Raw genomic sequence first — 57242 nt, 5'->3', positions numbered from 1 at the left:
ACCTGATGACCAACGACTACGAGAAGTCCCTGCTGCAGAGCAAGGCCGGCCTCACCGACGAGCAGCTGCTCGACCGGGTGAAGGTGCGGGTCACCACGCTGGGCAAGGACGGCGCGGAGATCGCCGGCCGGGACTTCGGGACGATCCACGTGCCGATCGCCCGGGAGATCCAGGCGGTCGACCCGACCGGCGTCGGCGACGGCTTCCGGGCCGGTTTCTTCGCCGCGCTCTCCTGGGGCCTCGGCCTGGAGCGGGCCGCGCAGGTCGGCTCGCTGCTGGCCACGCTGGTGCTGGAGACCGTCGGCACCCAGGAGTACGACGTCCGCCACGACCTGTTCGTCAAGCGCCTGGCCGAGTCGTACGGCGACGCCGCCGCCGAGGACGTGCGGCCGCACCTGCTTCCGTGAGCCCGGTCCTGGTCGGCCCGCGCCTGGTGGTGGACACTGCCGTCGACCTGGACCCGCTGCCGGCGATCCTCGCCTGTCTGGCCTGACCCGTCACCGGCTGCGCCGGACGTCGTAGCCGGGGCCGTCGGGATGGGCGGTGACGAACTCCTGCCCCCGCATCCGGCACCAGGCCGGGATGTCCAGGGCGGCGGCCGGGTCGTCGGCCAGGACGCGCAGCACCGCCCCGACCGGCAGCTCCGGCAGCCGGCGGGCCAGCGCGATGACCGGCAGCGGGCAGCGCTGGCCCCGGCAGTCGAGCACCTCCGTGGGGTCGGTCACAGCCCCACCACCCCCGCCTCGGCGCGCAGTTCGGCGACGATGCCGGGCAGTTCGGCCAGGAAACGCTCGACGTCCGCCCCGGTCGTCTCCCGGTGCAGCGACACCCGGACGTTGCCGTGCGAGAGCACCCCCATCGCCTCCAGCACGTGCGACGGGCGCAGCGTCGAGGAGGTGCAGGAGGAGCCGGAGGAGACCGCGAAGCCGCGCCGGTCCAGCGCGTGCAGCAGCACTTCGCCGTCGACGTACAGGCAGGAGAAGGTGACCAGGTGGGGGAGCCGGTCGACGGGGTCGCCGACCACCTCCACGTCCGGCACCTCGGCCGCCACCCGGGCCCGGATCCGGTCCACCAGCGGCGCCAGCCGGGCCGCCTCGGCCGCGGCGTCGGCGGCCGCCGCGCGCAGGCTCGCCGCCGCCGCCACCACCGCCGGCAGGTTCACCACCCCGGGGGAACGCCCCGACTCCCGCTCGTCGGCCGGCCAGGGCGACTCCCACCGGGTGCCCTTGCGCACCACCAGCAGCCCCACCCCGGGCGGCCCGCCCCACTTGTGCGCGCTGGCGGTCAGCACCGACCAGCCCGCCGGCACCGGCGTCCGCCCCACCACCTGGGCCGCGTCGACGTACAGCGGGACACCGGCGTCGGCGCAGGCGGCCGCCGCGAGTGCCACCGGCTGGACGGTGCCCACCTCGTGGCTGGCGGCGATCAGCGCGGCCAGCGCCACCCCGGGCGCCCGTACCGCGTCCGACCAGGCGGACAGGTCGAGCCGGCCGAGCCGGTCCACCGGCACCGGGACCGCGGCGCCGCCGCCGGCCACATGCCGTTCGGCGGCGTGCAGTACCGCCGAATGCTCGATCGCGGAGTGCACCAGGGTCGCGCCGGCGCGCCGCCGGCCGGCCAGGCCGCCGAGCACCGCACCGTGCGCCGCGGTCGTACCGCTGGGGGTGAAGGAGAGCTCGTCGGCGCGGACGCCGAGCGTGGCCGCGGTGGCCTCGCGGGCGGCGTCGAGGAGCTGGCGGGCCCGGCGGGCCTGGGTGTACAGCCTGCCGGGGTCGGCCCAGCCGTCGTCGAGGGCGGCCAGCAGCGCCTGCCGGGCGACCGGGTGCAGCGGCGCGGCGGTGGCCGCGTCCAGGTAGACCGGGGTGGGGCTCACGACTGCCAACGCTATCGCGTCGGTATGCCCAAGATCCCCCCGATGGGGGCGGACAGTGACCCCAACACCGCCGAGCCCGTCATGGTCGAGTAATCTGCGACCGTCGGTGACGCCTTTGCCGTCGGTGTTGAGGGAAACCCACCGCGGCGCGCTAGGGAGGCAGGACCAGGTGGTCGCAAGGAGTTCGGAGGTACGGCCCTCGGCCGTACGGCACAGCGCTTCCCCAGGAGCCGGTGGGCGCCGGTGGCGTGGTGCTGGTCGACTCGCCGGGCTCGGTCTCGGCGGAGCGGCGCTGCTGGTTCTGCTCACGGGCTGCGACGTCGGCAGCGCGTTCGGCGGTTTCGGCTGGCCGCAGGGCGGCATCTCGCCGGAGTCGCGCCGGATGTACGACCTGTGGATCGCCTCCTGCATCGCCGCCCTCGCGGTCGGCGTCTTCGTCTGGGGCCTGATCTTCTGGTGCGTCGTGCGCTACCGCAAGCGGGGCAACGACCTGCCGGTGCAGACCCGTTACAACATGCCGATGGAGTTCCTCTACACCATCGCGCCGATCCTGATCGTCTCCGTGCTCTTCTACTACACGGCGGTGGTCCAGACCGGTGTGGTGAAGACGACGAAGAACCCCGACGTGATCGTCGAGGTCGTCGCGTTCAAGTGGAACTGGCAGTTCAACTACCGGGACGGTCAGGGCCGCGACGCGAACACCGTGGCGTCGGTGCTGGGCACCAGCGAGGTCATTCCGGTGCTGGTCCTGCCGACCAACCGGTCGATCCGCTTCGAGGAGACCAGCCGCGACGTCGTCCACTCGTTCTGGGTGCCGGAGCTGCTGTTCAAGCGGGACGTCTTCCCGGGCAGCATCCGCAACGTCTTCGAGGTCTCCAAGCTGGAGACCGAGGGCGAGTGGGTCGGCCGCTGCGCCGAGCTGTGCGGCAGCTACCACGCCTTTATGAACTTCGAGCTGCGCGTCGTCTCCCCGGCGCAGTACGACCAGTTCCTGGCGGCGAAGCGGGACGGCAAGTCGACGCAGGAGGCGCTCAGCGCCATCGGCGAGGAGCCGTACGCGCAGACCACCAAGCCGTTCGACACGCGGCGCAACACCGCCAACTTCAACCCCGACGACCTGTCGGCCGGCGCGGGAAGCTGAGGGATCAGGCATGAAGACCGAGTGGCGTATCTTCCTGGTCATCGCCGTGTTCCTCGGCGGCACGGCGGTCCTCTACGGCGCGTGGACCTACGGCGACGGCGGCCGGGTCGAGTGGGTCGGCACGGTGGCCCTGCTGCTGTCGTTCCTGCTGTGCTCGATGTGCGGTGGCTTCTTCTGGTTCGTCTCCCGCCGCATCGACCTGCGGCCCGAGGACCGGCAGGACGGCGAGATCGCCGACGGCGCGGGCGAGATCGGCTTCTTCAGCCCGGGCAGCTACTGGCCGTTCGGGCTGGCGCTGGCCGCCGCGGCTGCCGGTCTGGGCCTGGCGTACTGGCAGTTCTGGCTGATTGGCCTCGGCCTGATCACGGTGATCTTCGCCGCCTGCGGCCTGCTCTTCGAGTACTACACCGGCACCCGCCGTACGGCCGAGCACTGATCTGACGGCGTCGCCCGCAGGCCCGCGTCCCGCTCCGGGACGCGGGCCTGCGTGTCTTTCCGAAAGTGCCGCCGGCAGTGGATCGGCCCACAGGACGGCGGCGGGTCCTGCCGGGTGGGGTGGGTGTTGTTCGTACGCTGTGGAGCTGATGACGTGAACGGATCAGCGTTCCGGCTGTCAGCTGTCAGCTGTCGGGGCGGGGATCAGCGCTCGGCGGACGTGATCAGGTGAATCGTCTACGACATCAGCTCCACAGGGCCGCAACGACGCCCCTGGGGCGCGGCCCGCGTCCCGGCCCGGCGGCCCTTGCCTGCCCGGCTGGACGGTCGACCACGACGGAGGCCCGCCCGCCCGGATCGACGGCGTCCGGATCGACGGCGCCCGGCCTGCCGGTGCGGCCGCCAGCTGATCGGCCGGGGGTGAGCGGCCGGGGGTGAGCGGCCGGGGGTGATGGTCAGGCCGCGCGGCGGCGGGACCCGGACCCCGCCCAGCGGCGCCGGTCGGCGAGGCGCGGGGCGTGGAAGGCGAAGGTGGCGATCAGCACGGCCGCGCCGCAGCCGGTGCAGGTCAGCTCGGGGCAGTCGACGCCGTGACCGTCGACGCAGGGCGGGGCCTCGAACGGCCGGACGCCCTCGCAGGTGTCGCAGTAGAGCTCGCGGTCCGACACGGGCGTCTCCTCTCGCTCCGGTGCCCGCCGCCGGCCGCGCTCAGACCGCGCGGGCCACCTCGATCCAGCGTTCCAGGACGGCGGCCGCCGCGCCCGAGTCGATCGACTCGGCGGCCCGGTCCATCCCGGCCCGCAGCGCCTTGGTCAGGTCGCCGTCCAGCGGTCCCTGGGTGGCCAGCGCGGCGGCGGAGTTGACCAGCACGGCGTCCCGTACCGGGCCGGTCCCGCCGGCCAGCAGCCGCCGGGCCACCTCGGCGTTGTACGCCGCGTCCCCGCCCCGCAGGTCGGCGAGGGTGGACCGGGGTGCCCCGAGGTCCGTCGCGTCCAGCAGCGCCTCTCTCACAGCGCCCTGCTGGGCCACCCAGACGCGGGTCGGGGCGGCGGTGGTGAACTCGTCCAGGCCGTCCTCGCCGCGCATCACGATCGCCGAGTCGCCCCGGCCGGCGAAGACGGCCGCCATCACCGGGGCCATCCGCGCGTCGAAGCAGCCGACCGCCCCGGCCCGGGGGCGGGCCGGGTTGGTCAGCGGGCCGAGGAAGTTGAAGAAGGTGGGCACGCCGATCTCGCGGCGGACCGGGCCGGCGTGCCGCATCCCGGGGTGGAACCGGCCGGCGAAGCAGAACCCGATCCCCGCCTCCTCGACGCAGCGGGCGACCTGCTCGGGCGCGAGGTCCAGCGGCACGCCGAGGAACTCCAACAGGTCGGCGGTGCCGCAGAGCGAGGAGGCGGCGCGGTTGCCGTGCTTGACCACCCGGACGCCGGCGCCGGCCACCACCAGCGCGGTCATGGTGGAGATGTTCACGGTGTGGGCGAGGTCACCGCCGGTGCCGACCACGTCCAGCGCGGTGCGCCGCAGCTCCTCGGGCAGGTCGACCGGGATCGCCCGACCGAGCATCGCCTCGACCAGGCCGGCCAGCTCGGCGGGGGTCTCGCCCTTGGCCCGCAGCGCCACCGCGAAGGCGGCGACCTGGGACGGGGCCGCGGCGCCGGTCATGATCTCGTCCATCGCCCAGGCGGTGTCGGCGGCGGAGAGCTGCTCGCCGCGCAGCAGCGCGTTGAGCAGGTGCGGCCAGGTCCGTTCGCCCATGGTGGGCCTCCCGAGCGGGCGTGGGTGCGGGTGGGACGGGATCGACACCCGTCAGCCCGGGCGCCGGGGGCGCCGCCGAGCGCGGAAACTCAGGCGGCGGCGTGCGTACGCAGCAGCTCGGCGACCGTGGTGCCGGTGGTCACCGGGTCGAGCGGGTGCACCAGCGTGGCGTCGACCTGCGCGTACGCGGCGAGCCATCGGTCGGCGGAGCGGGCGATGACCAGACAGGTCGGCGGGGCGTCGTCCCGGTCGTCCTTGATCTGGCGGGCGATGCCGATGCCGCCGCCCGGGGTGGCCTCGCCGTCGAGCAGCAACAGGTCGATCTCGTAGTCGTCGACCAGCCGGATGCACTCGGCGTAGGTGGCCGCGTCGACGAACTCGACCTGCAGGCCGGGCGCGGGGCGGGTGCCGACGGCCAGCCGCATCCGGTCGCGGACCTGCGGGTCGTCGCTGTAGAGCAGGACGGTGCAAAGACGATCGCTCATCGCTGGACTGGCTCCCACCTCGTAGCTGCCCGCTGATCGTACCTGCCGGTGTGGCATACCTGGCATCCCGCCCGGCGGGTCCGGACGGACGGGGTGTCGGCGCAGGTCAGGCGGGGGTGCCCGGGGTTGCGTCGGCGGCGTCGCCGGCGCGTTCGCGGGCCTCCTGGCGATCCAGCTCGCGGTCGAGCCGGCGGGCCTCCCGCTCCGACTGCCGGATCCACTGCACGACCAGTACCGCGAGCATCGTCACGCTGACGAACTCGCCACCGGCCCAGAGGATGCCGCCGGCGACCACCTGGTCGTCCCAGGGGTTCGACCAGGCCAGGTTGAGCGACGGGTACCAGTCGCCGCCGAGCAGCGTGGTGCTCTGCATGATGGTGAGCCCGAGCACCGTGTGGAACGGCACGGAGAGCAGCATGAGCAGCGCCCGCGCCGGGTACGGCCACCGCCCCGGCAGCGGGTCGAGCCCGAGCAGCGGCCAGAAGAACACGCAGCCGGTCGCGAGGAAGTGCGCGTGCGTCAGCTCGTGCGCCCAGGTGTGCTCGAGGGTGTAGCGGTAGAGGCCGCTGAAGTAGAGCGCGAACGGGTTCACCACGAAGATGCTGAACGCCACCAGCGGGAAGCTGTACACCTTCGCCAACCGGCTGTGCACGACCGCCAGCAGCCGCTTGCGCGGGCGTACCGGCAGCGTGCGCAGGGCCAGGGTGACCGGCGCGCCCAGGGCGAGGAAGATCGGCGAGACCATCGCCAGCACCATGTGCTGCACCATGTGCACCGACAGCAGCGCAGTGTCGTACGCGTGCAGGCCGCTGACCGTCACCGCGGCGGTGCCGCCCAGGCCCGGGCCGAGGAAGAAGACGGTCCGGAGGATCGGCCAGTGGTCCCCGCGCAGCCGCAGCCGGTACACCCCGTACAGGTAGAGCCCGGCGGCCAGCACCAGCCCGAGAGCGAGCCAGCTGTCCAGCCTGGTCTCGGTGAAGACCCGGGCTACGGTGAACGGCGGCGGGACGGCGTCGCCCCCGGCGGCGAGGACGGCCGACGGGCTCGCCGAGGTCGCGGTGAAGATCGAATCGACGTGCAGCACGCTTTTCAGGCTAGGCCAGGCGAACCGGACCCTCACGATCGGGCCATCCCTTGCACCGGTTTGGCCCCCCGCTGATCGCCCGCCCCGGTCAAGGGCAATAATGACCGCGTGACTGCGGCCCCAGCCATTGACAAGAGCCGGATCCACTCCCTGACCCGACCGAACATGGTCAGCGTCGGGACGATCGTGTGGCTCTCCAGCGAACTCATGTTCTTCGCGGCGTTGTTCGCGATGTACTTCTCCATCCGCGCGGCAGCGCCGGAGCAGTGGGAGAAGCACACCGAGATCCTCAACATCCCCTACGCGACCACCTTCACGGTGATCCTGGTGTTGTCCTCGGTGACCTGCCAGCTCGGTGTCTTCGCGGCGGAGAAGGGCGACGTCCACGCCCTGCGGCGTTGGTTCACGATCACCTTCGTGATGGGTCTGATCTTCGTGCTCGGCCAGGCGAACGAGTACCGCACCCTGGTGCACGAGGGCGTGAAGATCAACGAAGACGGTTACGGGTCGATGTTCTTCCTCACCACCGGCTTCCACGGCCTGCACGTGACCGGCGGTCTCATCGCCTTCATCATCTTCATGATCCGCACCACCATGGGGCGGTTCACCCCGGCGCAGGCCACCTCGGCCATCGTCGTGTCGTACTACTGGCACTTCGTCGACGTGGTGTGGATCGGGCTCTACGCCATGATCTACTGGCTTCAGTGATCTTGGCGCGTCACGTACCGCGCCGCTGCTCCGTCCCCTGAGACAAGGTCCAACCGGTTAAGGACACAGGTCATGACTTCTGACAACGACCGCCGACGCGGTCTGCTCGCGCGGCTGCGCGGGCGGCCCGTAGCGCGCAGCAGGGGCCGCCGCCGGCTGGGCGCCGCGGTCCGGCTGATCGCCGCGCTGACGCTGGCCGGCGGCGCCTACACCGTCTTCGCCCCTGGCGTGCAGGCGCAGGAAAACCCGCCGCTGACCGGCGCCGCGGCCGAGGGCAAGGCGCTGTTCGACGTGAGCTGCGTGACCTGCCACGGTCGCAACGCGCAGGGCGTCGAGGGTCGTGGCCCGAGCCTGATCGGCGTCGGCGCCGCCTCGGTCGAGTTCCAGGTCGGCACCGGCCGCATGCCGATGGCCCGCCAGGAGGCCCAGGCTCCGCGCAAGCCCCCGGTCTTCACCGACGAGCAGGTGCGCCAGCTCGGCCAGTACGTCCACGAGATCGGTGGCGGCCCGCAGATCCCCGAGGGTGACCTGCGTCAGGGCGCCAACCTGGCGACCGGCGGTGAGCTGTTCCGGATCAACTGCTCGCAGTGCCACGCCTTCGGCGGTGGCGGCGGCGCGCTCTCCTCGGGCAAGTTCGCCCCGAGCCTGCACCCGGCCACCGACCGGCAGATCTACGCCGCCATGCTGAGCGGCCCGCAGAACATGCCGGTGTTCGGGGACAACCAGATCAGCCCGCAGGAGAAGGCGGACATCATCGCCTACATCCAGGAGACGCTGAAGCACAACCAGGACCAGGGCGGCTTCAGCCTCGGTCGGTACGGCCCGTCCACGGAGGGCGTGGCGATCTTCCTGATCGGCATCGTCGCGCTGGTCTTCGCGAGCCTGTGGATTGCGGGCAAGTCGTGACCGGGCGGATCATCCCTTTCAGTGCCGTGGTGCCGTGCGCCGGCACCGCCCGTAGCGAGGTGACGGCATGAGCACCCACACCGAGCACCAGGCCCCGCAGGGTCGGGAGCCGCTCGACGTCATGGACCCCCGGGTGTCCCGGTTCGACGTCGTCCTGGAGGGCGCGCGTCGGGACGACATCGAGATCGTCCACTACGAGCCGCAGGTCGTCCCGGGCAGCAAGGCCGAGCGCCGGCTGACCCGTACGGTCGCCTTGCTCTTCCTGCTCACCGGCTTCGCCGCCACCGCCTTCCTGATCATTTACATCTGGTGGCCGTGGAAGTGGGAGGCCGGCCGCGGCGGCGACAAGTGGTACACCCCGCTGCTCGGCATCACCCTGGGCGTCGCGCTCCTGGCCGTCGGCTTCGGCATCCTCACCTGGGGCAAGAAGCTGCTGCCCAAGGAGGTCTCGATCCAGGACCGGCACGACCAGCCGAGTTCGCCCGAGGATCGCAAGATCACCGGGGAGACCATGCTCTACCTGGCCGACGAGATGGGCGTGCGGCGTCGTCCGCTGCTCGGCGTCTCGCTGATGGCGGGCCTGCTGCCGGTGGGCGCGGTCGTCGCGGCCCCGCTGGTCGGTGGCCTGATCTCGCAGCCGCACAAGAACAACCAGATGTTCACCACCGGCTTTGCGCTGGCCGAGGGCGGCCGCAGGATCCGGCTGGTCCGCGAGGACGGCCGGCCGATCCGCCCGGCCGACGTCAGCGCCGGTGGCCAGATGACCGTCTTCCCCGGCATCGAGCACGGCGTGAGCAACAAGCACGCGGACTCGCCGACGCTGCTGATCCACCTGCGGGACTCGGACGCCCAGGCGTCCCGCGAGGCCAACACGCGGGTGGGCCACAACGACTACATGTGGGGCAACTACGCGGCGTTCTCCAAGATCTGCACGCACGCCGGCTGCCCGGCGAGCCTCTACGAGCAGCAGACCAACCGGCTGCTCTGCCCGTGCCACCAGTCGCAGTTCCTGATCACCGACAACGCCCGGCCCATCTTCGGTCCGGCGAGCCGTCGGCTGCCGCAGCTGCCGATCGAGGTGGACGAGGAGGGCTTCTTCGTGGCGAAGTCCGACTACACCGAAACCATCGGCCCCGACTTCTGGGAGCGGCCATGAAGCGCCGAAAGTTTGACGTAGCAGCGGTGCCGGCCAAGAATGCCGGGGCGGTGGACGACCGCTTCCAGGTGGCCACCCCGCTGCGCAAGCTGCTCAACAAGGTCTTCCCGGACCACTGGTCGTTCCTGCTCGGCGAGATCGCGCTGTTCTCGTTCGTCGTGCTGCTGCTGACCGGTGTCTTCCTGACCTTCTTCTACGAGCCGGCGATGACCGAGGTGGTCTACAACGGCAGCTACGCGCCGCTGCGGGGCACCCCGATGTCGGCCGCGTACGCCTCCAGCCTGGACCTGTCGTTCGACGTCCGGGGCGGTCTGATCATGCGGCAGATGCACCACTGGTCGGCGCTGCTGTTCATGGCCGCGATCGTCGTTCACATGCTGCGGGTCTTCTTCACCGGCGCGTTCCGCAAGCCGCGTGAGACGAACTGGATCATCGGTTCGCTGCTGTTCTGGGTCGGCTTCCTGGCCGGCTTCACCGGCTACTCGCTGCCGGACGACGGCCTGTCCGGCACCGGCCTGCGGATCGCCTCCGGCATCATCCTGTCGATCCCGGTGATCGGCTCCTGGGTCAGCGCGGCGGTCTTCGGCGGGGAGTTCCCGGGCGATATCATCATCAGCCGCTTCTACATCGCCCACGTGCTGCTGGTCCCGGGTCTGCTGGTGGCGCTGATCAGCGCCCACCTGGGCCTGGTGTTCAAGCAGAAGCACACCCAGTGGCCCGGCCCCGGCCGGACCAACGAGAACGTGGTCGGCGAGCGGATGTTCCCGCGCTACGCGCTCAAGCAGGGCGGCTTCTTCATGGTCGTCTTCGGCGTGATCGCGCTGATGGGTGGACTCTTCCAGATCAACCCGATCTGGTACTTCGGCCCGTACGAGGCGTGGGTGGTCTCGGCCGCCAGCCAGCCCGACTGGTACGTCATGTTCCTCGACGGTTCGACCCGACTCATGCCGGCCTGGGAGATCCACATCCCGATCGGCAACGGGTACGTCATCCCGCCGCTGTTCTGGCCGACGGTCGTGCTGCCGGGCATCCTGGTCGGGCTGTCGACGATGTACCCGTTCATCGAGGCCCGGCGCCTCAAGGACCGCAAGCACCACAACCTGCTCCAGCGGCCCCGGGACGTCCCGGCCCGGACCGCGGTGGGCGCGATGGCGGTGTCGTTCTTCGTGGTGCTGACCCTCTCCGGCGGCAACGACGTGATCGCCGACAAGTTCCAGATCAGCCTCAACGCGATGACCTGGGCGGGCCGGATCGGCCTGCTGGTGGTCCCGCCGCTGGCGTACTACCTGACGTACCGGATCTGCCTCGGTCTCCAGCAGCACGACCGGGAGGTGCTGGCCCACGGCGTGGAGACCGGCATCATCCGGCGGCTGCCGGACGGCCGGTTCGTCGAGGTCCACCAGCCGCTCACCGCGGCCGAGGGCCACGACGGGCACGCCGAGCTGGACTACGTCGGCTGGGTGGTGCCGAAGAAGATGAACCGGCTCGGCGCCCTCGGCCCGGCCATCCGGGGCTTCTTCTACCCGATCGAGAAGCCGGCCGAGGCGCCGGTCTCGCCGGGGCACCCGCCGGTTGAGCCCCGCCCCGAGCGGGAGGAGGTCGGCAGCGGCGAGAGCCGTCGCTGACGACGCATCCGACCGTGGCGCCCGCCGGAGTTTCCGGCGGGCGCCACGTCCGTTTCCGGACCTGGCGGCCGAAGTGCGCCGCCCGTCGCCCGCGCAGACCCGCCCACCGACGGGTGAAACGCAGGAATAACCCCGGTCAGCGGGGTATCCGTGCGGTCCAACGTCAAACGGGGAGGGAAACATGTTGGGAATCAAACGCCTCGGCTTGCTGGCCGCACTGGTGCTGGTCGGCCTGGCGCCGGCGGCGGCCGCGCAGGCCGCGGCACAGCCGTCGACGCAGGACACCCAGTACCTGCAGGCGGTGCACCAGGCGAACCTGTTCGAGATCCGGGCCGGTGACCTGGCCCAGCAGAAGGGCCAGAACCAGGAAGTCAAGCGGCTCGGCGAGATGTTCAAGACCGACCACACCCAGTTGGACCAGTCCGTCCAGCAGACCGCCTCCCAGTTGGGTGTGCAGCTGCCGGGTGAGCCGACCGCCGACCAGCAGCGGATCCTCGACCAGCTGAACAACGTCAGCGGCGCGGAGTTCGACCGCCAGTGGGTGACCGGGGAGCTCGCCGTGCACCTCCAGACGATCCAGGCCACCCAGACCGAGATCTCGCAGGGTCAGGAGCAGTCGGTGATCCAGCTGGCGCAGACCGCGCTGCCGGTGCTCCAGGCGCACAACGACGAACTGGTGGCCCTGGCCCAGCAGCTGGGCATCCCGCTCCCGCAGGCCAGTGCCAGCGCCAGCGCCAGCGCCACGCCCAGCCCGGGTGGCACCACGACGCCGGCTCCGGGTGGCACGACTGAGTCGCCGGCTCCGGGTGGCACGACTGAGTCCCCCGCTCCGGGTGGCACGACTGAGTCGCCGGCTCCGGGTGGCGCCACCGAGTCCCCGGCTCCGGGTGGCACGACTGAGTCGCCGGCTCCGGGTGGCGCCACCGAGTCCCCGGCTCCGGGTGGCACGACCGAGTCGCCGGCTCCGGGTGGCACGACCGAGTCCCCGGCTCCGGGTAGCAGCTGACGTCACCGCACGGCCGACGGTGGCCGGTCCGCCCTCCGGGTGGGCCGGCCACCGCGCGTACGCCGGTCAGTCGGCGCCGGCCAGCCCGATCGCGAACGCCTCCTCCAGGTCGTGCTGGGAGTACGCGCGGAACGCGATGTGCGACTCGGTGTTGAGCACGCCGGGCACCTTGGAGATGCTGCCGGCGATGACCTGGGCGATCTGCTCGAACTCCCGGACCCGGACCATGGCGATCAGGTCGACGTGCCCGGCCACCGAGTAGACCTCGCTGACACCGGGCAGGTTGGCCAGGGTCTCGGCCACCTCGGGGATCGAGTCGGTGGCGCAGTCGATCAGGACGATCGCGGTGATCACTGGACGTTTCTCCGTTCGTCGACGTCGTGGCTCATGCTAGATGTTCACCGGCCGCCGCAGGACCGGACCGGTGCGGTCCGCTCAGGCCGCCGGCACGGTGCGGCCGTCGCCGGCCCGCACGGCGTCGCGCAGCCGCTCGCCCTCCCCGACGGTGGCACCGGGCCAGACCACCGCCCGCTCCACCTCGCCGCGGACCACCGCGCCCGCCCCGACCACCGCGCGACGCACCCGGCCGGTCACCGTCGCGGTGGGGTCGACCAGTTCGCCGTCGCCGGCGGCGTGCAGGTTGGCCGTCAGGTAGTCGGCCGGCGTGCCGGTGTCGTAGAAGGTGCCGGGGTAGGCCACCACCTCCAGCGCGCCCGCCGCCTCCGCCGGCCGCCACACCGCCCGGACCAGGTCGCCGAAGGCTGGCGGCAGCTCCCGGACCAGCCGCCAGGGCAGCAGCGAGAACCCGGTGAAGCGGTGGCCGTCGAACGTGCCGGGGACCGCCGGGTCCGCGGCGGGCTGGCCGAGCAGGCGTACGCTCCGCCCGTCCCAGCCGTCGAGCAGCGCGGCGACGTCCGGCCCGGGGGCGGTCGCCGGATCGGCGAGGTACGCGTCGGCGTTGCCGACGAGCACGCCGCGCCCGGCGATCCAGTCCCGCAGGTTGCCCACGCCCCCGGCGGTGCCGAGCGGGTCACCCGGCTCGACGGAGAGGTGGGCCCGCCCGCCGACGTGGGCGACCACCTGGTCGGCGAGGTAGCAGGCGTTGACCGCGACCCGCTCCGGGCCGGTCAGGCCCAGCCCGGCCAGCCGGGCCAGCGCGCGGTCGAGCAGCGGCACGTTGCCGACCGGGCAGAGCGCCTTGGGTAGCTGCTCGGTGAGCGGCCGCAGCCGGGTCCCCTCGCCGGCGGCGAGCACCACGGCGCAGATCCCCGCCAGCGGCGGCGGTCCCGGGTCGCCCGTCGCCCATGTCGGCGGCGGGTCCGGGATCGAGGTCACGCCGGCCGGCCGGTGGGCGGGACCTTTCCGGCCATCGGCCCGATGCCGTAGTGGCCGAGCAGGTGGGCGGTGGCCCGGCTGAGCCGGGGCAGATCGTCCAGCGGGTGCCAGGCGGCCTCGAAGACCTCCGCGCCGTCCACGGTGAGCGCGGTGGTCGACGCCGGCACCTCCGTCTCGAAGACCATGTCCACCCAGCCCTTGGCGTGCACCAGGGCGTTCGGCACGGCCGGGCGGAGCCGGTCGGGGGAGAGCCGGATGCCCGACTCCTCGTACAGCTCGCGGGCCGCCCCGACAACCGGGGCCTCGGCGCGCTCGAGCAGGCCCGCGGGGAGGGTCCAGCTGTGTCCGGGCGGCTGGCGCAGCAGTAGGAGCCGGCCGGTCCCCTCGGCCTCGCTGTCGCGGACCAGGGTGACCGCGCCGACGACGTACTTCGGTACGGCGAGCCGGACCAGACGGCGGCGCATCCCCACCGGAAGCCGGTAGAAGACCTTGTAGGCGACGGCCCGGCCGGTGGCGCGCGAGCGGGGGATCATGACTCCAGGCTAGGCCCTCCGCCCCCCACCCGCCCCCCGGCCCCGCGCACTTTCTGGGCGGGAGTGGTTGGTGACGGCGGGGCGGCGCGGGTTACTGGCGGTGGTCGACCAGGTCGATGAGCTGCCGGACGACGGAGTCCGGCTCGACCGCCCGGTCGAAGACCGCCACCAGGAGGGTCTCCAGGTCGGGGTAGCCGAGTTCCTCGGAGAGCCGCAGCAGCGGCAGGTCGCTGGCCAGCCCCCGGTCGTGCTTGCGCAGCGCCAGCCCGATGGTCGCCCGGCCGAGGCGTACCTTGTCGGCGATCGAGATGCCCGGCTCGGTGTGCCCGGCGAACCAGCGGTTGATCTGCATCTGCGCGTGCGGCGACTTGACGAAGCCGAGCCACTCGCGGCGGGGCCCGCGGGGCGCGACGTCCGCCTCGAAGCCGCTCTCCGCGTCGCTCTCGGTGAAGATCTCCACCACGTCGCCCTCGTCCAGTTCGGACGAGAGCGGGGCCAGCCGGCCGTTGATCCGCGCGGCCAGGCAGTGGTCGCCCCGTTCGGTGTCCAGCTCGTACGCCAGGTCGACCGGGGTGGCCCCGGCCGGGAGCACGACCTGCCGCCCGTCGGCGACCACCTGGATCTGGGTCTCGGCCAGGTCGCAGCGCAGCGACTGGAGGAACTGGGCCGGGTCGGGGGCCTCCTGCTCCCAGTCGAGCACCCGCCGCAGCCAGGCCAGCTGCTCGGCCCGGTCGGCGTCGCCGGAGGAGCGCGGGAAGCGGAAGTCGGCGGCGACGCCGTACTCGGCGGAACGGTGCATCTCGCCGGTGCGGATCAGCACCTCCACGGTGCGGTCCTGCGGGCCGCAGACGCTGGTGTGCAGCGACCGGTAGAGGTTGTTCTTCGGGGAGGCGATGAAGTCCTTGAAGCGGCCGGGGACGGGCCGCCAGCGGCCGTGCACCGCGCCGAGTGCCGCGTAGCAGTCGGTGGGCGGGCCGTCCACCACGATCACGATCCGGGGCAGGTCGAACGGGGCGGTGTGGCCGCCGGCGACGGTGTCCTTCCAGATCGAGTAGAGGTGCCGGGGTCGGGGGCTCACCTCGGCGTCGACCCGGCTGCGGCGCAGCGCCGTCCTGGTCTGGGTGACCACGTCGTCCAGGTAGGCGTCCCACCCGGGCCGGTCGTGCACGTGCCGGGCGATCCGGGCGTGCTCCTCGGGATGCAGGTGCAGCAGCACCACGTCGTCCAGCTCGCGCTTGAGGGTCTGGATGCCCAGCCGGTCGCAGAGCGGGACGAGTACCTCCTGGGTCTTGCGGGCGATCCGCTCGCGGGAGGCCGCCGAACGGACGCCGAGGGTGCGCATGTTGTGCAGCCGGTCGGCCAGCTTGATGATCAGCACCCGGACGTCCTTGCCCGCCGCGATGATCATCTTGCGGATGGTCTCCGCCTCGGCGGCCTTGCCGTAGAACGCCTTGTCGAACTTGGTCACCCCGTCGACCAGGTGGGTCACCGCGTGGCCGAAGTCCTCGCTGAGCGCCTGGAGCGTGTAGCGGGTGTCCTCCACCGTGTCGTGCAGCAGCGCCGCCACCAGGGTGGTGGTGTCCATGCCGAGGTCGGCGCAGATCTGGGCGACCGCGAGCGGATGGGTGATGTACGGCTCGCCGCTCTTGCGGAACTGGCCGCGGTGCATGTTCTCCGCGATCGTGTACGCCCGGCGCAGCACCGACGGCTCCGCGTTGGCGTGGATGCCCCGGTGGGTGCGGACCAGTTGGTTGACCGGGTCGGTGTCGTTGGTCGGCCAGCTGAGCAACGACCGCAGCCGGCGGGCCAGCGGCAGCTCCCCAGCCGGGGTCGGGAGCGCGCCCCCCAGGGCGGCACCGTGTCCGGCGTCGACGTCCACGAGGGACACCTCCTCACCCCGGCTCCGCGGTCACCATTCCCGACAACCGGAAGCAGGCCCACGAAACGGGCAGGACCGCACTCCCTTGACAGCCTAAGTGAGTCAGGGTCGTCCGATCGGTCACTTGCTCATGAGCGTTCGGTCGAGAGTTGGTGGGATCCGCCGTTCTCGGCCTTGGCCAGCAGGTCACGGAAGCGGGCCGCGCCGGACACCGGCGACGACCACTCGGAGGACATCTCCACCAGCCGGGTCTCCGGCCGTTCCAACCAGGACAGGATGCGTTCGGTCTCCTCGGCGGAGGCGCGGGGCACCGGCCCGTGGCCGGGCTCCACCGTCTCGGCGGTGGCCCGGATCGCGGTGATGGTCGGTCGAGGGTGGACCCCGGGCGGGGAGACGCCGGCCCCGGCGAGCCGGCCGTGCCGGACCAGCGCCAGCTCCCAGCCGCCGTCGGGGGCCCGCCGGGCGGCGGTCAGCTCGGCGATCCGGGTCAGCCCGGCCAGCCGCTGCATGCGTACGGTCGCCCGGAGCACCGCCGCCAGCCGGGAGCGCACCACCGCCGCCTCCTCGTAGCGCTGGCTCCCCGACAGGGCCTCGATCCGGGCGAGCAGGGCGTCGACCACCACCTGCGGATCGCTCGTCGTCGCCGTGCGGAACGGGGCGGCGGCGCGGTGGTCGTACTCCTCGGGGGTGATCCGGTGCTCGCAGGGCGCCGGGCAGCGACCCAGCTCGGCCAGCGCGCAGGCCGGCGTCACCGTGCGCAGCGAGAGCCGGTGGGTGCACTGGCGCAGCGGAACCGCGTCGTGGAAGCCGGCGGCGGCCAGCTCGGCCGCCTGCTTGGAGCGGAACGGCCCCAGGTAGGCGGTGTCGCCGGGGGCGAGGCTGCGCACCACCGACAGCCGCGGGTACGGCCCGTCGGTCAGCTTGAGCCAGACCATCCGCTCGGGAAACTTGGAGCGGCGGTTGTACGGCGGGGCGTGTGCGGCGATCAGCCGCAGCTCGCGGACCTCCGCCTCGAGGGGGTGGGCGCACTCGACCGCCTCCACCCGCTCGGCGGCGGCGAGCATCTCGGAGATCCGGGCCCGCTTCTCCGCCGCGGTGAAGTAGCTGCGCACCCGGGTGGCGATGTCGCCGGAGGTGCCGACGTAGAGCGGCCGGTCGTCGGCGGCCCGGAAGATGTAGACCCCGGGTGCCTTGGGCAGGCCCTCGGCGAGGTGCCGCTTGCGGCGCTGGGTGGGGGAGACCGCGCGGGCGAACTCGATGGCCTCGCCGACCGTGTCCACCCGGTGCCCGCCGAGCCGGGCGATCAGCCCGTGCAGCACGTCGACGGTGGCCTTGGCGTCGTCCAGCGCCCGGTGGGTGGGCCGGATGGCGGTGCGGAAGTAGGCGGCCAGGGTGCCGAGCTTGCGGTTGGGCACCTCGTCGCGGGTCAGCACCCGGCGGGCCAGGGCCGCGGTGTCGAGCACCCGGGGGTTGGGCCAGCGGTAGCCGTGGCGGGCGCAGGCCGCCTTGAGGAAGCCCACGTCGTAGGGGGCGTTGTGGGCCACCAGCACGGCGTCGGAGATGAACTCCAGGAAGCTCGGCAGCACCTGCTCGATCGGCGGCGCCGGGATCAGCATGGCCTGGGTGATGCCGGTCAGCACGGTGATGAACGGCGGGATCGGCACGCCGGGGTTGACCAGGGTGGCGAGCACCGCCAGCTCCTCGCCGCCGCGCACCTTGACCGCGCCGATCTCGGTGATGCCGCCGCCGTCCGGGGCGCCGCCGGTCGTCTCCAGGTCGACCACCACGAAGGTCGTCGCGTAGAGCGGCAGCGCCGGGTCCACCCCGCCGCCCGCTGTCGGATCCAGACCGGCCAGCGTCTGCTGGACGTACTCCCCAGGTGCCACGCGCGGCAGGCTAGCTGGCCCGTCCGACACTCCCGCCGCAGCGGCCCCACCGGTCACCAGCGGTCTAGGATGAGAGATCGGCTCACTCATCCGGCGGTGGGCCCGGCCGCGGTGGGAGACTTGCCCCATGCCCCTCACCGAGCCGTACGACGACCACCTCCCCGAGGAGGGGTCGTCCGACGCCGCGCCCGAGGCCGGCGCGGAACCGGGTGCGGGGGCGCCCGAGCCGGAGCCCACCCTCCCCGAGCCGGTCCGCCAGCGCATCGTCGCGCTCACCGCGGCGGTGCTGCCCGGGCTGCCCGCCGACGAGGTGCCGGTGCCGCTGCGCCGGGTGGCCAAGTTCGCCCCGAACCGCCGCGCCCGGCTGGGTGCGCCGGTGATCGCCGCCCAGCTCACCGCCGACCCGCTGTTCCGCCAGCGGGTCACCGCGCGGGTGCTCGCCGACGCCGGCGACCTGGGCGCCGCCGTGGTGGATGGCACCGCGCCGGCCGCCGCCGACCCGGTCGAGGTGGCCGCGCTGGCGTACCTGGCCCGGCCCCGGGGTTGGCGGGAGCTGATCGAGGCCAGCGGTGCCGCGGTGCGTGCCGAGGCGGACAGCGCGGTCGTGGCCGAGCTGGTCCGGGAGGCCGAGCAGCGGGCCACCCGCGCCGAGCACGACCGGGCGGTGGCCCGGGTCGAGGCGGAGAAGCTCCGCGACGAGCTGGCCCGGGTCCGTGAGGAGCTGGGGCAGCTGCGGGAGGAGATCCGCCAGCTCCAGCGGACGCTGCGGGAGACGCAGGCGCGCGAGCGCAAGGCCAACGAGCTGCTCGCCACCGAGCGCGGCCGGGCCGGCCGGGCGGCCGCCGACAGCGACGCCGAGCTGCGCCGGGCCCGGGCCCGGCTGGCCGAGGCCGAGGCGGCGGCCGGGGTGGCCCGAACCAGCGCGAAGGAGGCCCGCTCGGTCGACGACGCCCGGCTCTGGCTGCTGCTGGAGACCATCGGGCAGGCCGCCGTCGGGCTGCGCCGCGAGCTGGCGCTGGACCCGGTCGAGAAGCTGCCGGCCGACTTCGTGGCCGACGCGTTCGCCGACTCCTCGGCCACCACGTCCGCCGGGGCCGCCGCCCGGGCCCGGGACACCGACGACCCGGCCCGGCTGGACCAGCTGCTCGCCCTGCCCCGGGCGCACCTGGTGGTGGACGGCTACAACGTCACCAAGCGCGGTTTCGGCGAGATGTCCCTCGAACAGCAGCGCAAACGGCTGATCACCGGGCTGGGCGGGATCGCCGCGCAGACCGGCGACGAGGTCACCGTGGTCTTCGACGGCGCGGAGCGGATGCACGGGCTGCCGCCGACCCCGCGCGGTGTGCGGGTGCTCTTCTCCCGCAAGGGGGAGACCGCCGACGAACTGATCCGCCGCCTGGTCCGGGCCGAACCGGCCGGCCGGCCGGTGGTGGTGGTCTCCTCCGACCGGGAGGTCGCCGACGGGGTGCGCCGGCACGGCGCGTACCCGCTCGGCGCGGACTCGCTGCTGCGCCGGCTGGCCCGTTCCTGACTCTTGATCACTTGTTGTCCGTTTCTGTCGGACCCGGTGACTAGTGTCCGACCTGACCGACGGTGCTCGGGTGGTGACGAAGCTGTCGCGCCCGCCGCGCCGCACTCCGTCAGGGAGGCACGATGCTCATCGACTGCGACAGGTGCGGGATCCGGGGCGCCGGCTGCTCCGGCTGCCTGGTGACCGCCCTGTTCGACGCCGACTCGCCGGCCGCCGGCCTCGGGCCCGCCGAGCACCGGGCGGTCGAGGTGTTCGCCCGGGCCGGCTTCGAGGTGGAGGTGCTGGCCCACGAGACCGGGCCGGCCCGTCCCGTCCGCCGGCGCCGGGTGGCCTGACCGGGCCCGCCGCGCGCCGGCCGGCCGGCCCCGGCGGCGGCCCGCGCCGGTCGTCCCGGCGCAGACGCGGGCACCGCGCCGGGCCCGGTGGCGGCGGGCAATAGGATGGTCGCTCACGGCGGGAGGAGCGGCGGCATGACGCGGTTACGGCGTGGTGGCGGCGGGCCGGCGTACGAGGTGCCGGCGTGACCCCCCGCGGGTGGGCGGTGCTGACCCTCGGCGGGCTGGTGCTGGCCCTGCTGGTCGCCAGCGCCGTGCTGGTGCCGTGGAGCCGGCCGCCGGCGCCCCGGGCCGACCAGGTCGCCGCGCTGGGCGACCTCCCCGTCGACCAGGTGGCCCACGCGCGCGAGTTCCGTGCCGCGCTGCGCCCCGGCGCGTACGGCGGGCTGGTGGTCGGGCTGCTGGTGGCGCTGCTGCTCGGGCTCACCCCGCTCGGCGCCCGCCTGGTCGAGCTGGCCGGGCGCCCGTTCGGCGGCCACTGGACCGCGCGCGCGGTGCTCGGTGGGCTCGCCGTGGTGCTCGTCGCCGATCTGCTCACCCTGCCGTTCGCCGCCTGGCGGCAGTCCGTGCTCGCCCGGTACGGGCTGAGCACCCACGGCTGGAGCGGCTGGGCCGTGGACCTGCTCAAGTCGTACGCGGTCAGCGCGGTCATCGGCGCGGTCGCGCTGCTCGGCTTCTACACCGTGACCCGACTCGCCCCGCGCTGGTGGTGGGCGTTCGGCGCGGCCGGGGCAGCCGGGCTGGTCGTGCTGCTCTCCTTCGTCCTACCGGTCGTGGTGGAGCCGGTGTTCAACCGGTTCACCCCGATGGAGCAGGGTCCGCTGCGCACCGAGCTGATGACCATGGCCGCCCGTGACGGGGTGCCGGTCCGTGATGTGCTGGTCGCCGACGCCTCCCGACGGACGAAGGCGGTCAACGCGTACGTCTCCGGGCTGGGGCCGACCCGGCGGGTGGTGGTCTACGACACCCTGCTGTGCGAGGCCACCCCGGCCGAGGTGACCAGCGTGGTCGCGCACGAGCTGGGGCACGCGAAGGACCGGGACGTGGCAATCGGCACGCTCACCGGCGCGCTCGGCGCCGCCCTGGCGGTGGTCGCGCTCTACCTGCTCGGCTCCTGGGGTCCGCTGCTGCGGCTGGCCGGCGTCGACTCCGTGGCCGAGCCGCGCGCGTTCCCGCTGCTGGTCGCCCTGGTGACGGTGGCCGGGCTGGTCGCCGCACCGGCGCAGGCCCTGGTCTCCCGTCGGGTCGAGGCGCGCGCCGACGCGCACGCGCTCGCGCTGACCCGCGACCCGGCCACCTTCGAGGCGATGCAGCGCAGGCTGGCCGGGGTGAACCTGGCTGATCCCGACCCGCCGCGCTGGGAATACCTCTGGTCGGCCTCGCACCCGTCCACCGTGGAGCGGATGGCCGCCGCCCGCGCCTACGCCAGGGAGGCCGGCAGATGAGCCGGACGCTGCTGATCACCAACGACTTCCCGCCTCGTCCCGGCGGCATCCAGTCCTTCGTGCACAACCTCGCCGTCCGGCAGCCCACCGGCTCGGTCGTGGTCTACGCCTCCAGCTGGCGGGGGGCGGCGAAGTTCGACGCCGACCAGCCCTTCGAGGTGGTCCGGGAGCGGACCCGGGTGCTGCTGCCCACCCCGCTGGTGGCCCGCCGGGCGGCGAGGCTGGCCCGCGAGCACGACTGCGACACCGTCTGGTTCGGCGCCGCCGCCCCGCTGGGCCTGCTCGCGGCCGGGCTGCGCCGCCGGGCCGGTATCCGCCGGGTGGTCGCGCAGACCCACGGCCACGAGGTCGGCTGGGCGGCGCTGCCCGCCGCCCGGGCCGCGCTGCGCCGGATCGGCCGCGGCACCGACGTGGTCACCTACCTCGGCGACTACACCCGGGTACGCCTCGAACGGGCGCTGCACGGGTTGACCGACCTGCACCGGCTGGCCCCCGGCGTCGACGTGGACACCTACCATCCGTCCGTCGACGGCGAGCCGGTCCGCGTCCGGCTGGGGCTGGCCGACCGGCCGGTGGTGGTCTGCGTGTCCCGGCTGGTGCCGCGCAAGGGGCAGGACATGCTGATCCGGGCCATGCCGGAGATCCGCCGCCGGGTGCCCGACGCGGCGCTGCTGGTGGTCGGCGGCGGGCCGTACCGGGCGACGCTGGAGAAGCTGGCCCGGCAGACCGGCATCGAGCGGGACGTGGTCTTCACCGGCTCGGTGCCCTCGGCCGAGCTGCCCGCGCACTACGCCGCCGGTGACGTTTACGCGATGCCCTGCCGCACCCGCAACCGGGGCCTGGACGTCGAGGGGCTCGGCATCGTCTACCTGGAGGCCTCCGCGACCGGCCTGCCGGTGGTCGCCGGCGACTCGGGCGGCGCGCCGGACGCGGTCCGCGAGGGGGAGACCGGGTACGTGGTGCGCGGCCGGGACGTGGCCCAGCTGGCCGACCGGGTGGCTGCCCCGCTCGCGGACCGGGACCTGGCCCGGCAGCTCGGCGCGGCGGGCCGGGCCTGGGTGGAGCGGGAGTGGCGCTGGGAGACCCAGGCGCAGCGGATGGCCGCACTGCTCGCTGGCTGATCGGCGGGACGCAGGCCGTCGCCCCGGTCTGCCGGGGTCGTCGACGTCTCGACGATCCCGGCCTCGTCCTGCTGTCGCCGACCGACGTACCCGGTCGGTGGTGCGGCGATGGTCCGGCCGGGGGGACTGCGGTCGGTGCCGTCCGGCACTCCGGGCGTCGCCGGGCGCGGGGGCCGGGCGGGCGGGCTGTCGAGCCCGGCCCGCCCGGTGCGGCGGAGGGTGTCGTCGCCGGTCAGGCCCGGGATGGGACCGGCTCAGCCGGGGTCGCCGGGCTGGTCGGGGCGGTCCGCCGGGACAGCTTCCCCGGCCACCAGGTGCGGGCGCCCAGGTCGAGCGCGAGCGCCGGGATGAGCAGGCTGCGGACCAGCAGCGTGTCGAGCAGGATGCCGACCGCCACGATCACCCCCGTCTGCATCGACGGCACCAGCGGCAGCACGCCCAGCGCGCCGAACGTGGCCGCGAGCACCACGCCCGCGCTGGTGATGACCCCGCCGGTCACGGTCAGCGCGCGCAGGACGCCCGGCCGGTGCCCGAGCCGCGCCGTCTCCTCCCGGGCCCGGGTCATCAGGAAGATCGTGTAGTCGACGCCGAGGGCGACGAGGAACAGGAACGCCTGCAGCGGGATCCCCACGAAGAGCTTGGTGTAGCCCAGCGCGTCCAGGATGAAGCCGGCGGCCCCCATCGCGGCGGCGTACGACAGGACCACGCTCACCATCAGCAGCAGCGGCGCGACCAGCGCCCGCAGCAGGAGCACCAGGATGACGAAGACGACGGCGAGGACCAGCGGGATGACGATCCGGTTGTCCCGGCCGACCGTGCGCTCCTGGTCCACCAGGACGGCGGTACTGCCGCCGACCAGCGCCTGGGCGCCGGGCACCGCGTGCACCGCCGTGCGGAGCCGCTCCACGGTGGCCAGGGCGGCGTCGCTGTCCGGCGTGTCGGCCAGCACCGCCGGGATGCGGACCCAGGCCCCGTCCGGCGAGCGCTCCGGCTCGTCGACCCGGGCGACGCCGGGCACCGCCCGGGCGGCGGCGACCACCTGGTCGGTCGTCCCCGCCGTGGCCAGGACCTCGGCGGGCGACGCCGAGCCGCTCGGGTAGTGCGCCGCGATCAGCCGCTGACCGGTGACCGAGCCGACCTCCGAGGTGAAGGCCTCCTCGTTGGGCATGCCGATGCTGAGGTTGCCGATGCCGAAGGTCAGCGCCACCAGCGCCGCCGCGGTGCCGATCCAGACCGCCCGGGGCCGGCCCCCGACGAGCGCCGCGATCCGGCGCCAGATCCCGTGGTCCGTGGTCACGTCGGCGGTGACGGCGGTCGGCGTGTAGCGCGGCACGAACGGCCAGAACAGCCACCGCCCGAACAGGACGAGCACCGCCGGCAGCAGGGTGGTCATGGCCAGCAGGGCGGCGCCGATGCCGACCGCGCCGACCGGGCCCAGGCCGCGGGTGGACGGCAGGTCGGCGGCGAGCAGGCAGAGCAGTCCGATCGCGACGGTCGCCGCCGAGGCGCAGATCGCGCCGAACGACCGGCGCAGCGCCACCCGCATCGCCTCGTGCCGGTCGGCGTGCCGGCGCAGCTCCTCCCGGTACCGGGCGATGAGCAGCAGCGCGTAGTCCACGCCGACGCCGAAGACCAGCACGGTCAGGATGGTCTGGCTCTGGAAGTCGACCGCCACCCCGCCGTACTTCGCCATCAGGTACACGATCCCGCCGGCGAACTGGTTGGCGACGCCGACGGTGATCAGCGGGATCAGCCAGAGCACCGGGCTGCGGTAGGTGACCAGGAGCAGCACCGCGACGGTGGCCGCGGTCGCCAGCAGCAGCGTGGTGTCCATCCCGCCGAACGCGTCGAGGACGTCACTCTCGGCCGCGGCGTCGCCGGTCAGCGCGGTGCGCAGGCCGGCCGGCTGGTCGACGGCGAGCCGGTCCTTGACGTCGGTCACCGCCTCGGGCCGCTGGACGTCGTCGCCGGCGACCGGGAAGGAGACCAGCAGCGCCTTGCCGTCCTCGCTCGGCACCGGGGGCGACACCGCGCCGCCGTCGGCGTACCGGGCGAACACGGCGCGGTCGGCGTCGACCTTGGCGCGGTCGGCGTCGGTGAGGCCGCCGTCGCGGACGTAGACGGCGATCGCCACGGGCTTCTTCGAGTCCGGGAAGGCCGCCTCGGCCCGCGCGACGGCCCGGCTGCTCTCCACGCTGGCAGGCAGCGAGCCGAGCGTGTCGTTGTCCTGCACCTCGCTCAGCTTGATGGAGAGCGGGCCGGCCACCGCGACGAGGACCAGCCAGAAGACGATGAGGGCGTACTTGCTGCGTCGGCCGGACGGCAGACCGGCCAGTCGTTGCCGGGACATGTCGGGTTCCTCCGAGGATCGGGGTCTGACGGACGGGTGCGGAACCAGGCGGACCGCGTGCCCGCGGCAGGTGCTGTTTCCTGCCTTCGATCCTTCTGGCCCCGGGCCGCGCAGACAGGAGTGGCACGTCCCCGACGCCGGTGGTGATAGCACCACCGAACCCCGGGCGTTCGTGATTGAGAATGGAGCCGTGGACAGCCCCCTACGAGAGTTCGCCCGCCAGACGGTCCGGCCCGGCGCGATCGCCGCCCTCCAGGGCCTGGCCGTGGCCGTGCTCTCCCTGACCACCAACCTTGCGCTGTTCGCGCTGTCGCTGGTGTCGCTGGCGCTCATCCCCGCCTTCGGCATCGGCTTCGCGCTGTTCCCGATGGTGACCGCGCTGGTGCGGCTGTCGACCGGGCTGCAACGCCGGCTCGCCCGGTGGGGCGGCGTGCCCATCGCCACGCCGTACCGGCCGGTGCCGGAGGGGGCGCAGTTCGGCAGCTGGCGGCGCTTCCGGTGGGTGGTGGGCGACCCGGCCACCTGGCGGGACTTCGCCTGGCTCGTTCCCGGCGCGATCACCGGCGGGGCGTGCCTGCTCGCGTTCGCGGTGCCGCTGTACGGGCTGGAGGGTGCCCTCGGGGTGCCGCTCGTGCTCTACCTCACCATCGACTCGTACGGCTACGGTCTCTTCTGGCCGATGGGCAACCTCGCCGAGGCGCTGGCCGCGCTGCCGCAGGGGTGGCTGCTCCTGCTCGGCGGCCTGGCCATCGCCCCGTGGCTGGTCTGGCTGCACCTGCGCTTCGCCCAGCTCTTCCTGGCCCCGACCCGGGCGGCGGAGCTGGCTCTGCGGGTCCGCCAGCTCACGGTCACCCGGGCCGACACCGTCGACGCCCAGGCGGCCGAGCTGCGCCGCATCGAGCGTGACCTGCACGACGGGGCGCAGGCCCGGCTGGTCGCGCTGAGCATGAGCATCGGCCTGGCCGAGCAGCTGCTGGAGCAGGACCCGGCCGCCGTCGGGCGGCTGCTGGCCGAGGCGCGGGAGACCAGCGGCCAGGCCCTGGTCGAGCTGCGCGGCCTGGTGCGCGGCATCCACCCGCCGGTGCTCGCCGAGCGCGGGCTGGACGGCGCGGTCCGGGCGCTCGCGCTGGCCGTGCCGCTGCCGGTGGAGGTCGAGGTCGACCTGCCGGGTCGCCCGGTGGCGCCGGTGGAGTCCGCGGCGTACTTCGCGGTGGCCGAGGGACTGGCGAACATCACCAAGCACAGCGGCGCCGCGCACGCCTGGATCCACCTGGACTACGGTGACGGCCGGCTGACCATCGTGGTGGGTGACGACGGCCGGGGCGGAGCGGATCTGGCGGCAGGCAGCGGGCTGGCCGGTATCGGGCGACGGCTCGCGGCCTTTGATGGAACGATGGCGGTGACCAGTCCGCCCGGCGGGCCCACTGTCGTGACCATGGAGCTGCCTTGCGAGTTGTCATCGCCGAAGACCTCGCCCTCCTCCGGGACGGGCTGACCCGCATCCTCGAGGCGTTCGGTTTCGAGGTGGTCGCGGCCGTCGACAACGGACCGTCGGTGCTGTCGGCCCTGGTGGCCCACCGCCCGGACGTGGCGGTCCTCGACGTGCGGCTGCCGCCGACCTTCACCGACGAGGGGTTGCAGGCGGCCATCCGGGCCCGGACCGAGATCCCCGGCCTGCCGATCCTGGTGCTCTCCCAGCACGTCGAGCAGCTCTACGCCCGGGAGCTGCTCTCCGACCGCGCCGGTGGCGTCGGCTATCTGCTCAAGGACCGGGTGTCCAACGTGGCCCAGTTCGTCGACGCGGTGCGCCGGGTGGCCGGCGGCGGCACGGTGATGGACCCGGAGGTCGTCTCCCAGCTGCTGGCCAGCCGGTCCGGGGCCCAGCCGTTGCAGGAGCTGACCGCCCGGGAGCGCGAGGTGCTGGGCCTGATGGCCGAGGGGCGGTCCAACGCGGCGATCGCCGCCCGGCTCTTCGTCACCGAGAAGGCGGTCAGCAAGCACATCAACAACATCTTCAGCAAGCTGCGGATGCCGCCGTCGGACGACGACAACCGGCGGGTGCTGGCGGTGCTGACGTACCTCAACGGGGACGACGGCCAGCTGCCGGTGCCGGGCCGGGCGCCGCGTCGCACCGCCGCCGGGCCGTCGCTACCCGGGTGACCCGACCGGCCCGGCCCCGACCGTGGTGGACAGCGCGGGGGAGCGGCCGAGGCAGCGGTCGGCCGGCCCGGGCCGCCCGAAGTACCAGCCCTGGCCGGCGTCGCAACCGATCGCCCGCAGGCGGTCGGCCTGCCCGGCCGTCTCCACCCCCTCGGCGGTGACCGTCAGGTCCAGCGCGTGGGCCAGCGACACCAGCGAGGCGAGGATCCGCTCGTCGGTGCGGCTGGCCGGGTCGACCGCCGGGGCGCGCAGCCCGGCGACGAACTCCCCGGCCACCTTCAGCTCGGTCACCGGCAGGTCCCGCAGGTACGCCAGGTTGCAGTAGCCGGTGCCGAAGTCGTCGATGGCGATCCGTACGCCGAGGTCGGCCAGGACCCGCAGGGCCCGGACCGGGTCCCCCGTGGTGCTCATCATGGTGCTCTCGGTGATCTCCAGTTGGAGCCGTTCCGGTGGCAGGCCGGTGGCTGCCAGCAGGCCCCGCACCTCCTGCACCAGGCCGGGCCGGTGCACCTGGCGGACGGCCAGGTTGACGCTGACGAAGGGGGATCCGGCGCCCCAGCTCTCCGCCTCGCGGCACGCCTCCGCGAGCACCCAGCCGCCGAGCCGGACGATCAGGCCGGTCTCCTCGGCCAGCCCGATGAAGCTGTCGGGCCGCAGCACGCCCAGGCCCGGGTGGCGCCAGCGGACCAGCGCCTCCACGCCGAGCAGCGTGCCGTCCCGCAGCGAGGTCAGCGGCTGGTAGTCGAGGAAGAACTCGGCCCGGTCGATCGCGGCGGGGATCGCCGCGGAGAGGGCGTACCGGTCCAGGTCGGCGCGGTGCCGGTCCGGGTCGAACACTGACCAGCGCGCGCCCCCGGCCGCCTTGGCCCAGTGCAGGGTGCTGTCCGCCGCCCGCATCAGCTCACCGGGCGTGGTGCCGGCCACCGGGCGCTCCACGATGCCGATGCTGGCGGTGATGGTCAGCTCGTGCCCGTCGACCAGGGCCGGCTCGCCGAGCGCGGCCAGCGCCGCCTCGGCGACCTCGACCACGTCCTCGACCCGGGCGGTGCGCTCGACCAGGATGATGAACTCGTCGCCGCCGAGCCGGGCGATCAGGTGCTCGCCGAGCGCCGCGCGCAGCCGCCGCGCCACCGACACCAGCAGGGCATCGCCGACCTGGTGCCCGAGCGAGTCGTTGACCACCTTGAACCGGTCGAGGTCGAGGAAACAGACACCCACCCGGTCGGCGCCCCGGCCCGGCCCGCCGATCGCCGCGGTGAGCCGCTCGGTGAACAGGACGCGGTTGGGCAGGCCGGTCAGCGGGTCGTGGGTGGCCTGGTGGCGGAAGCGGGACTCGCTGTCGCGCAGCGCCCGTTCGGCCTGGGCCCGGGCCACCATCGCGGCCCGGCGGATCGACTCCTGCTCGTCGAGCGTCCGGTCGCGCAGCGCCCGGGCGTACCCGGTGGCGACGGTGGCCAGCAGCCGGGCCATCCGGTCCTCGACGTCGTCGGCGACCAGCCCGAGGTCGCGGATCAGCCGGAGCTGGATGACCTCCACGGTGCGGCCCAGCCCCTCGGCCGAGGCGATGTGGGCGGCGACCAGCTCCGCGCCCACCTGGTGCCCGACGCGCGGGTCGAACGGTTCGGCCCGCAGGGCCCCGGCCAACCGCTCGGTGAGCTGTTGCAGCAGCAGCTCCAGTTGCGCCTGGGTCATCGGCAGGTAGCTGGTGCCCGAGACCGCCTTGGCCCAGGCGCGGGCGAACGTGCCGGGGCGCGACGGGTGCCCCGGCAGGTCCGGTGTCTCACCCACCGAGGCGTCCGACGCCACCCATGAAGACCGCCTGCGCGGCGTCCTCGGCGCTCTCCGGCGACTCCGGCCGCCACTGCGGCACCCAGACCACGCCCGGGTCGAGCAGCGTGAACCCGTCGAAGAGCGCGGCCAGCTCGGCCCGGCTGCGGATCCAGAGCGGGCTGTCGGTGCGGCGGTAGACCCGCTCGGCCTCGGCCCGTTCGCCGGTGTCGCCGCGGTCCTCGTCGCTGGCCTGCGACATCACCAGGTAGCTGCCGGGCGCCAGCGTCTCGCGCAGCGTCCGCAGGACCTCCTCCGGCCGGTCGGAGTCCGGGATGAAATGCAGCACCGCCACGATCAGCACGGCGACCGGCTGGGAAAGGTCGAGCAGCTTGGTCACCTCGGGGTGGCCCAGGATCGCCTCCGGCCGGCGCAGGTCCTCCTGGATGACCGTGGCGCCGGGGTTGCCCTGGAGGATCTCCCGGCTGTGGGCCACGGCCACCGGGTCCACGTCGACGTAGACCACCCGGGAGTCGGGCGCGGCGCGCTGGGCGATCTCGTGCACGTTGCCGACGGTGGGGATGCCCGAGCCGATGTCGAGGAACTGGCGTACGCCGGAGTCGACCAGGTACTGCACCGCCCGGCGCATGAACGCCCGGTTGGCCTGGGCCATCAGCGGGGCCTCGGGCACCGCGTCCATCATCGCCCGGGCCGCCGCCCGGTCGGCCGCGAAGTTGTGCGAGCCGCCGAGGTAGTAGTCGTACATGCGGGCGACGCTGGGGCGCTCGATGTCGATGTCGTCGGGTGCCCAGTCCGGCCGCTGCATGCCCACCCCTTTAGTCGACAAACGCGAGAATCGTCGCCCGCGCGGGCCACCTGGGTATTCTGCCCCCGCTTCGTCCGGGTGCAAAGGCCACGATCGTTGCGCGACCGTCCGCTCACTCAGGGCGCTCGGACCACGGCCCGTGCCGTGCCCGCCGGACAGCCGAGAGGTCCGCGACCGGCGGGCGGGCGCGGACCTCTCGGCGACGGGCGGGAGCCCTCAGAACTTCGGCGCGTCCGGAGCCTCGAGCAGGCCGAGCCGTAGCGCGGTCATCAGCGCCTGGGCGCGGTTGGCCGCGCCCAGCTTCTCGTAGAGCTTCGAAATGTGGGTCTTGGCGGTGGACTCGCTGACGAAGAGCTGCTTGGCGATGCCGGCCACGCTCATGCCGTCGGCCAGCAGCCGCAGCACCTGCCCCTCGCGGGGGGAGAGCTGCGGACCGGACGGTGCCAGCCGGCGCTTCATCGCCTCGGCCAGGTCGGCCGCGGTGAACGCGCTGGGGGAGGAGGCGGCGTGCCGGGCGGCGGCCACCACCTCGTCGGCCGGTGCGGTCTTCGGCACGAACGCGCTCGCCCCGGCCTCCAGCGCACCGAAGAGCTGGTCGTCACCGGCGTACATGGTGAGCACGACGATCCCCATCGACGCGCTGGACTTGCGCAGGGCCCGGGTGGCCTCCAGGCCACTGCCGTCCGGAAGGCGCAGGTCCATGATCACGACGTCCGGCTGCAGCGCGCCGGCCTGGCGTACGCCCTCCGCCGCCGTGGCGGCCTCGCCGACGACCTCGAACTGCCGATCGCGCTCGAAGGCGTGCCGAAGGCCCTTGCGGATCAGGTCGTGATCGTCGACAAGGAGGACCTTGGTACGAGTGGCCGGTGTCGGGCTTGTGGTCATCCTCGGGTTACTCCCCTTCTCCTGCTGCGCTGCCACGCACGTTATCGCGCCGGGGCGAGGAACCAACCACCACCGCCACGGTCGTGCCGCTGGGCTGTCGCGGCCTGATCTCCAACCGGCCCCGGATACGTTCCGCCCTCTCGGCCATGATTGCAAGACCGTAGTGCCCGTCGGCACGCTGGTCACCAATGCCGTGACCGTCATCCGACACTTCGATCTGCGCGTACGGGGGGTTCACCTCGCAGGTGACCCACAGATTCGAGGCACCGGCGTGCTTGCGCGCGTTGGTGACCGCCTCCTGCGCGATGCGCAGCAACTCGGCCTCGGTGGCGGCCGGAAGCCGGGCCGTGGACTCGTCCAGCGACAGGTGCACCCGCAGGCCGCCGGAGGCGCCGACGGTGCGTGCGTACTCGGCGATCGCGGCGGCCAGGCCGCCGTGCCGGTCCACCTCGCTGCGCAGCTCGAACAGGCTCAGCCGCAGCTCGGTGATCACCCGGGTCACCTCGCCGCGCAGCGTGCGCAGCCCCTCGGCGGTCTCCTCGGCGTCGTCGTACACGGTGGCCAGGGCGTTGTCGATGCCGTAGCCGACCATCACCAGCTCCTGGGCGACCCCGTCGTGGATCTCCCGGGCCAGCCGCTGCCGCTCCTCGTTGGTGGCCAGCGACCGCACCTCGTCGAAGAGCAGCGCCGCCTCCAGCCGCAGCGCGGCGGGGCCGGTCAGCGCGGTCACCCGGGACACCACCGTCGGCGGGTAGGCGTGCCCGGCGTCGGCCTCCAGCACCACCAGCCCGACCGTGCGTACGCCGGCGACCAGCGGCACGATCAGCGCGGAGACGCCCCCGCCAGGGTGCGAGCGGGCCTGCGACCGGGCCGCGGTCTGCGGCTGCTGGCTGGCCCAGGCGTCGGCGATGGCCGAGTCCGCGTCGAGGGTGGTCTCCCAGTCCACCCGGTCCACGCCGACCTGGGCGAGCACCACCAGCCGGCCGCCGCCGCTGGCGGAGAGCACCGCGGCGCGGTTGTTCGGGGCGACGGTGCGCAGCTCCTCCAGCAGGTGCTCGGAGATGCCGCCCGGGTCGAGGGTGGCGCCGGGCAGCTGCCGGGCGACCGTGCGCAGCTGGGTCAGCAGCCGGGTCGCCTCCGCGTACGGCTGGGGCTTGCCCTCGCCGCGGACCCGCATCACCTGGTGCAGCGTGCCGGCCGCGTAGAGGCCGAGCCCGGCCAGGATCAGCCATTGCGCGCAGACCGCCAGGTAGCCGGGCTGGCCGAGCTGCCGCCCGCCGTCGACCTGGGTGAACGCCCCGGCGATCAGCAGGGTGGCCGCGGTGACCCCGAGCAGCGCCGCGCCCTCGCGGAAGCGGCGGCGCAGCGCGGTCACCGTCACCGGCACCGCGAGGTACGGCAGCACCGCCGAGGCGCCGAGCCCGCCGACCGACCCGCCGAGGGCGGACTCGACGGCGACCTGGCTGGCGGCCAACCCCAGCAGCACCGCCTCGGCGACCCGGCTGAGCGGGCCGAGCAGCCGGTGCTCGGGGGCGAGTACCGCCGGCAGGCCGGCGACCGCCAGCAGGGCGATCCACCACAGCTGGGCGGGGTCGCGGGTGGCGGACAGGGTCAGGACGGCGACCAGCGCGAGCATGACCCCGCGTGCCGCGACGGCGAGGGGCTGTGGCTGCGGCCGGACAGCTGTGGGGGCGGGCACGTGACGGATGGTAGTCAGCCCCGGTAGATCTCGGCGATCTCGGACGCGTACGTCTTGTGCACGACCTGGCGCTTGACCTTGAGCGACGGGGTCAGCTCGCCGGTGGCCTCGGTGAAGTCCCGGGGCAGGATCCGGAAGACCTTGATCGCCTCGGCCTTGGAGACCGACTGGTTGGCCAGGTCGATCGCGCCCTGGATCTCGGTGCGCAGCGCCTCGTGGTCGATCAGCCGCTCGACCGGGGTGTCCTCCGGCAGGCCGTGCGCGGCCAGCCACTTCGGCAGCGCCTCCTCGTCGACGGTGACCAGGGCGGCGATGAACGGCTGCCGGTCGCCGACCACCAGGCACTGGCTGACCAGCGGGTGCGCCCGGACCTGGTCCTCCAGCACGGCCGGGGCGACGTTCTTGCCGCTGGCCGTCACGATGATCTCCTTCTTGCGGCCGGTGATGCTGACGAACCCGTCGTCGTCGATCCGGCCCAGGTCGCCGGTGCGGAACCAGCCGTCGCCGGTGAGCGCGTCGGCGGTGGCCGCCTCGTTTCGCCAGTAGCCCTCGAAGATCAGGTCGCCGGCGATCAGGATCTCGCCGTCGTCGTCGATCCGGATGGTGACGCCGGGCAGCGGACGGCCGACCGTGCCGATGCGGGTGGCGGTCGGCAGGTTCGCGGCGGCGGCGGGGGAGGTCTCGGTCAGGCCGTAGCCCTCGCAGATGGTCACCCCGATGCCGCGGAAGAAGTGCCCGAGCCGGGCGCCGAGCGGGGCGCCGCCGGAGATCGCGTCCCGGCACCGGCCGCCGAGCGCGGCCCGCAGCTTGCGGTAGACCAGCTTGTCGAAGAGCGCGTGCTGGGCGCGCATGCCCAGGCCCGGGCCGGCGGGGGTCTCCAGCGCCTCGCTGTAGGCGATGGCGACCCGCTCGGCCCGGTCGAAGATCTTGCCCTTGCCGTCCGCCTCGGCCTTCTGCCGGGCGCCGTTGTAGACCTTCTCGAAGACCCGGGGCACGGAGAGCACGAAGGTCGGCTTGAACTCCTGAAGCTCGCCGACCAGGTTCTTGGTGTCGGCGCAGTGTGCCATGGTGACCCGGGCCTGCACCACGCCGATCTGGATGAGCCGGGCGAAGGCGTGCGCCAGCGGGAGGAAGAGCACGGTCGACGCGCCGGGGCGGAACAGGTTCGGCAGCACGGGCACCGCGTTGGCGATGTCGGCGTACATGTTGCGGTGGGTCAGCACGCAGCCCTTGGGTCGGCCGGTGGTGCCGCTGGTGTAGATGATGGTGGCGATGTCGGCGGCCCGGACCGCCTTGCGGCGCCGCTCGACCTCCGTCGGCTCGACCGACGCGCCGGCCGCGATGATCTCGTCCACCCCGCCCGGCTCGATCTGCCAGACCTGGCGCAGCTCGGGCGTCCGGTCGCGGACGCCGGCGACCAGGGTGGCGTGCGCGTTGGACTCCACCACGACGGCGACGGCGCCGGAGTCGGCGATGATCCAGGCGGCCTGCTCGGCGCTGGAGGTCTCGTAGATCGGGACGGTCACCGCGCCGGCCGCCCAGATGGCGTAGTCGATCAGGGTCCACTCGTAGCGGGTGCGGCTCATCAGGGCGACCCGGTCGCCGGGGTTGATGCCGGCCCCGATCAGGCCGCGGGCCACGGCGACGACCTCGTCGCGGAACTGCCGGCAGGTCACGTCCACCTGGGCGGGGCCCTCGGCGCCGGCGGCGGGCCGGACGAACTGCACCGCGTCCGGCGCGACCTCGGCGTTGTCCCAGACCGGGTCGGTCAGGTTGGCCGCGTCGCCGACGGTGACGATCGGCGGAACGGAGAACTCGCGCACCTGCACTCCCTCGTGCTCGCACTGGCCGGGCCGGGTCGTCGTGGCGGGTCGGCTCTGTCGAAACCTACCCGCACACGCGGGTGGGTGGGGTAGGGAGGTTGCCCGCCCGGCTGGTGGGTCGCCGCTGTCGCGCCCGGCCGGCGCGCGCCCGCCGCGCCGGGCGCGGCGGGGGTGGAGCGGCGCGCGCGGGCGTCGCTCCGGGTAGCCTCCCCCCCATGGCGGACTCCTCCACCCAGTCGATCATTGTCGGCGCGTCACCCGACCGGGTGGCGGCGGTCATCTGCGACTTCGCGAGCTACCCCGAGTGGACCGACGCGGTGCGCCGGGCGGAGGTGGTCGAGGAGTACGAGGACGGCTACGCCAGCCAGGTCCACTTCACGATCGACGCCGGGGTGATGGCCGACGAGTACGTGCTGGCGTACGAGTACGCAGAGGACCTGTCCCGGATCGAGTGGGACCTGGTGGCGCCATCGAAGATGCAGAAGTCCCAGCGCGGGTCGTACGACATCGTCGGCAACCCGGACGGGACGTCCACGGTCACCTACACCCTTGAGGTCGAGTTGTCGGTGGGCATGCTCGGCATGTTTCGCCGCAAGGCCGAAAAAATGATCATGGATACGGCGTTGAAGCAGCTCAAGCGCCGGGTAGAAGCATCCGGTGCGGCACAGTGACGCGGCAGCCGGCGGCACGGTAGAGGAGCCGACCATGGGGGGTACGCAACCGGGCTCCGCCCGGGAGGAGGCTGAGCGGCTGGTCGCCACGCTGCTCGCCACGGCACGGCTGGCCAACCCGGGCGCCGGAGGCGACCCGTGGGGTCCGCTCGGCGGGATCCTCTCGGGTGTCCTCGGTCACGGTGGCGGCGCGTCCCGTCCGGCCGGCGACTCCGGCGGCACCGGGGGATTCGCCACCGGTTCGCCCGAGTGCTGCGTCTGTCCGGTCTGCCGCGGTATCGCGGCCTTGCGGGACCCGAGTCCGGAATTCGCCGAGCGGCTCGCCACCGGCGCGGGTGACCTGGCCGCCGGGATCGCCAGCCTGCTGCGCGCGTTCGCGCCCGCCGACGGCGGGAAGGCCCCGCCCGCTCCGGCCGGCGCCGCCACCGGTGCGGCCGGGCGCGCCGCCGGGTCGGACGCCGACGCTGACCACGTGTGGCGCGAGGCGACCCGTACCGGGCATGATTCTCCGTCGGTGCCGGAGCGGGACGTCTGGTCGACCGCCACGCGGGCGGCGGACGCGGCCGTGCCGGCCGCCGCTGCCCCGCCCGTCGACGACGCCGGGCCGGTCGCAGCACCGGCCCAGGTCCGGCCGACGGCCGACCGTCCGGTGGTGCCCGCCTCGCGTGCGCCGGCCGGCGCGGGCGGGGACGCACCAGGCGACGGGGCCTGAACACCGGACATTCGACAGCGCACGGCCGGTCCGGCCGATGTCGGGCAGCACAGCAGAGGGGAGTGGCAGCGGTGACGCTGACCATCGGAGTCGACGTCGGTGGCACGAAGGTGGCCGGCGGTGTCGTGGACGACACCGGCGCCGTTCTCGTGCAGGCCCGACGGGACACCCCCGCGGACGATGTCGGCAAGACCCGGGACGTCATCATCGAGCTGGTCACCGAGCTGGCCGTCGGGCACGAGGTCGGCGCGGTCGGCATCGGCGCGGCCGGCTGGATCGACGCCTCCCGCTCCACCGTGCTCTTCGCCCCCAACCTGGCCTGGCGGGACGAGCCGCTGCGTGAGTACGTCAGCAACGCGACCGGCCTGCCGGTCATCGTGGAGAACGACGGCAACGTGGCCGCCTGGGCCGAGTTCCGCTACGGCGCGGCCCGGGACGCCGACGACTCGATGGTCATGTTCACCATCGGCACCGGCGTCGGCGGCGGCATCGTGCTCGGCGGCGAGCTGCTGCGCGGCGCCAACGGCATCGCGGCCGAGCTGGGCCACATGCTGACCGTGCCGGACGGCCACCAGTGCGGCTGCGGCCGGCTCGGCTGCATCGAGCAGTACGCCAGCGGCAGCGCCCTGGTCCGCTTCGCCCGGGCCGGCGCCCGGCAGGAGCCGCAGCGTGCCACCGCCGTGCTCGACCTGGCCGGCGGCGACGCCGAGGCGATCACCGGCCCGATGGTCACCGCCGCCGCGCAGGGCGGCGACCCGATCTCCGCCGAGGCGTTCGCCCAGATCGGGCGCTGGCTCGGCACCAGCCTCGCCGACATGGCCCAGATCCTCGACCCGCAGGTCCTGGTGGTCGGCGGCGGCGTCGTCGAGGCCGGCGACCTGCTGCTCGGCCCGACCCGGCGCTCGTTCGCCGCCGCGCTGGCCCAGCGCAGCCGGCTCCCGGTGGCCGAGGTGCGCCCCGCCGAGCTGGGCAACACCGCCGGCGTCATCGGCGCCGCCGACCTCGCCCGCAGGCTGTGAGTGCCGCGCCGACGCCGCAGGGCGCGGTGCGGCTGCGGGTGGTGTCGTACAACATCCACAGCCAGCGCGACGACCCGGCCGCGCTGGCGGCGGTGGTCCGCGCGGCGGCCCCCGACGTGGTGATCGTGCAGGAGGCCCCGCGCCGGTTCCGCTGGCGGCAGCGCTGCGCCACGCTCGCCGAGTCCTTCGGTCTGGTGGTGGCCGCCGGTGGCCTGCCGTCGCTGGGCAACCTGCTGCTGACCAGCCTCCGGGTCCGGGTGCTGGCCACCCGCTGCCAGCGGTTCCCGCTGACCCCCGGGCGGCACCTGCGTGGCGCGGCGTACGCCGAGTGCGCGGTTGGCAGCGCGCGGTTCCTGCTGGCCGGCTCGCACCTGTCCACCGACCCGGCCGAGCGTCCCGGCCAGGCCGCCCTGCTCAAGCGGGAGCTGGCTGGCGCCGACCTGCCGGTGGTGCTCGGTGCGGACCTCAACGAGGGTCCCGACGGGGAGGCCTGGCACACCGTCGGCAGGGGACTGACCGACGCGGCGGTGGCCGCCAACGCCGCCGACCGGCACACCTACTCCTGCGCCGACCCCCGCCGGCGCATCGACGCCCTCTTCGTCGACCCGCGGGGGACGGTGGCCGGGTACGACGTGGTCGACACCCCGCTCACCCGCCGGGCCAGCGACCACTTCCCGGTCCTGGCCGACCTGCTCCTGCCACCCACCGACTGAGGGCCGGCCCCGGTCACGGCCCGCGGGCCGCCCGGCGCCCGGAGGGCAGGGCTGGACAACCGGCTGGGGGTACGGGGAGGATGCCCGTCGAACCGGCGTTCGTGCCGCACATAAGGAGATACCCCGGTGCCCCCCTCCACCGAGCACGGCCGGCCCGAGCCGGAGACCACGCTCGCCCCCAACCGGGACGACCGTCCGGTCTCCGACCGGGGCGACACGGTCTGCGTCATCGGCGCCGGCGCCAGCGGCCTGACCGCCGTGAAGAACCTGAAAGAGCACGGCTTCGGCGTCGACTGCTACGAGCGCGAGACCGGCGTGGGCGGCGCGTGGAACTGGCGGCACGACCGCAGCCCGGTGTACGCCAGCACCCACCTGATCTCGTCGCGGCCGTTCACCCAGTTCCCCGACTTCCCGATGCCGGACTCCTGGCCGGACTACTCGCACCACAGCCAGCTGCTGTCCTACTTCGAGCGGTACGCCGACCACTTCGACCTGCGCCAGCACATCTGGTTCGGCACCGAGGTCGTCCGGGTCGAGCCGGTGACCGGCGACCGCTGGGACGTCACCACCCGCAGCACCGGCGGGTACGGCCCGGAGCGCACCTCCCGCTACGCCGCCGTGGTGGTCGCCAACGGCCACAACTGGGCGCCGAAGCTGCCCCGCTACGAGGGGCTGGAGGAGTTCCGGGGCGAGGTCATGCACGCCTCGTCCTACAAGGACCCGGCGCAGCTACGCGGCAAGCGGGTGCTGGTGGTCGGCGCTGGCAACACCGGCTGCGACATCGCGGTCGAGGCCGCCCAGCAGGCGTCCCGCTGCTGGCACTCCACCCGCCGCGGCTACTGGTACGCCCCGAAGTATGTCCTCGGCCGCCCGGCCGACCAGGTCAACGACACCCTGCTCGCGCTGCGCGTGCCGCTGCGGATCCGGCAGTGGCTCTACCACTGGACGCTGCGGCTGACCGTCGGCGACCTGACCCGGTTCGGCCTGCCGAAGCCGGACCACCGGGTCTACGAGACCCACCCGATCGCCAACAGCCAGCTGGTCTACCACGTCGGCCACGGCGAGATCATCCCGGTGCCGGAGCTGGCCCGGTTCCACGCCGGCGGGGTCAGCCTCACCGACGGCCGGGAGATCGACCCCGAGCTGGTCGTCTTCGCCACCGGCTACCTGCCCCGTTTCGAGTTCCTCGACCCGTTGGTGCTCGGCGACGACGATGCCTCGGGTCGCCCCCGGCTCTGGCTCAACGCCTTCGCCCCCGGGTACCCGACCCTCGCGGTGGCCGGCCTGGTGCAGCCGGACTCCGGCATGTTCCCCCTGTCGCACTGGCAGACCGTCCTGTTCGCCCGGCTGCTCCAGGCCCGGCTGAGCCGGCCGGAGCGGGCCGCCGCGTTCGCGTCCCGGGTGGAGGCCGGGGCCGGGGAGCGGTACTCCGGCAAGGTCAAGGACAGCAGCCGGCACTGGTTCGAGGTGGGCCACGCCGACTACCTGCGCGCCGTGCAGCGCGCCCTGCACGAGCTGGAGGCAGGCCGGTGAGCGCGAGGAGTGAGCCGGTTCTGCGAGCCCCGCAGTCGCGAACAGAGAAAGCGCCGGTGAGCGCGAGGAGTGAGCCGGTTCTGCGAGCCCCGCAGTCGCGAACAGAGAAAGCGCCGGTGAGCGCGAGGAGTGAGCCGGTCCTGCGAGCCCCGCAGTCGCGAACAGAGAAAGCGCCGGTGAGCGCGCGCCACGTGGCGGGGCCGGGTCCCGCGGTCGCGGATGAAGGGCGGACCAGATGAGCGAGCGGCTGAGGATCATGCGGGGCCGGGAGTGGGCCCGCCCGGTCCGGCCGGCCCGGCGGGAGGTGCTGAGTGCGGTCCCGGAGCTGGAGGAGGGGCGGCCGCCGCTGCTCTTCGTCCCCGGCTTCGGGCACGGGGCCTGGGCGTTCGCCGAGCACTGGCTGGAGCACGCCGCGTCGCGCGGCTTCCCGGCGTACGCGCTGAGCCTGCGCGGGCACGGCGGCAGCGAGCCGGCGCCGAAGGCGACGCTGCGGGCGTACACGCACGACGTGGTCCAGGTGGCGGCGGGCCTGCCGCGCCAGGCGGTGCTGGTGGGGCACGGCGCCGGAGCGCTCGTGGTGACCCACGCGCTGGCCCGCTACCCGGCCCGGGCCGCGGTGCTGGTCGCGCCGGTGCTCGGCGGGTGGTCGACGGCCGGCGTGGCGCTGCGCCGCAACCCGGCCGGTACGCTGCCCGCGCTGGTCGGCGCCGGCCTGCGGCTCAGCCGTCGGCAGCTGTTCAGCGGGGAGCTGCCCGACGCCGACGCCCGCCGGTACGTCTCGCGGCTCGGCCGGGCCGGCCGGCGCGCGCAGTGGCAGCTGCTGGCCGGCCGGGAGGCGGAGCCGGCGGTGGGTCGCCCGCCGGTGCTGGTGCTGGGCAGTCCGGACGACCGGGTGGTGCCGCCGGCCGCGTTGACCCGGGCCGCCCGCCGGTACGGCTCGGCCCCGCTGCTCTTCCCCGGCATGGGGCACGACCTGATGCTCGACGCACGGTGGCGGGAGCCGCTCGACGCGATCCTCGACTGGCTGGTCAAGGACCCGCAGCGGGTGTGACCGGCCCGGTCAGCCGGTGCTGCCCAGCCGGGTGACCAGCGAGCCGGTCTGGTCCAGCGCGCTGAGGTAGGAGCGGGCCCAGGCGCGGATGTCGTGGCGGTGCAGGTGCGCGCGCATCGCCCGCATCCGGTCGCCGACGTCCTCCGGGCCGGCCCGCAGCGCGGTAAGCAGCATCTGCTTGAGGCCCTCCAGGTCGTGCGGGTTGACCAGGTACGCCTGCTTCAGCTCGGTCGCCGCGCCGGCGAACTCGCTGAGCAGCAGGGTGCCGGTGTCGTCCACCCGGGCGGCGACGTATTCCTTGGCGACCAGGTTCATCCCGTCCCGCAGCGGGGTCACCGCCATCACGTCGGCGATCCGGTAGAGGGCGGCCAGCTCGGCACGGTCGAAGGGCCGGGTGAGGTAGTGGATGGCCGGCTCGCCGACCCGGCCGAACTCGCCGTTGATCCGGCCGACCTCGCGCTCCACCCGGTCCCGCAGGATCTGGTACTGGCCGACCCGCTCCCGGCTGGGCACCGCCACCTGGACCAGCACCGTGTCCCGGACCTTGACGTCGCCGCTGGCCAGCAGCTCGCTGTAGGCCTTGAGCCGTTGCTCGATGCCCTTGGTGTAGTCCATCCGGTCGACGCTGAGGATCACCTGCGGCGGGTCGCCGAGGTCGTGGCGCAGCCGGCGGGCCCGGGCGGTCACGTCGGGACGGCTGGCGAGCGCGGCCATCTCGGCCGTGTCGATCGAGACCGGGTACGCCCCGACCCGCACCACCCGGTCGTCGACGCCGATCCGCCGGTCGGTGGCCGGCAGGTCGAGCACCTTCGCCACCAGTTGGGCGAAGTTGTGCGCGGCCTGGGCCCGCTGGAAACCGATCAGGTCGGCGCCGAGCATGCCGCGCAGCAGCTCGGCCCGCCGGGGCAGCTGCATGAACAGCTCCGGCGGCGGGAACGGCACGTGCAGGAAGAAGCCGATCCGTAGGTCGGGCCGGAGCGCCCGGAGCAGGCCGGGGACCAGTTGCAGGTGGTAGTCCTGCACCCAGACCAGGCCGCCCGGCTCGGCCACCGCCGCGGCCGCCTCGGCGAACCGCTGGTTGACCCGCTGGTACGCCTCCCACCAGCGGCGGTGGTATTCCGGCTGCTCGACTGCGTCGTGGTAGAGCGGCCAGAGGGTCGCGTTGGCGAAGCCCTCGTAGTGGTCGCGCAGGTCCTCGGCGGTGAGCGCGACGGGGTGCATGCGGACACCGTCGATGTCGGGGAGGCGGGGCGCGGGGCCGGTGCCGCCGGCCCAGCCGACCCAGGCGGCCGGGGTGTGCCGCAGCAGGGGGTGCAGCGCGCTGACCAGCCCGCCGGGGCTGCGGCGCCACTCACAGGCCCCGTCGGGTGCCACGCTGTCGTCGATGGGGAGCCGGTTGGCCACCACCACGAGGGAACTCGGTCGCATCTCGGGCATTCCGATCCGCAGCGGACCGACCACCGCGAGGGAGGAACAACCGGGCAGTCGGTGAGGGAAGTGACGGACAGCCGTATTCCTACTGACCATAAGTTACACCATTGTTACGCGGGCGGCCGGGGCCGGGGCCGTCCCGCGATGCGGGCGGGGCGTGCCGGTCGTGTGGACAGCCTCAGATCGGAGACGGGTTCACGCGCACCAAGCGAGAACGAGCACAGCCGACCCCACCCGATGCTCACACGGCTAATGGCGGCTGCCGTACTAGACTGGGCGGATGGATCCCAAGATCCATTCCTGCGGAGTCTCAGGCTGTCATTCGTGATATCCAGAGGTATGGTGTTGAAGCGCAAGGCGCCGGCGGTCAGCGAATGGGGCCGATAGGGCCAGAGACCTTCCGGAACGACGGCGAGACTGGCGGATGCATCCTTCCGACGCACGACAGTTCGGGTAAAGCAATTACATATCGAGAGTGGGGAACGGTTCAGTCGAGGGACAACCCCAATCCGGGTAGAGAGCGAATCGTTACAGGCTCGGATGGCTCCGTCTACTACTCTCCCACCCATTATCAGACGTTCATCGTCGCCGTACCGGGATCATAAAATGTGGAAAAATTCCGAACCTCCTGTCCAAGTGCTTCCCAGCAACACCCTGCTCTCCTTGGAGGACGCCGTTCCGCCATCGGGTGAGGTTGCTGTGGCCCGCCTGGACGGTGCTGCAATGGCGAACGTGGACGGTGTGTTCGAGCAGTTCTCTGACGCACTGCGGTTTCCGAGCTACTTCGGGTGGAACTGGCCCGCCCTCTCGGAGTGTCTCCGCGACCTCCATTGGCTATCGGCCCGCCGCTATCTGATCATCATCGAGAACGCTCCCTGCGTCCTGCGGGAAAACGCCGATAGGAGAGGAGTTCTCTTCAGCATCCTCACTGAAGTCGGCCGTCACTGGGCGAATTCCTATGAAGCTGAAGATTGTGGAAAGGGTCCTCTCTTCCATGCCATTCTCTTGTGTGATGAGCGCGACGCCGAGTCCCTCAAGCAGGAAGTCGCGGCCGCTTCGAGACCGTGATGTCGGATGAGGTGATCGGTCCAGGCGTGAGCGTCGTGGCGGCCTCGGAGATCGAGGCCGCCACGACGGCCGCCTGCGGGCAGGGCGTCCCGGCGTTCATCCTGTCCACCGGGGTGGGGAGCGGGCGGGACGCCTTCTTCGACGCGGTCCGGGCGACGCTGCCGCTCGACCCGCCCCTGGCGAGCAACTACAGCTGGGACGCGCTGGCCGACTCGATGTTCGGCGGCCTGGTGCTCCTCGACGTCGACCGGGTCCTGGTGGTGTGGACCGATGCGGCGGAGATGATGGCCGTCGCGCCTGAGGACGCCGACACTGCGGTCAGCGTGCTGGTGCAGACCGTTACCGACCTAGCCGAGCCGAAGTACACGCAGGGCCGCCCCGTCTCGGTCACGGTGTTGATCGTCACGGAGCCGTCGTAATGGCGACGCCTGAGGGCATCGTCCTCTGGCGTCGCCCTCAACCAGCCGGGCGGACCGGGTGGGCGGCCGCTGTCCAGGGCAAACTGACCTGGTGGAGCAGCAGCTGTTGACCGTCGGGCACGGCGCGGCCGACCGGGCGCGCGGTTGGTGGAGCTGCTGGCCGGCGCGGGGGTCGCGCTCGTGGTGGACGTGCGGCGTTACCCCTCCAGCCGGACCAACCCGGACGTCCGGCGTGAGGCCCTCGAACGCTGGCTGCCGGAGCGGGAGGTCGACTACCGCTGGGAGCCCCGCCTCGGCGGTCGCCGGCACGCCCGCGCCGGGGAGCCGGCGCCGGACATCTGGACCGTCGCGGCGTTCCGGGCGTATGCCGCGTACACCCGGACCGCCGACTTCGAGGCGCGCCCAGGTCGCCGTGTGACTATGCCCCGGTCGGCTGGCCGCCCGGCACGGTGTGCGTGGTGCGGCGAGTCAAGGTCCGCGCACAGGACATCTCGACCGACCCGCGGGCCCGCCGCCGGCGCACCATTCCCAAGGGCCAACTCGTCCCGGGCGTTGGACGGCCTGGTCGACGAGGTGTACGCGTACTCGTTCATCGCCACCAACCTGGATGTGTCCACCCCGGCCAAAGCAGTCGCGGTGGAGGCCTGGCACCGGATGCGCACGGACATCGAAGATCGAATCCGGGATGCCAAATACGGCGCCGCGCTGCGACACCTGCCCTCCGGGACCCGTGCAGCCAACACCGTGTGGATGTGGGGCGCGCTGCTGGCGGTCAACCTGTCCACCTGGCTACAGGAGTTGGCCGGCCTCGACGGCGGTGACGGCCGCGGCCGGGCACACCTGACCACCCGCCCCCACCGGCCCGAGCATCCATGGAGACCAGTGAACCCGGCGCCACCCGGGATACCGGCATTCCCACCGACCGAAATACCACACTGTCCATCGGCTATCGGCGATTTATCTCGATCATGTCTTCGCTATCCGCAGATTCGGGTCAGACGACCGCCCCGTCGTCCGGGTCGTGGTCGTCCTCGTTGCCGGGTCGTAGCCGCCAGATCAGCGTGACGAAGCCGGCGAGGATGCCGGTGAACCCGAGCAGGGTGACCACCGAGGCGTCCGCCGGCAGGAGCGCCGGGTTGAGGAAGAGCACGAAACCGAGCACGATCGCCAGCACGCCGACCACCGCGTACTTCGACACCCGGGGCAGCGGTGGGGGCGGGGGCGGGGTGTAGCCCTCCTCCGGGCCGTCCGGCAGGTCGGCGCCGAAGGTGTCCAGGCCGTCCAGCAGCGAGGGCTCCTCGGGCCGCGTCCGGCCCACCGAGATGCCGGAGACGTCCGCCCCGTACGGCAGTCGCCGCACGTCGGTGGCGGTCGGGCCGGTGGCCTCCTCGGTGCGGGTCGCCGGGGCGCCGGTGGGGCCGGTCGGATCGTCGTCGTCGACGTCCTCGGCCGCGGGCCAGGGGTGGCTGCCGGCGGTCGGGGCGGTGTGGAAGGCGGCGACGATCCGGTCCCACTCGGCGTCGACGTCCGGCTCGCCGCGTGCCGGCTCCGGGGTCGACTCGTCGGTGAGCTGGGTGAGGTAGTCCCGGGCGGTGGTCAGGTGCGAGCGGTCCACGTAGAGCCGGTCGACCGGGCGGGCCGGGACCGTGGTGGTCCGGGTGACCGGGTTGAGGTCGGCGGAGGGCTGGAGGTAGGCGGCGATTCCGCCGGCGGCGAGTACGTCGAGCAGATGCTCGCCGACGCGCGGATCGACGTCGCCCGCGACGGCGTACTCGCTCGCGTCGAGCCCGTTGTCCCGCCGCCCCCGGCGGGCCCCACCCGCTGACACCGGACATCCTCCTCGGTGCACCTCGCGGTGCGGTTGTGTCGGCGCCCCGTACGCCGTGCCCTGAATCGTGACACGTCCGGACCCGGTTCCGGGAGTGCGTTGTGGCGTGCCGCTCCCGTTCGTAGGCTCATGGCCGACGATCCCGCCCGCCGACGGCCCTTTCCGGCGGGGTCGCCGGGTCCGCCCGGCGGCCCGGCCCGCCCGATCGGCGGTGGTGTCGCCCGCCCCTGCTCTGGAAGGACACCGTTGCTGTACTGGCTGATGAAGTACATCATCCTCGGCCCGCTGCTCAGGCTGATCTTCCGTCCCCGGGTGGAGGGGCTGCACCACGTGCCGGAGACCGGCCCGGTGATCCTCGCCAGCAACCACCTCTCCTTCTCGGATTCGATCTTCACGCCGCTGATCGTCCCGCGAAAAGTCACTTTCGTGGCCAAGGCGGAATATTTCACCGGTAAGGGCATCAAAGGCTGGCTCACCAAGGCGTTCTTCGCCGGCACCGGCTGCATCCCGGTCGACCGCTCGGGCGGGCGCGCCGCCCAGGCGGCCCTGGACACCCAGCTCACGGTGCTGCGGGCCGGCGGCATCGCCGGGATCTACCCGGAGGGGACCCGCTCGCCGGACGGGCGGCTCTACCGGGGCAAGACCGGGGTGGCCCGGCTCGCGTTGGAGAGCGGCGCCCCGGTGGTCCCGGTGGCGATGCTCAACCTCGACGAGATCCAGCCGCCCGGCAAGCTCATCCCCACAATCGCCCGGGTGCGGATCCGGTTCGGCCCGCCGCTGGACTTCTCCCGCTACGCCGGCCTGGCCGGCGACCGCTTCGTCGAGCGCGCGGTCACCGACGAGATCATGTACGAGCTGATGGAGCTCTCCGGCCGCGAGTACGTCGACATGTACGCCGCGAAGCTGAAGAACCAGCCCCCCGCCGAGCCGGTCGTCCGCGAGCCGGTCGCCGCCTGACCGGCCGCGCCCGGCCGCACTGCCGACCGGCCGCGCTGCTTGATCGACTCGCTTGCCGCGACCAGCGTCGTCGGGCCGGCCGGTGACCGCGCCGCGCCACGATCCGCGTTGGTCCCGGCTCGTGCGGGTGGGACGGGCGCGGTGGGCCGGGCAGGCGGGTCGCCGGGCAGGCGGGTCGTCGGCTCAGGAGGCCAGCGCGGGCCCGGCCTGCGGCACCGGGCCGTGGGCCAGGTCCAGCAGGCCCGGGGCGTCGTTGCGCAGGGCGAAGGCGCGCACCTCGGCCAGCGGCCCCCGGCCCGCCGGGTCGCCGGCCCGGGTCAGCTCCGCGGCGGCCAGGGCCAGGGCCAGCACCCGGTCGGTGCCGTCCGGGATGCCGGCGTAGATCTCCGCCCCGGCCAGGTGCAGCTCGCCGGCGCGCCGGTGGTCGCCGTCGGCCGCGGCCAGCGCCCCGGTCACCGTGCGCAGCGCTGCCTCCGACCACGGGGTGCGGTGACCCAGCTGGTCCAGCATCGTCCGGACCCGCACGGCGGCGTCCCGGCCGGCCAGCGTCGCCGCGTACGCCGCCGCGGCGATCCACTCGCCGCTGGCCAGCGCCGGCACGGCCGTCCACGCCTCGGCCAGCTCGTCCAGCAGCGCGGCGGCCTCGTCGAGCCGGCCCTGCAGCGCCCGGCACAGCGCGGCCATCCCCAGCATCGTCCAGTACGGCCGGTGGAAGCCGCCGCGGCGGGCCGCCTCCAGCGCCGCCGCCACGTCGTCCTGGTGCCGCTCGGCCCCCACCGCCGTCGGCGCGTCCGGCTTCGACCGGTCGTCCCGGTCGGCCGACAGCGGGCGCGGCGCCGGCGGCACCGGTTGGCCCCGTAGCACCCGCAGGCACGAGCGCAGGCCGCGCACCTGCATGTCCCAGCCGCCGGTGGGGGTGTCCACGAACGCGTCGGCGGCGGCCAGCAGCCGGCCGAAGTCCCCGTCGAAGTACGCCCGCATCGCCTCGCCGGAGTAGCTGGTGGCCAGGGTCTGCCCGCTGCCCCGGGCGGCCGGCGCGGTCGACAGCAGCGCGTCCGAGCGCAGCCAGTCGCCCTCCTCGCGCAGCGCGAACGCGAGGTTCTGCAACGCCCGGGGCAGAGCCAGCAGCTGCTGGGCCCGGCTCGATTCGACCAGCGCGTGCAGCTCGTCCAGGCCGGCCCGGTCGCCGGCCTGGTAGCGGGCGGTGGCCGCGGTGATCCGGGCGTTGGTGCGGGTCTCCGCCAGGCCCAGCCGCTCGCCGATCCCCGCTGCGGTCTCGGCGGCGGCCACCGCCGCGTCCCGCTCGTAGTTGAGCATGTGCAGCCGGCCCAGCTCGGCGTGCGCGTCCGCCTTCTGGGCGCTGTCCGGCAGCGGCGCGAAGAGCGCGACCGCCCGGTCCAGGCAGGCCACCGCGGCGTTGCGGTCGGCGCGCAGCCAGGCCGCCTGACCGAGCAGCGTCCAGGCCCGGGCGGCGCAGGCTTCGTCGCCGTACGCGAGCAGCCGGTCGGCCAGCGCGTGCAGCTGCTCCGGGCCCCCGCCGGAGAGGAACGCGTTGCCGTCCCGGTAGAACGAGATCTCCGTGCTCAGCAGCTCCAGTTGCAGCCGGTCGATTGGGTCGCTGTCGTCGGCCAGGCCGAGCGCGCGGCCCGCGTGGCTGGCCGCGGCCTCCAGCCCGTGCAGGGCGTACGCGCGGCGGGCCGCCCGGTGCAGCGCCGCCCGTGCGGGGCCGGCGTACCGCTGGATCGGCATGCCCAGCGTGCGGGCGATCTCGTGGGCCGCCCAGCGGTGGTGCGCCAGCACCTCGGCCAGGTCGGTGTCCCGGGTCTGGGACAGCGCGCCCAGCCAGCCCGCCGTCCGTTCGTGCCGGGCCACCCGCTCGGTACGCGGCAACCGCTGGTAGCAGACGTCCCGCACCAGCACGTGCCGGAACCGGAACTCCGGCTGGCCGGCCATTGTGGACGCCGCCTGCTCGTGCACGAAGTCGCGCTGCTCCAGCCGGCGCAGGGACCGCTCCACCGACTCGACCGGCTGGCCCAGCGCGGCGGCCACCGCGCCCGGCCAGAACTGCACGCCGACCACCGAGGCGGCCAGCAGCACCGCGCGGTCCTTGGCGTCGAGTAGGTCGACCCGGTTCGCGATGACCGCGTGCACGCTCTCCGGCATCGGCAGGTCGAGGTGCTTCTCCAGCGACCAGCCGCGCCCGGACTGGCGTAGCGCGCCCTGCTCGATCAGCATCCGCACGTACTCGTGGGCGTAGAGCGGGTTGCCGCCGGCCACCTCGATCAGCGGGCTGAGCATGTCGGCGGAGAACGCCGCCTGGCCGAACATGTGCGCGTAGAGCGAGGCGATGCCGGTGTCCCGCAGCGGCGGCAGGGTGATCGTCACCGAGCCGGTGATGGTGCCCGCCCAGCTCGGGTCCCGGTCCACCAGTTCCGGGCGGGCGGTGCAGAGCAGCAGCAGCGGCACGTCCCGGGCGGCGGCGCCGAGCAGCTCGACGAAGCGCAGCATCGCGTCGTCGGCCCAGTGCAGGTCCTCGAAGACCAGCACGGTGGGGCGGCGGGCGGCCAGCGCCAGCAGGAAGCGGCGCCACGCCGACTCGGTCTCCTCGGCGGGCAGGGCGACGCCGGTGAGGCCGACCAGCGGGCGCAGCGCGTCGACGACCCGCTCCCGCTCGCCCGGGCCGACCAGCTCGGCCACCGCCGCGCTCAGCCGGCCCGCCGCGGTGGGCGCCGGGTCGGTGTCCAGGATGCCCGCCTCGGTCTTGACGATGTCGGCCAGCGCGGCGAACGTGACGTTCTCCCCGAACGGCGGGCACCGCCCGGTACGCCAGCTCAGCGGCTCGTCGACCAGTCGCCCGGCGTGCCCGTACAGCTCCCGGATCAGCCGGCTCTTGCCGATGCCGGCCCGCCCGAAGAGCGTCACCACCTGGGGGCGCCGGTCCCGCAGCGACCGGTGCAGGGCGTTGACCAGCAGGCCCAGCTCGTGTTCGCGGTCGATCAGCGGGGTGGTGTCCGGCTCCCGGTCGGTCGGCTGCCGGCGTACCGGGGACAGGGCCAGCCAGACCTCGGTGGGCGAGGAACGCCCGCGCAGGGTCACCGGCGGCTGTTCGGCGTACCGGATGGCGTCCTTGGTCAGCGCGTGGGTGGTGCCGCAGACCAGCACCCCGCCGGGCGGCGACACCGACTGCATCCGGGAGGCGGTGTTGACCACGTCACCGGCCACGATGGCCTGCCCGCCGTTTCGGGCGGCGGCCACGTCGACGAGTGCCTCGCCGGTCGCCACGCCCACCCGGAACCGCAGCTCGTCCGCGCCGGTGGGGGCGAACCGGGTGAGCACCCGTTGCAGCTCCAGCCCGGCCCGGACGCAGCGCAGGGCGTCGGTCTCGGTGGCCACCGGCGCGCCGAACAGCGCCATCACCGCGTCGCCGATGTACTTCTCGACCACGCCGCCGTACTGCCCGACGACCCGTTTCGCGGCGGAGAAGAACCCGGTCTGCATGCCGCGGACCTGCTCGGGGTCGGCGCGTTCGACGTACGGCGTGAAGTCGATCAGGTCGACGAAGAGCACACTGACCCGGCGGCGGTCCTCCTGGGGCGTGGCGGCGGGCCGGCCCGAGCCGGCGCGCGGCGCCCCGCAGGAGGTGCAGAAGGCCGCGTCGGCGACCAGCGGCCGCAGGCAGTGCGGGCAGAGTGCACCCAGCTCCGTCCCACAGCCACCGCAGAAGCGGTCGCCGTCGGCGGCGGTACGTCCACAACGGTCACACTGCGCGGAGATGACGCCCTCCACTGCTGGGTCTGCCTGCCGGTCGTCGCCGGCGTCCACCGCGAGTATCGCCGCTGCCGCCGCTGTCAGGTACCGGGCTGTTGGCTTGTGGACACTCCGCCGGCCGGCTGGGAGAGCTACATTCAGGCGGCCGAAATTCCCGTCATTGATCAAGGGGAGAGATCATGGTGTATGTGAAGCTCGAGAGCGACTGGACCGACGGTGACGGGGTCGCCCACTCCGCGGGGGAGTCGGTCGACGTCGACGCCGCCACGCTGGCCGTGCTCCAGGCCGAGGGAATCGTCAGCGAGCAGTCCGGTGGCGGCAAGGACGGCACCGACTGGGCCGGCCCGACCGGCGCCACCACCAACTGGGCGGGGCCGACCAGCATCACCCCGTGAACCGGGGTCGGTGACCCGACGACGCGGCCGGCGCACGCAGCGCCCGGCCGCGTCGTGCGTTCAGCGGTCGTTCATCCCGGCCCGGCGGCGCAGCGCCGACACGTCGGTGACCACGATGCGGCGGCCCTCGGTACGCAGCCAGCCCCGGCTGGCGAAGGAGCCGATCGCCTGGTTGACGCTCTGCCGGGACCCGCCGGCCATCTCGGCCAGCTGGCTCTGGTTGAGCTCGATGGTGATCATCGGGGCCTGGCTCTCGCCGGCCAGCCGGACCAGGGTCTTGGCAACCCGCCCGGGCAGGTCCAGGAAGACGTGGTCGGCGTTCTGCTCGGTGAGCCGCCGGATCAGACCGCCCAGCGAGCGCATCACCGCGTCGAGGATGCGCGGGTTGGAGTGCACCAGTTCCATGAAGGCGGGCCGGGACAGGGCCAGCGCGGCGCAGTCCTCGATCGCCTCGGCGGACGCCGAGCGGGTGGAGGCGTCCAGCAGCGACACCTCGCCGAGCACGTCCGGCGGTCGGATCACCGACAGCACGGCCCGCTCGCCGGTCGGCGCGGTGCGGAACACCGCCACCGCCCCCCGGCGCAGCACGATCAGCGACTCGCCGGGGTCGTTCTCCACGAAGAGCAGCTGACCCTTGCGGTACGTGCGCGGCACCGCCGCGGCGATGACCCGCTGCCGCACCTCCGGCTCCAGCCCGGCGAACATCTCCACGCCCGTGAGGGCGTCACCCGGCTCCGGCAGGCGCATCTCCACGGCCCAACCCCTCCCCGGTCAAGGACCACAACTCGCTCACCGGGTGAACCTGACGGCCCCTGAAGAGGTGAACTGACACCGGTTCGGCGTCCGGTAGCGGTACACATCAGATCATGACCGCCCGGTCGCTTGCTGTACACCCCTCAAATCGTCTGCGTGACGCCAGCGGCCCAGGCCGGGCGACCGATTGAGGTGCGGTGTCGCCCCCGCGCCGGTGCCCGGGGGACCGGACCGGACCCGCGCGGCGGGCGCCGCCGGCCGTACGCGAGGATTGGCGCGATGGTCTACCGCTATTTCTACGACTGCGAATTCATCGAGGACGGCCACATCGTCGACCTCGTGTCGATCGGTGTCGTCGACGAGTACGGCCGCGAGTTCTACGCGGTCTCCACCCAGTTCGACGACTCCCGCGCCATACCGTGGGTGCGCCGCAACGTGCTCGACCGGCTGCCGTCCCCGGCCGACCGCGCCTGGCGGTCCCGGGAGCGCATCCGGGACGACCTGTACGACTTCCTGCTGGAGCCGGTCCGCGACCGCCCGGGCGAGCAGCTCGAACTCTGGGCCTGGTACGCCGCGTACGACCACGTGGTGCTGGCCCAGCTCTGGGGGGCGATGCCGGCGCTGCCCCGGGAGATTCCCCGGTTCACCAAGGAACTGCGCCAGCTCTGGGACGACCGGGGCCGGCCGAAGCTGCCCGACGCCGACGCTGACCGGCACGACGCCCTGGTCGACGCCCGGCACAACCTGGCCCGTTGGCGGGCGATGACGGACCGGTGACGCCCTGCGGGTTTGACCCGTTCTGTCCTGGGCACGCACCGGCGTCCGGTTCGGCGGCGGGGATCGGCCGGGGCGCGGTGTCGTCGAGCATCCGCGCCGACTACAGTGCGTACTGACGGCCCGCCCCGGGCCGGCAACGGCGCCGATGGTCTGATCTGACACATAGCCTGGGGCTTTTTCCGGGCTTCACCTGATGCTCCAGGAGGATGAGCAGATCATGCGTATCGGCGTGCTCACCGGCGGCGGCGACTGCCCAGGTCTCAACGCGGTGATTCGGGCGGTGGTCCGCAAGGGCGTCGCCACCTACGGTCACGAGTTCGTGGGCTTCCAGGACGGGTGGAAGGGCCCGCTGGAGGGCCTGTCCAGGCCGCTGGGCATCGCGGAGGTCCGTGGCATCCTGCCGCGCGGCGGCACCATCCTCGGCTCGTCCCGGACCAACCCGTTCAAGATCGAGAACGGGGTGGAGCGGATCAAGGACAACCTCGCCGCGCAGGGCGTCGACGCGCTGATCGCGATCGGCGGCGAGGACACCCTCGGCGTGGCCACCAAGCTGCACGAGCTGGGCGTCAACGTGATCGGCGTGCCGAAGACGATCGACAACGACCTCGGCGCCACCGACTACACCTTCGGCTTCGACACCGCGGTCAACATCGCGATGGAGGCCATCGACCGGCTGCACACCACCGCCGAGAGCCACCACCGCACCCTGGTGGTCGAGGTGATGGGCCGGCACGCCGGCTGGATCGCCCTGCACGCCGGCCTCGCCGGCGGCGCCAACGTGATCCTGTTGCCCGAGCGGCAGTTCGACGTCAACCAGGTCGCCGGCTACGTCGAGAAGCGCTTCCAGCACCAGTACGCGCCGATCGTGGTGGTCGCCGAGGGCGCCCAGCCGCTGGACGGCCAGATGGTGCTGCACAACCAGGAGCTCGACTCGTTCGGCCACGTCCGCCTCGGCGGCATCGGCCAGTGGCTCGCCGAGCAGTTGGAGGCGAAGACCGGCAAGGAGGCCCGCACGGTCGTGCTCGGCCACATCCAGCGCGGTGGCACCCCGACCGCCTTCGACCGGGTGCTCGCCACCCGGCTCGGCCTGCACGCGATCGACGCGGCGCACGAGGGCGACTGGGGCAAGATGGTCGCGATGCAGAGCACGGACATCGTCCGGGTCCCGCTGGCCGAGGCCACCCGGGAGCTGAAGACCGTGCCGCTGGAGCGGTACGCCGAGGCCGAGGTCTTCTTCGGCAGCTGATCGCCCGGTGCCGGTGGCGTGGCGGGGTCACCCGCCGCGCCGCCGGTCACCGTGACGGAAGGGGTACGACAGCGATGGCACCGGCCAGGCACACGGTCGCCGTGATCGGCGCCGGCAAGATCGGCGAGTTGATGCTCTCCGGGCTGCTGCGCTCCGGCTGGCCGGTGGAGCGGCTGCTGGCCACTGCCCGGCGTCCGGCCCGCGCCGAGGAGCTGACCGCCCGGTACGGCGTACGGGTGGTCGACAACCTCACCGCGGTCGAGGAGGCGGCGGTGCTGGCGATCTCGGTCAAGCCGCAGGACGCGGCGACCCTGCTGGACGAGATCGGCCCCAAGGTGCCGGCCGACAAACTTGTCATCTCGCTCTGCGCCGGCCTGCCCACCGGCTTCTTCGCCCGCCGGCTGCCCGAGGGCACCCCGGTGGTCCGGGTGATGACCAACACCCCGGCCCTGGTCGACGAGGCGATGACCGCGATCTCGGCCGGGTCGCACGCCACCGGCGCGCACCTGGAGCTGGCGGAGGAGATGTTCACCCCGCTCGGCGCCACCATCCGGGTGCCCGAGTCCCAGCAGGACGCGGTGACTGCCCTGTCCGGGTCCGGGCCGGCGTACTTCTACCTGCTGGTCGAGGCCATGATCGACGCCGGCATCCTGCTCGGCCTGCCCCGGCAGGTGGCGCACGAGCTGATCGTGCAGACCGCGATCGGCTCGGCGGTGATGCTGCGCGACTCCGGCGAGCACCCGGTGAAGCTGCGCGAGGCGGTCACCTCGCCGGCCGGCACCACCATCTCCGCCGTCCGCGAGCTGGAGAAGCACGGCGTACGCGCGGCCCTGCTGGCCGCCCTCGAGGCGGCCCGCGACCGGGCCCGCGAGCTGGCCGCCCAGGCCGACTGAGGCGGATCCGTCCTGAGTTGATCCGACTCAATGTCGGCGACTTGGAGTGGATCACCGCCCGTGTGGGACGGCGGCGGTGCGTCTACGCATTCCGCGCCTTACGCAACCAAAGACCGAGTCGGATTGCTGACACGTCGTCCCGCAGTCGGACGGTTACTGGTACACGTACAGCGTCCGAGGCTCGCCCGACCGGTCAAGGCAAGGCTCGATGCAGGCACCGGGGCTTACATACGCAGCGTGGAGTGGTTGAATCGAGCCTGCAACGGTGGGGGCCGCGAGGAGTACATATGGATGTCTTCGATGTTCGTGATCGACTCATCGAGGACTACCGGGAGTTCACCTCGAGCTTCGTCGACCCTCGCGACCCGCAGATCAGGAAACACGTTGAGCGCCTCGCCGCCTCTGGCTACCAGTGGCCGGCGCCCTATCTGTCGCTGAACCCGAACTTCGCCTCCGGCGGCACAGTCGATGGCCTGGTGGCTGAGGGCCTGCTGCACCCAGACAGCGAGCGGATCTTCCGCATCAAGAAGCACCAGAGCGACCCGGGCAGCCAACCGCTGCGCCTCCACCAGCACCAGCGCGACGCCATCGCGATCGCCCATGACGGCCACAGCTACGTGCTGACCACGGGCACCGGCTCGGGTAAGAGCCTGTCCTACATCGTGCCGATCGTCGAGCGGGTGCTGCGCGCGAAGGCGGACGGGACGTACCGCCCCGGTGTCAAGGCGATCATCGTCTACCCGATGAACGCGCTGGCCAACAGCCAGCTGCACGAGCTGGAGAAGTTCCTCTGCTGGGGTTTTCCGGACAACAAGCCGCTGGTCACCTTCGACCGCTACACAGGGCAGGAAAATGTCGACGCCCGCCGCCGGATCCTCGCCGACCCGCCGGACATCCTGCTCACCAACTACGTGATGCTCGAACTGGTCCTGACCCGGCACCGGGAGCGGGACCGGCTGATCCGGGCGGCCCGCGGGCTGTGGTTCCTGGTCCTCGACGAACTGCACACCTACCGAGGACGGCAGGGTGCCGATGTCGCGTTCCTGGTCCGCCGGACCAAGGACGCCTGCGACGCACCGCGCCTCCAGTGCATCGGCACCTCGGCAACGATGACCACCGAGGGCGACGCCGCACGGCAGCGGGCGGCGGTCGCGGAGGTGGCGAGCCGACTGCTCGGCCAGCCGGTCGGTGCCGAGCACGTCATCGGGGAGTCGCTGCGCCGGGCGACCACCGGCAGCGGCGCAGCCGGGGACATGCTCGCCAAGCAGGCACGCCACTGGCACCAGAACGGGCAGACGCCCGGTCTCGACGAGTTCCGCCGGGATCCGCTAACGCACTGGGTGGAGAGCGCGTTCGGCGTCGAGCCTGAGGAGGGCAGCGGGCGGCTGGTGCGCAAGCGCGTTCCGCTGACCGTCCCCAGGGCGGCCGACGACCTGGCGCAGCTCACCGGGAACCGGCCGACGTGTGTCAGGCCGCCATCCAGGCGGTGCTCCAGGCGGGCGCCCAGGTCATCGACCCCGAGACGGGCCGGCCGGTCTTCGCCTTCCGGCTGCACCAGTTCCTCTCCAAGGGTGACAACGTCTACGTCACCATCGAGTCGCCCGCCCACCGGCACATCACCAGCCGCTACCAGACCGTCTCACCGGACAGCAGCGAGACTGAGCGGAAAATCCTCGTTCCGCTGGCGTTCTGCCGAGAATGCGGCCAGGAATACCTGAGTGTGCGGCGATCGGTCAACGGCTTCGAGGCCCGGCAGGACTCGGACCGATGAGACACTGGGTTCCTGAATCGAGGCGCGGGTCTTGGAGTTGACTTACACGTCGAACGATCTATCATCCTACGCCCGTGATCTCGGCTACGACGGCCCGCCGTTCCGGTGGAACCCGGCGCGACGCCAGCTGCTCCGCGCCGAACTCGACGCGGCATACTTCCACCTGTACGGGATCGACCGCGACGACGTGGACTACATCATGGAGACCTTCAAGGTCCTCCGCCAGAAAGACGAGGCCGCCCACGGCGAATACCGCACCAAGCGTCTGATCCTCGAACAATATGACTCTCAGAAGACTGCAAGCATGCGCAGCCCAAGCCATGCAGGCTGATAACGCCGACTCGGCAAGAGCCCGACCAGCCCGCCGACCCGCGATAGATCGGCACAACGACCCCAAGCGTCTGCTGGTGCTCGGGGGGACCTGGTTCGTAGGTCACGCCATCGTCACCGAGGCGCTCGGCGCCGGGTGGGATGTGACCATCTTCAATCGCGGCACCTCGGCTTCCGCTCCGAAGGGCGCGCAACTGATCCGGGGCGACAGGACGCGGCCTGAGGAGGTAGCCGCCCTTGTCGCCGCTGGCCCGTGGGATGCCGTCGTGGACACGTCCGGCTATGTTCCGGCGAATGTGCTCGGTGTGGCCAGCACTCTTGCTCCTGTCGCCAGCCGCTACGTCTTCATGTCGACCGTCAGCGTCTATCGAGACTGGCCCGTGAGGCCGCTCAGCGAGAGCTCCGAGATGCTTCCATGCCCACCCGACGCCGGAGCCGACTACGGCACTGACGCGGAAGACGGACCAACGCGTTACGGCTACCAGAAGTCCGGCTGCGAGGCGGCGGTGACGGCCGCTTTCGGGGAGGGCCGGACGACGCTCCTGCGCTCAGGAGTGATACTCGGTCCACGCGAATACGTCGGCCGACTTCCCTGGTGGCTCAGGCGAGTAGCCGTCGGGGGAGAGGTCCTGGCTCCTGGCTCGCCGGACCGCACGATTCAGCCGGTGGACGTGCGCGACGTGGCGGCGTTTGCTCTACACACAATCACGGATGGGTTGTCCGGCGCGTACAACGTCTGCGCCCCAGTTGGCGATGCCACTTTCGATGACCTGCTGCACGCCTGCGCCGACGCGACCGGCGCTGCTCCTGTCTTCACTTGGGTTCCTGACCAAATGCTGCTCGGTCACGGTGTGCGGCAGTGGTCGGAGCTACCGTTGTGGCGCACGTTCGAAGGTGTGTGGAAGGTCGACGCGACCAAGGCGGAGGGCGTCGGCCTGCACTGTCGGCCGTTGTACGAGACCGTCGCCGATACCTGGCGATGGCTCAAGACCACTGGCGCCACCCGCAGCCACGATCGCGCCGCCGAGATCGGCCTGAGCATGGAGAAGGAAGCTCGGGTGCTGACCGCTTGGCGCAGATCAGTTGAACGGCCCAGGTGATTGCTCAGCGAGCCACGCTGAGACGTGCTCGGCGATCTGCAGTGACTCCTGATCGTGGTCCCAGGGCGGTGCGGCCAACAAGCGCTGCACCCTTCTCATTCGACCCGTCAGCGACGTATTCCTCTTCTGGGTCGGAAGGTTGAGGACGCTACCCAGCATGTCGGTGGCGCCGTCCCTATCACCCATGCAGAGGCGGGCCGCTGCCATGTCGATCCGCGTGCCGTTGATCTGTGAAGATGGCCGCCGGGAAGCCGGCAGTTCGTCGTAGGCGTCGAGGGCCACCTGCGCGTACTTCGCCGCTTCTTCACCATCGCCGACGTCGAGGCAGGCGGTGGCTGCACAAGCTGCGGCCCGTGGTGGCCCAAAGGCGAACTCGCCACCGAACGCACCGCTGAGTTCGCCCGGACGATCCGCCGCCCGATCCCTGCCGCGCCGAGCCATCTGTAGCGCCTCTATGACGGATGCTGAATCAGCCAGCAGGGCGTAGGACCGCGCAGCGATGTGATGGAGCCTCAGCTTCGGCTCGCCGTCAGGTGCGAGCGGCATTGCCCTGGCGAAGTAGACCAGGGCGGCGTCCGGCTCGTTGCGCCAGTTGGCGAGAGTCATTTGAAGACCGAACGTCCACGCCACCAGAGATGTCTGGCCGGCCAGGTCGGCGTATTGGTTAGAGGTGCGGGCAAGCGCTGCGGACTCGTTCCAGTGCCCGAGGTCGAAGGCCGTCGACGCCATCAGGGCGGTCCCTTGGCCGATCACCACATAGAGGTCAGCGAGGTCCCGCGGTCGACGAGTCCGCTCGGCCAGAGCGCGGGCTTCGTTGCAGAGCCGGCGGGCGGAAGTGAAGACGTCGAACGCCGTCATGATGAACGACCGAGCCAGGACTGCCATGCCGTCCTGCAAGGACTCAATCGAGTCATGCGACATCGGCGCAGCGAGCAGCAGCGGGTCGTTGGCGAGTGAATCGGTTGTCAAGGGTCAGGACGAAGTCCTGTCCGATGGCCTTGGGTTCTCCTTGTGGGCGGACAGCAGAAATCCATGCTGGTGGCCAGGTGATCTCCTGG

Annotated in this window: 53 protein-coding genes and 1 pseudogene (1 of these 54 running past the window's edge); 32 read left to right on the top strand and 22 right to left on the bottom strand. The window is 73.0% G+C overall.

Going from position 1 to position 57242, the window contains the following annotated elements; all coding sequences use genetic code 11:
• Positions 1-407 carry the 3' portion of a carbohydrate kinase family protein gene (locus ABZ807_RS14220; RefSeq protein WP_357156614.1) on the top strand. Its footprint begins 571 nt before the window's first position, so only the last 407 of its 978 coding nucleotides appear in the window; its start codon lies beyond the left edge, outside the window; it ends in the stop codon at positions 405-407.
• 90 nt (positions 408-497) lie between these two features.
• Here ABZ807_RS14220 and ABZ807_RS14215 read toward each other — a convergent pair whose 3' ends face one another.
• Together ABZ807_RS14215 and ABZ807_RS14210 are read right to left on the bottom strand one after the other, a co-directional pair.
• Positions 498-725, bottom strand: a complete 228-nt coding sequence (locus tag ABZ807_RS14215) for a sulfurtransferase TusA family protein (RefSeq protein WP_357156612.1) — start codon at positions 723-725, stop codon at positions 498-500.
• On the bottom strand, positions 722-1873 hold the full coding sequence (locus ABZ807_RS14210) for an aminotransferase class V-fold PLP-dependent enzyme (RefSeq protein ID WP_357156610.1): 1152 nt from the start codon (positions 1871-1873) through the stop codon (positions 722-724). Before ABZ807_RS14210 ends, ABZ807_RS14215 begins: the two co-directional genes overlap by 4 nt.
• Positions 1874-2042: 169 nt before the next feature.
• On the opposite strand from ABZ807_RS14210, the gene coxB reads away from it, so the two are divergent.
• Entirely contained in the window at positions 2043-3014 is a 972-nt protein-coding gene (coxB, locus tag ABZ807_RS14205) for a cytochrome c oxidase subunit II (protein WP_357156608.1), read from the top strand.
• Positions 3015-3024: 10 nt separating this feature from the next.
• Positions 3025-3450: a cytochrome c oxidase subunit 4 gene (locus ABZ807_RS14200; RefSeq protein ID WP_357156606.1), complete on the top strand. Its 426-nt coding sequence runs from the start codon at positions 3025-3027 to the stop codon at positions 3448-3450.
• 454 nt (positions 3451-3904) lie between these two features.
• Here ABZ807_RS14200 and ABZ807_RS14195 read toward each other — a convergent pair whose 3' ends face one another.
• The 4 genes from ABZ807_RS14195 to ABZ807_RS14180 all read right to left on the bottom strand — a co-directional run bounded on the left by ABZ807_RS14195 (position 3905) and on the right by ABZ807_RS14180 (position 6773).
• Positions 3905-4117: a hypothetical protein gene (locus ABZ807_RS14195; RefSeq protein WP_357156604.1), complete on the bottom strand. Its 213-nt coding sequence runs from the start codon at positions 4115-4117 to the stop codon at positions 3905-3907.
• 40 nt (positions 4118-4157) lie between these two features.
• Positions 4158-5204 carry an anthranilate phosphoribosyltransferase gene (trpD, locus tag ABZ807_RS14190; protein ID WP_357156602.1) on the bottom strand — a complete coding sequence of 349 codons (1047 nt, stop codon included), beginning with the start codon at positions 5202-5204 and terminating at the stop codon, positions 4158-4160.
• Between the two features lie 89 nt (positions 5205-5293).
• Positions 5294-5689, bottom strand: coding sequence for a hypothetical protein (locus tag ABZ807_RS14185; protein WP_357156600.1), 396 nt, complete (start codon positions 5687-5689; stop codon positions 5294-5296).
• A gap of 106 nt (positions 5690-5795) precedes the next feature.
• On the bottom strand, positions 5796-6773 hold the full coding sequence (locus tag ABZ807_RS14180) for a cytochrome c oxidase assembly protein (RefSeq protein WP_357156598.1): 978 nt from the start codon (positions 6771-6773) through the stop codon (positions 5796-5798).
• Between the two features lie 108 nt (positions 6774-6881).
• Between ABZ807_RS14180 and ABZ807_RS14175 the strand changes: the two genes are divergently transcribed.
• From ABZ807_RS14175 to ABZ807_RS14155, 5 genes and pseudogenes are all read left to right on the top strand, one after another.
• Positions 6882-7481: a heme-copper oxidase subunit III gene (locus ABZ807_RS14175; RefSeq protein ID WP_357156596.1), complete on the top strand. Its 600-nt coding sequence runs from the start codon at positions 6882-6884 to the stop codon at positions 7479-7481.
• Positions 7482-7553: 72 nt separating this feature from the next.
• Positions 7554-8387 (top strand): cytochrome c, encoded by an 834-nt coding sequence (locus ABZ807_RS14170; protein ID WP_357156594.1) that lies wholly within the window; start codon positions 7554-7556, stop codon positions 8385-8387.
• 67 nt (positions 8388-8454) lie between these two features.
• Positions 8455-9543 carry a Rieske 2Fe-2S domain-containing protein gene (locus ABZ807_RS14165; RefSeq protein ID WP_357156592.1) on the top strand — a complete coding sequence of 363 codons (1089 nt, stop codon included), beginning with the start codon at positions 8455-8457 and terminating at the stop codon, positions 9541-9543.
• Positions 9540-11168 (top strand): cytochrome b N-terminal domain-containing protein, encoded by a 1629-nt coding sequence (locus tag ABZ807_RS14160; protein WP_357156590.1) that lies wholly within the window; start codon positions 9540-9542, stop codon positions 11166-11168. The genes ABZ807_RS14165 and ABZ807_RS14160 overlap by 4 nt, the downstream gene beginning before the upstream one ends.
• 181 nt (positions 11169-11349) lie before the next feature.
• A pseudogene (locus tag ABZ807_RS14155) lies at positions 11350-12036 on the top strand (DUF4142 domain-containing protein); the annotation flags it as partial.
• Between the two features lie 204 nt (positions 12037-12240).
• On the opposite strand, the gene ABZ807_RS14150 reads toward ABZ807_RS14155, so the two are convergent.
• From ABZ807_RS14150 to ABZ807_RS14130, 5 genes are all read right to left on the bottom strand, one after another.
• Positions 12241-12528, bottom strand: coding sequence for an Lrp/AsnC ligand binding domain-containing protein (locus ABZ807_RS14150; RefSeq protein WP_088961047.1), 288 nt, complete (start codon positions 12526-12528; stop codon positions 12241-12243).
• A gap of 81 nt (positions 12529-12609) precedes the next feature.
• The gene (locus ABZ807_RS14145) at positions 12610-13449 is read right to left on the bottom strand and encodes a sugar phosphate nucleotidyltransferase (RefSeq protein WP_357156866.1); all 840 of its coding nucleotides are present in this window, start codon (positions 13447-13449) and stop codon (positions 12610-12612) included.
• Between the two features lie 56 nt (positions 13450-13505).
• Entirely contained in the window at positions 13506-14042 is a 537-nt protein-coding gene (locus tag ABZ807_RS14140) for an NUDIX domain-containing protein (RefSeq protein ID WP_357156588.1), read from the bottom strand.
• Positions 14043-14133: 91 nt separating this feature from the next.
• Positions 14134-15921, bottom strand: coding sequence for an HD domain-containing protein (locus tag ABZ807_RS14135; protein ID WP_357156863.1), 1788 nt, complete (start codon positions 15919-15921; stop codon positions 14134-14136).
• A gap of 128 nt (positions 15922-16049) precedes the next feature.
• Entirely contained in the window at positions 16050-17807 is a 1758-nt protein-coding gene (locus ABZ807_RS14130; RefSeq protein ID WP_357156586.1) for a DEDD exonuclease domain-containing protein, read from the bottom strand.
• Positions 17808-17934: 127 nt separating this feature from the next.
• Here ABZ807_RS14130 and ABZ807_RS14125 point away from each other — a divergent pair, with 127 nt between their 5' ends.
• From ABZ807_RS14125 to ABZ807_RS14110, 4 genes are all read left to right on the top strand, one after another.
• Positions 17935-19338 carry an NYN domain-containing protein gene (locus ABZ807_RS14125; protein WP_357156584.1) on the top strand — a complete coding sequence of 468 codons (1404 nt, stop codon included), beginning with the start codon at positions 17935-17937 and terminating at the stop codon, positions 19336-19338.
• Positions 19339-19460: 122 nt separating this feature from the next.
• Entirely contained in the window at positions 19461-19673 is a 213-nt protein-coding gene (locus tag ABZ807_RS14120; RefSeq protein WP_357156582.1) for a hypothetical protein, read from the top strand.
• 185 nt (positions 19674-19858) lie between these two features.
• Complete coding sequence (locus tag ABZ807_RS14115; RefSeq protein WP_357156580.1) at positions 19859-21118, top strand: M48 family metallopeptidase; 1260 nt, start codon at positions 19859-19861, stop codon at positions 21116-21118.
• On the top strand, positions 21115-22239 hold the full coding sequence (locus tag ABZ807_RS14110) for a glycosyltransferase family 4 protein (protein WP_357156578.1): 1125 nt from the start codon (positions 21115-21117) through the stop codon (positions 22237-22239). Before ABZ807_RS14115 ends, ABZ807_RS14110 begins: the two co-directional genes overlap by 4 nt.
• Positions 22240-22471: 232 nt before the next feature.
• Here the strand turns inward: ABZ807_RS14110 and ABZ807_RS14105 are convergent, their stop codons facing one another.
• Positions 22472-24589, bottom strand: a complete 2118-nt coding sequence (locus ABZ807_RS14105; RefSeq protein ID WP_357156576.1) for an MMPL family transporter — start codon at positions 24587-24589, stop codon at positions 22472-22474.
• A 190-nt stretch (positions 24590-24779) separates the two neighbouring features.
• Between ABZ807_RS14105 and ABZ807_RS14100 the strand changes: the two genes are divergently transcribed.
• Positions 24780-26084, top strand: coding sequence for a histidine kinase (locus tag ABZ807_RS14100; protein ID WP_357156574.1), 1305 nt, complete (start codon positions 24780-24782; stop codon positions 26082-26084).
• A complete protein-coding gene (locus tag ABZ807_RS14095; RefSeq protein ID WP_357156572.1) occupies positions 26036-26749 on the top strand; it encodes a response regulator transcription factor in 714 nt (237 codons plus the stop codon). The genes ABZ807_RS14100 and ABZ807_RS14095 overlap by 49 nt, the downstream gene beginning before the upstream one ends.
• On the opposite strand, the gene ABZ807_RS14090 is transcribed toward ABZ807_RS14095, so the two are convergent.
• From ABZ807_RS14090 to ABZ807_RS14070, 5 genes are all read right to left on the bottom strand, one after another.
• Positions 26738-28441: a bifunctional diguanylate cyclase/phosphodiesterase gene (locus ABZ807_RS14090; RefSeq protein WP_357156860.1), complete on the bottom strand. Its 1704-nt coding sequence runs from the start codon at positions 28439-28441 to the stop codon at positions 26738-26740. The two genes, ABZ807_RS14095 and ABZ807_RS14090, sit on opposite strands and share 12 nt — an antisense overlap.
• Before the next feature lie 88 nt (positions 28442-28529).
• On the bottom strand, positions 28530-29342 hold the full coding sequence (locus tag ABZ807_RS14085; protein ID WP_357156570.1) for an SAM-dependent methyltransferase: 813 nt from the start codon (positions 29340-29342) through the stop codon (positions 28530-28532).
• A gap of 216 nt (positions 29343-29558) precedes the next feature.
• Positions 29559-30227 carry a response regulator transcription factor gene (locus ABZ807_RS14080; protein WP_007072219.1) on the bottom strand — a complete coding sequence of 223 codons (669 nt, stop codon included), beginning with the start codon at positions 30225-30227 and terminating at the stop codon, positions 29559-29561.
• 7 nt (positions 30228-30234) lie between these two features.
• A complete protein-coding gene (locus ABZ807_RS14075; protein ID WP_357156568.1) occupies positions 30235-31926 on the bottom strand; it encodes a histidine kinase in 1692 nt (563 codons plus the stop codon).
• A 14-nt stretch (positions 31927-31940) separates the two neighbouring features.
• Complete coding sequence (locus tag ABZ807_RS14070; protein WP_357156566.1) at positions 31941-33749, bottom strand: AMP-dependent synthetase/ligase; 1809 nt, start codon at positions 33747-33749, stop codon at positions 31941-31943.
• 215 nt (positions 33750-33964) lie between these two features.
• Here ABZ807_RS14070 and ABZ807_RS14065 point away from each other — a divergent pair, with 215 nt between their 5' ends.
• The 6 genes from ABZ807_RS14065 (at position 33965) to ABZ807_RS14040 (ending at position 39448) form a co-directional block, all read left to right on the top strand.
• Complete coding sequence (locus ABZ807_RS14065; protein ID WP_357156564.1) at positions 33965-34420, top strand: SRPBCC family protein; 456 nt, start codon at positions 33965-33967, stop codon at positions 34418-34420.
• 34 nt (positions 34421-34454) lie between these two features.
• Positions 34455-35132 carry a hypothetical protein gene (locus ABZ807_RS14060; protein ID WP_357156562.1) on the top strand — a complete coding sequence of 226 codons (678 nt, stop codon included), beginning with the start codon at positions 34455-34457 and terminating at the stop codon, positions 35130-35132.
• Positions 35133-35203: 71 nt separating this feature from the next.
• Positions 35204-36151: an ROK family glucokinase gene (locus ABZ807_RS14055; RefSeq protein WP_357156560.1), complete on the top strand. Its 948-nt coding sequence runs from the start codon at positions 35204-35206 to the stop codon at positions 36149-36151.
• Positions 36152-36177: 26 nt separating this feature from the next.
• Positions 36178-36864, top strand: coding sequence for an endonuclease/exonuclease/phosphatase family protein (locus tag ABZ807_RS14050; RefSeq protein ID WP_357156857.1), 687 nt, complete (start codon positions 36178-36180; stop codon positions 36862-36864).
• A 126-nt stretch (positions 36865-36990) separates the two neighbouring features.
• Entirely contained in the window at positions 36991-38397 is a 1407-nt protein-coding gene (locus ABZ807_RS14045) for an NAD(P)-binding domain-containing protein (protein ID WP_357156558.1), read from the top strand.
• A gap of 235 nt (positions 38398-38632) precedes the next feature.
• Positions 38633-39448: an alpha/beta fold hydrolase gene (locus ABZ807_RS14040; RefSeq protein WP_357156556.1), complete on the top strand. Its 816-nt coding sequence runs from the start codon at positions 38633-38635 to the stop codon at positions 39446-39448.
• A 9-nt stretch (positions 39449-39457) separates the two neighbouring features.
• Here ABZ807_RS14040 and ABZ807_RS14035 read toward each other — a convergent pair whose 3' ends face one another.
• Positions 39458-40876 carry a trehalose-6-phosphate synthase gene (locus ABZ807_RS14035; RefSeq protein ID WP_357156554.1) on the bottom strand — a complete coding sequence of 473 codons (1419 nt, stop codon included), beginning with the start codon at positions 40874-40876 and terminating at the stop codon, positions 39458-39460.
• A gap of 110 nt (positions 40877-40986) precedes the next feature.
• Here ABZ807_RS14035 and ABZ807_RS14030 point away from each other — a divergent pair, with 110 nt between their 5' ends.
• The 4 genes from ABZ807_RS14030 to ABZ807_RS14015 all read left to right on the top strand — a co-directional run bounded on the left by ABZ807_RS14030 (position 40987) and on the right by ABZ807_RS14015 (position 43431).
• Positions 40987-41484 (top strand): ribonuclease domain-containing protein, encoded by a 498-nt coding sequence (locus ABZ807_RS14030; protein WP_357156552.1) that lies wholly within the window; start codon positions 40987-40989, stop codon positions 41482-41484.
• Positions 41485-41542: 58 nt separating this feature from the next.
• Positions 41543-41947 carry a barstar family protein gene (locus ABZ807_RS14025; RefSeq protein ID WP_357156550.1) on the top strand — a complete coding sequence of 135 codons (405 nt, stop codon included), beginning with the start codon at positions 41543-41545 and terminating at the stop codon, positions 41945-41947.
• A gap of 26 nt (positions 41948-41973) precedes the next feature.
• Positions 41974-42366, top strand: a complete 393-nt coding sequence (locus ABZ807_RS14020; protein ID WP_357156548.1) for a barstar family protein — start codon at positions 41974-41976, stop codon at positions 42364-42366.
• Positions 42367-42513: 147 nt separating this feature from the next.
• Positions 42514-43431: a DUF488 family protein gene (locus ABZ807_RS14015; RefSeq protein ID WP_357156855.1), complete on the top strand. Its 918-nt coding sequence runs from the start codon at positions 42514-42516 to the stop codon at positions 43429-43431.
• Here ABZ807_RS14015 and ABZ807_RS14010 read toward each other — a convergent pair.
• Positions 43361-44194: a DUF308 domain-containing protein gene (locus tag ABZ807_RS14010; RefSeq protein WP_357156546.1), complete on the bottom strand. Its 834-nt coding sequence runs from the start codon at positions 44192-44194 to the stop codon at positions 43361-43363. The genes ABZ807_RS14015 and ABZ807_RS14010 overlap by 71 nt on opposite strands.
• A gap of 246 nt (positions 44195-44440) precedes the next feature.
• Here ABZ807_RS14010 and ABZ807_RS14005 point away from each other — a divergent pair, with 246 nt between their 5' ends.
• Positions 44441-45151, top strand: a complete 711-nt coding sequence (locus ABZ807_RS14005) for a lysophospholipid acyltransferase family protein (RefSeq protein WP_357156544.1) — start codon at positions 44441-44443, stop codon at positions 45149-45151.
• 183 nt (positions 45152-45334) lie between these two features.
• Here ABZ807_RS14005 and ABZ807_RS14000 read toward each other — a convergent pair whose 3' ends face one another.
• Positions 45335-48973, bottom strand: a complete 3639-nt coding sequence (locus ABZ807_RS14000; RefSeq protein ID WP_357156542.1) for an adenylate/guanylate cyclase domain-containing protein — start codon at positions 48971-48973, stop codon at positions 45335-45337.
• Between the two features lie 125 nt (positions 48974-49098).
• Between ABZ807_RS14000 and ABZ807_RS13995 the strand changes: the two genes are divergently transcribed.
• Positions 49099-49314: a hypothetical protein gene (locus tag ABZ807_RS13995; RefSeq protein ID WP_357156539.1), complete on the top strand. Its 216-nt coding sequence runs from the start codon at positions 49099-49101 to the stop codon at positions 49312-49314.
• A 60-nt stretch (positions 49315-49374) separates the two neighbouring features.
• On the opposite strand, the gene ABZ807_RS13990 is transcribed toward ABZ807_RS13995, so the two are convergent.
• Entirely contained in the window at positions 49375-50067 is a 693-nt protein-coding gene (locus ABZ807_RS13990) for a Crp/Fnr family transcriptional regulator (protein ID WP_334490553.1), read from the bottom strand.
• Positions 50068-50346: 279 nt separating this feature from the next.
• On the opposite strand from ABZ807_RS13990, the gene ABZ807_RS13985 reads away from it, so the two are divergent.
• From ABZ807_RS13985 to ABZ807_RS13960, 6 genes are all read left to right on the top strand, one after another.
• Complete coding sequence (locus ABZ807_RS13985; RefSeq protein ID WP_357156537.1) at positions 50347-50844, top strand: polyadenylate-specific 3'-exoribonuclease AS; 498 nt, start codon at positions 50347-50349, stop codon at positions 50842-50844.
• A gap of 217 nt (positions 50845-51061) precedes the next feature.
• Positions 51062-52090, top strand: a complete 1029-nt coding sequence (locus ABZ807_RS13980; RefSeq protein ID WP_357156852.1) for a 6-phosphofructokinase — start codon at positions 51062-51064, stop codon at positions 52088-52090.
• Between the two features lie 74 nt (positions 52091-52164).
• Positions 52165-52983: a pyrroline-5-carboxylate reductase gene (proC, locus tag ABZ807_RS13975; protein WP_357156535.1), complete on the top strand. Its 819-nt coding sequence runs from the start codon at positions 52165-52167 to the stop codon at positions 52981-52983.
• 287 nt (positions 52984-53270) lie between these two features.
• Complete coding sequence (locus ABZ807_RS13970; RefSeq protein WP_357156533.1) at positions 53271-54701, top strand: DEAD/DEAH box helicase; 1431 nt, start codon at positions 53271-53273, stop codon at positions 54699-54701.
• 84 nt (positions 54702-54785) lie between these two features.
• Positions 54786-55085 carry a hypothetical protein gene (locus tag ABZ807_RS13965; RefSeq protein WP_357156531.1) on the top strand — a complete coding sequence of 100 codons (300 nt, stop codon included), beginning with the start codon at positions 54786-54788 and terminating at the stop codon, positions 55083-55085.
• 43 nt (positions 55086-55128) lie between these two features.
• Positions 55129-56184: an NAD-dependent epimerase/dehydratase family protein gene (locus ABZ807_RS13960; protein WP_357156849.1), complete on the top strand. Its 1056-nt coding sequence runs from the start codon at positions 55129-55131 to the stop codon at positions 56182-56184.
• On the opposite strand, the gene ABZ807_RS13955 is transcribed toward ABZ807_RS13960, so the two are convergent.
• A complete protein-coding gene (locus ABZ807_RS13955) occupies positions 56164-57153 on the bottom strand; it encodes a hypothetical protein (protein WP_357156529.1) in 990 nt (329 codons plus the stop codon). The genes ABZ807_RS13960 and ABZ807_RS13955 overlap by 21 nt on opposite strands.
• Positions 57154-57242 lie beyond the last annotated feature (89 nt).

It is taken from the genome of Micromonospora sp. NPDC047548 (genome assembly GCF_040642975.1).
Classification (GTDB): domain Bacteria; phylum Actinomycetota; class Actinomycetes; order Mycobacteriales; family Micromonosporaceae; genus Micromonospora.
This window is presented reverse-complemented; position numbering and strand designations above follow the sequence as displayed.

Bases quoted from the DNA above. Each gene is read 5' to 3' on its own strand.
- ABZ807_RS14200 (WP_357156606.1), top strand. From the start codon at position 3,025: ATGAAGACCGAGTGGCGTATCTTCCTGGTCATCGCCGTGTTCCTCGGC.
- trpD (WP_357156602.1), bottom strand. From the start codon at position 5,204: ATGGGCGAACGGACCTGGCCGCACCTGCTCAACGCGCTGCTGCGCGGC.
- ABZ807_RS14185 (WP_357156600.1), bottom strand. From the start codon at position 5,689: ATGAGCGATCGTCTTTGCACCGTCCTGCTCTACAGCGACGACCCGCAG.
- ABZ807_RS14170 (WP_357156594.1), top strand. From the start codon at position 7,554: ATGACTTCTGACAACGACCGCCGACGCGGTCTGCTCGCGCGGCTGCGC.
- ABZ807_RS14165 (WP_357156592.1), top strand. From the start codon at position 8,455: ATGAGCACCCACACCGAGCACCAGGCCCCGCAGGGTCGGGAGCCGCTC.
- ABZ807_RS14160 (WP_357156590.1), top strand. From the start codon at position 9,540: ATGAAGCGCCGAAAGTTTGACGTAGCAGCGGTGCCGGCCAAGAATGCC.
- ABZ807_RS14140 (WP_357156588.1), bottom strand. From the start codon at position 14,042: ATGATCCCCCGCTCGCGCGCCACCGGCCGGGCCGTCGCCTACAAGGTC.
- ABZ807_RS14125 (WP_357156584.1), top strand. From the start codon at position 17,935: ATGCCCCTCACCGAGCCGTACGACGACCACCTCCCCGAGGAGGGGTCG.
- ABZ807_RS14120 (WP_357156582.1), top strand. From the start codon at position 19,461: ATGCTCATCGACTGCGACAGGTGCGGGATCCGGGGCGCCGGCTGCTCC.
- ABZ807_RS14110 (WP_357156578.1), top strand. From the start codon at position 21,115: ATGAGCCGGACGCTGCTGATCACCAACGACTTCCCGCCTCGTCCCGGC.
- ABZ807_RS14105 (WP_357156576.1), bottom strand. From the start codon at position 24,589: ATGTCCCGGCAACGACTGGCCGGTCTGCCGTCCGGCCGACGCAGCAAG.
- ABZ807_RS14090 (WP_357156860.1), bottom strand. From the start codon at position 28,441: ATGACCCAGGCGCAACTGGAGCTGCTGCTGCAACAGCTCACCGAGCGG.
- ABZ807_RS14085 (WP_357156570.1), bottom strand. From the start codon at position 29,342: ATGCAGCGGCCGGACTGGGCACCCGACGACATCGACATCGAGCGCCCC.
- ABZ807_RS14080 (WP_007072219.1), bottom strand. From the start codon at position 30,227: ATGACCACAAGCCCGACACCGGCCACTCGTACCAAGGTCCTCCTTGTC.
- ABZ807_RS14065 (WP_357156564.1), top strand. From the start codon at position 33,965: ATGGCGGACTCCTCCACCCAGTCGATCATTGTCGGCGCGTCACCCGAC.
- ABZ807_RS14060 (WP_357156562.1), top strand. From the start codon at position 34,455: ATGGGGGGTACGCAACCGGGCTCCGCCCGGGAGGAGGCTGAGCGGCTG.
- ABZ807_RS14040 (WP_357156556.1), top strand. From the start codon at position 38,633: ATGAGCGAGCGGCTGAGGATCATGCGGGGCCGGGAGTGGGCCCGCCCG.
- ABZ807_RS14035 (WP_357156554.1), bottom strand. From the start codon at position 40,876: ATGCGACCGAGTTCCCTCGTGGTGGTGGCCAACCGGCTCCCCATCGAC.
- ABZ807_RS13995 (WP_357156539.1), top strand. From the start codon at position 49,099: ATGGTGTATGTGAAGCTCGAGAGCGACTGGACCGACGGTGACGGGGTC.
- ABZ807_RS13985 (WP_357156537.1), top strand. From the start codon at position 50,347: ATGGTCTACCGCTATTTCTACGACTGCGAATTCATCGAGGACGGCCAC.
- ABZ807_RS13980 (WP_357156852.1), top strand. From the start codon at position 51,062: ATGCGTATCGGCGTGCTCACCGGCGGCGGCGACTGCCCAGGTCTCAAC.
- proC (WP_357156535.1), top strand. From the start codon at position 52,165: ATGGCACCGGCCAGGCACACGGTCGCCGTGATCGGCGCCGGCAAGATC.
- ABZ807_RS13970 (WP_357156533.1), top strand. From the start codon at position 53,271: ATGGATGTCTTCGATGTTCGTGATCGACTCATCGAGGACTACCGGGAG.